This window comes from Pseudomonas mandelii, from assembly GCF_002251635.1.
GTDB classification, from domain to species: domain Bacteria; phylum Pseudomonadota; class Gammaproteobacteria; order Pseudomonadales; family Pseudomonadaceae; genus Aquipseudomonas; species Aquipseudomonas mandelii_B.
This window is the reverse complement of sequence record NZ_NMOJ01000067.1, coordinates 1-57,671: the sequence shown is the minus strand read 5'-3', so window position 1 is coordinate 57,671 and position 57,671 is coordinate 1. Positions and strand designations below refer to the sequence as shown.

Annotated in this window: 56 protein-coding genes (1 of these 56 running past the window's edge); 41 read left to right on the top strand and 15 right to left on the bottom strand. The window is 58.7% G+C overall.

What is annotated here, in order from left to right; translation table 11 throughout:
- A protein-coding gene (locus tag B7L09_RS09825) for a hypothetical protein (RefSeq protein ID WP_010462235.1) crosses the window boundary here: on the bottom strand, positions 1-1,439 show its 5' portion. It extends 319 nt beyond the left edge of the window; only the first 1,439 of its 1,758 coding nucleotides appear in the window; the start codon lies at positions 1,437-1,439; its stop codon lies off the left edge, out of view.
- Between the two features lie 270 nt (positions 1,440-1,709).
- On the opposite strand from B7L09_RS09825, the gene B7L09_RS09820 reads away from it, so the two are divergent.
- The 4 genes from B7L09_RS09820 (at position 1,710) to B7L09_RS31385 (ending at position 4,611) form a co-directional block, all read left to right on the top strand.
- On the top strand, positions 1,710-2,135 hold the full coding sequence (locus B7L09_RS09820; protein WP_010462233.1) for a LexA family protein: 426 nt from the start codon (positions 1,710-1,712) through the stop codon (positions 2,133-2,135).
- The gene (gene umuC / locus B7L09_RS09815; protein ID WP_010462230.1) at positions 2,128-3,405 is read left to right on the top strand and encodes a translesion error-prone DNA polymerase V subunit UmuC; all 1,278 of its coding nucleotides are present in this window, start codon (positions 2,128-2,130) and stop codon (positions 3,403-3,405) included. Before B7L09_RS09820 ends, umuC begins: the two co-directional genes overlap by 8 nt.
- A gap of 201 nt (positions 3,406-3,606) precedes the next feature.
- Entirely contained in the window at positions 3,607-4,131 is a 525-nt protein-coding gene (locus B7L09_RS09810; RefSeq protein WP_010462228.1) for a Panacea domain-containing protein, read from the top strand.
- A 24-nt stretch (positions 4,132-4,155) separates the two neighbouring features.
- Positions 4,156-4,611 carry a hypothetical protein gene (locus tag B7L09_RS31385; protein WP_141213448.1) on the top strand — a complete coding sequence of 152 codons (456 nt, stop codon included), beginning with the start codon at positions 4,156-4,158 and terminating at the stop codon, positions 4,609-4,611.
- Positions 4,612-4,821: 210 nt separating this feature from the next.
- Here B7L09_RS31385 and B7L09_RS09805 read toward each other — a convergent pair whose 3' ends face one another.
- On the bottom strand, positions 4,822-5,988 hold the full coding sequence (locus B7L09_RS09805; protein ID WP_010462226.1) for a hypothetical protein: 1,167 nt from the start codon (positions 5,986-5,988) through the stop codon (positions 4,822-4,824).
- 486 nt (positions 5,989-6,474) lie between these two features.
- Between B7L09_RS09805 and B7L09_RS09800 the strand changes: the two genes are divergently transcribed.
- The 3 genes from B7L09_RS09800 (at position 6,475) to B7L09_RS09790 (ending at position 7,914) form a co-directional block, all read left to right on the top strand.
- Positions 6,475-6,696, top strand: coding sequence for a HEAT repeat domain-containing protein (locus B7L09_RS09800; protein ID WP_010462224.1), 222 nt, complete (start codon positions 6,475-6,477; stop codon positions 6,694-6,696).
- Positions 6,697-7,152: 456 nt separating this feature from the next.
- Positions 7,153-7,551: a hypothetical protein gene (locus B7L09_RS09795; protein WP_141213447.1), complete on the top strand. Its 399-nt coding sequence runs from the start codon at positions 7,153-7,155 to the stop codon at positions 7,549-7,551.
- Positions 7,552-7,572: 21 nt separating this feature from the next.
- Complete coding sequence (locus B7L09_RS09790) at positions 7,573-7,914, top strand: hypothetical protein (protein ID WP_010462219.1); 342 nt, start codon at positions 7,573-7,575, stop codon at positions 7,912-7,914.
- A 327-nt stretch (positions 7,915-8,241) separates the two neighbouring features.
- Here the strand turns inward: B7L09_RS09790 and B7L09_RS09785 are convergent, their stop codons facing one another.
- Positions 8,242-8,532 carry a DUF3077 domain-containing protein gene (locus B7L09_RS09785; RefSeq protein WP_010462217.1) on the bottom strand — a complete coding sequence of 97 codons (291 nt, stop codon included), beginning with the start codon at positions 8,530-8,532 and terminating at the stop codon, positions 8,242-8,244.
- Between the two features lie 656 nt (positions 8,533-9,188).
- Here B7L09_RS09785 and B7L09_RS09780 point away from each other — a divergent pair.
- The 3 genes from B7L09_RS09780 (at position 9,189) to B7L09_RS32135 (ending at position 10,460) form a co-directional block, all read left to right on the top strand.
- Positions 9,189-9,512, top strand: coding sequence for a preprotein translocase subunit Sec61beta (locus tag B7L09_RS09780; RefSeq protein ID WP_094468661.1), 324 nt, complete (start codon positions 9,189-9,191; stop codon positions 9,510-9,512).
- Between the two features lie 245 nt (positions 9,513-9,757).
- The gene (locus tag B7L09_RS09775; RefSeq protein WP_094468660.1) at positions 9,758-10,123 is read left to right on the top strand and encodes a hypothetical protein; all 366 of its coding nucleotides are present in this window, start codon (positions 9,758-9,760) and stop codon (positions 10,121-10,123) included.
- Positions 10,116-10,460 carry a hypothetical protein gene (locus B7L09_RS32135; RefSeq protein ID WP_217902005.1) on the top strand — a complete coding sequence of 115 codons (345 nt, stop codon included), beginning with the start codon at positions 10,116-10,118 and terminating at the stop codon, positions 10,458-10,460. Before B7L09_RS09775 ends, B7L09_RS32135 begins: the two co-directional genes overlap by 8 nt.
- Before the next feature lie 95 nt (positions 10,461-10,555).
- Here the strand turns inward: B7L09_RS32135 and B7L09_RS09765 are convergent, their stop codons facing one another.
- Together B7L09_RS09765 and B7L09_RS09760 are read right to left on the bottom strand one after the other, a co-directional pair.
- Positions 10,556-11,155 (bottom strand): cupin domain-containing protein, encoded by a 600-nt coding sequence (locus tag B7L09_RS09765; RefSeq protein WP_176457682.1) that lies wholly within the window; start codon positions 11,153-11,155, stop codon positions 10,556-10,558.
- Positions 11,156-11,222: 67 nt separating this feature from the next.
- A complete protein-coding gene (locus tag B7L09_RS09760) occupies positions 11,223-13,184 on the bottom strand; it encodes an oxidoreductase (protein ID WP_094468657.1) in 1,962 nt (653 codons plus the stop codon).
- A 213-nt stretch (positions 13,185-13,397) separates the two neighbouring features.
- Here B7L09_RS09760 and B7L09_RS09755 point away from each other — a divergent pair, with 213 nt between their 5' ends.
- The 14 genes from B7L09_RS09755 (at position 13,398) to B7L09_RS09690 (ending at position 30,941) form a co-directional block, all read left to right on the top strand.
- Positions 13,398-14,447, top strand: coding sequence for an ABC transporter substrate-binding protein (locus B7L09_RS09755; RefSeq protein WP_010462204.1), 1,050 nt, complete (start codon positions 13,398-13,400; stop codon positions 14,445-14,447).
- Between the two features lie 75 nt (positions 14,448-14,522).
- The gene (locus tag B7L09_RS09750) at positions 14,523-15,293 is read left to right on the top strand and encodes a class II aldolase/adducin family protein (protein ID WP_094468656.1); all 771 of its coding nucleotides are present in this window, start codon (positions 14,523-14,525) and stop codon (positions 15,291-15,293) included.
- Between the two features lie 99 nt (positions 15,294-15,392).
- The gene (locus B7L09_RS09745; protein ID WP_094468655.1) at positions 15,393-16,040 is read left to right on the top strand and encodes a TetR family transcriptional regulator C-terminal domain-containing protein; all 648 of its coding nucleotides are present in this window, start codon (positions 15,393-15,395) and stop codon (positions 16,038-16,040) included.
- A gap of 92 nt (positions 16,041-16,132) precedes the next feature.
- On the top strand, positions 16,133-16,849 hold the full coding sequence (locus B7L09_RS09740; RefSeq protein ID WP_094468654.1) for a response regulator: 717 nt from the start codon (positions 16,133-16,135) through the stop codon (positions 16,847-16,849).
- Positions 16,850-16,902: 53 nt separating this feature from the next.
- The gene (locus tag B7L09_RS09735; RefSeq protein ID WP_094468676.1) at positions 16,903-17,628 is read left to right on the top strand and encodes a substrate-binding periplasmic protein; all 726 of its coding nucleotides are present in this window, start codon (positions 16,903-16,905) and stop codon (positions 17,626-17,628) included.
- Entirely contained in the window at positions 17,625-19,886 is a 2,262-nt protein-coding gene (locus B7L09_RS09730) for an ATP-binding protein (protein ID WP_094468653.1), read from the top strand. Before B7L09_RS09735 ends, B7L09_RS09730 begins: the two co-directional genes overlap by 4 nt.
- A 190-nt stretch (positions 19,887-20,076) precedes the next feature.
- Positions 20,077-21,489: an amino acid permease gene (locus tag B7L09_RS09725; RefSeq protein WP_094468652.1), complete on the top strand. Its 1,413-nt coding sequence runs from the start codon at positions 20,077-20,079 to the stop codon at positions 21,487-21,489.
- Between the two features lie 304 nt (positions 21,490-21,793).
- Entirely contained in the window at positions 21,794-22,585 is a 792-nt protein-coding gene (locus B7L09_RS09720; RefSeq protein WP_094468651.1) for an enoyl-CoA hydratase/isomerase family protein, read from the top strand.
- 53 nt (positions 22,586-22,638) lie between these two features.
- Entirely contained in the window at positions 22,639-23,799 is a 1,161-nt protein-coding gene (locus tag B7L09_RS09715; protein ID WP_094468650.1) for an acyl-CoA dehydrogenase family protein, read from the top strand.
- An 18-nt stretch (positions 23,800-23,817) separates the two neighbouring features.
- Positions 23,818-25,917 carry an acetate--CoA ligase family protein gene (locus B7L09_RS09710; RefSeq protein WP_094468649.1) on the top strand — a complete coding sequence of 700 codons (2,100 nt, stop codon included), beginning with the start codon at positions 23,818-23,820 and terminating at the stop codon, positions 25,915-25,917.
- 10 nt (positions 25,918-25,927) lie between these two features.
- Complete coding sequence (locus tag B7L09_RS09705) at positions 25,928-27,535, top strand: 5-guanidino-2-oxopentanoate decarboxylase (protein WP_094468648.1); 1,608 nt, start codon at positions 25,928-25,930, stop codon at positions 27,533-27,535.
- 27 nt (positions 27,536-27,562) lie between these two features.
- Entirely contained in the window at positions 27,563-28,753 is a 1,191-nt protein-coding gene (locus B7L09_RS09700; RefSeq protein ID WP_094468647.1) for a pyridoxal phosphate-dependent aminotransferase, read from the top strand.
- Positions 28,746-30,161 carry an aldehyde dehydrogenase family protein gene (locus tag B7L09_RS09695; protein WP_094468646.1) on the top strand — a complete coding sequence of 472 codons (1,416 nt, stop codon included), beginning with the start codon at positions 28,746-28,748 and terminating at the stop codon, positions 30,159-30,161. The genes B7L09_RS09700 and B7L09_RS09695 overlap by 8 nt, the downstream gene beginning before the upstream one ends.
- A 75-nt stretch (positions 30,162-30,236) precedes the next feature.
- A complete protein-coding gene (locus B7L09_RS09690; protein ID WP_094468645.1) occupies positions 30,237-30,941 on the top strand; it encodes an NAD(P)H-dependent oxidoreductase in 705 nt (234 codons plus the stop codon).
- A gap of 212 nt (positions 30,942-31,153) precedes the next feature.
- On the opposite strand, the gene B7L09_RS09685 is transcribed toward B7L09_RS09690, so the two are convergent.
- Positions 31,154-31,345, bottom strand: a complete 192-nt coding sequence (locus tag B7L09_RS09685; RefSeq protein ID WP_010462174.1) for a YegP family protein — start codon at positions 31,343-31,345, stop codon at positions 31,154-31,156.
- 277 nt (positions 31,346-31,622) lie between these two features.
- On the opposite strand from B7L09_RS09685, the gene B7L09_RS09680 reads away from it, so the two are divergent.
- The 6 genes from B7L09_RS09680 to B7L09_RS09655 all read left to right on the top strand — a co-directional run bounded on the left by B7L09_RS09680 (position 31,623) and on the right by B7L09_RS09655 (position 37,219).
- Complete coding sequence (locus B7L09_RS09680) at positions 31,623-32,591, top strand: glycosyltransferase family 2 protein (protein ID WP_094468644.1); 969 nt, start codon at positions 31,623-31,625, stop codon at positions 32,589-32,591.
- A gap of 3 nt (positions 32,592-32,594) precedes the next feature.
- The gene (locus B7L09_RS09675) at positions 32,595-33,305 is read left to right on the top strand and encodes a class I SAM-dependent methyltransferase (protein WP_094468643.1); all 711 of its coding nucleotides are present in this window, start codon (positions 32,595-32,597) and stop codon (positions 33,303-33,305) included.
- Positions 33,302-33,688, top strand: coding sequence for a GtrA family protein (locus B7L09_RS09670; RefSeq protein ID WP_094468642.1), 387 nt, complete (start codon positions 33,302-33,304; stop codon positions 33,686-33,688). The genes B7L09_RS09675 and B7L09_RS09670 overlap by 4 nt, the downstream gene beginning before the upstream one ends.
- The gene (locus tag B7L09_RS09665; protein ID WP_368073895.1) at positions 33,685-35,736 is read left to right on the top strand and encodes a DUF6311 domain-containing protein; all 2,052 of its coding nucleotides are present in this window, start codon (positions 33,685-33,687) and stop codon (positions 35,734-35,736) included. The genes B7L09_RS09670 and B7L09_RS09665 overlap by 4 nt, the downstream gene beginning before the upstream one ends.
- A 133-nt stretch (positions 35,737-35,869) precedes the next feature.
- Positions 35,870-36,796 (top strand): LysR substrate-binding domain-containing protein, encoded by a 927-nt coding sequence (locus B7L09_RS09660; protein WP_094468641.1) that lies wholly within the window; start codon positions 35,870-35,872, stop codon positions 36,794-36,796.
- A gap of 57 nt (positions 36,797-36,853) precedes the next feature.
- Positions 36,854-37,219, top strand: coding sequence for a 5-carboxymethyl-2-hydroxymuconate Delta-isomerase (locus B7L09_RS09655; RefSeq protein ID WP_094468640.1), 366 nt, complete (start codon positions 36,854-36,856; stop codon positions 37,217-37,219).
- Between the two features lie 3 nt (positions 37,220-37,222).
- Here B7L09_RS09655 and B7L09_RS09650 read toward each other — a convergent pair whose 3' ends face one another.
- The gene (locus B7L09_RS09650) at positions 37,223-38,158 is read right to left on the bottom strand and encodes a LysR family transcriptional regulator (RefSeq protein ID WP_094468639.1); all 936 of its coding nucleotides are present in this window, start codon (positions 38,156-38,158) and stop codon (positions 37,223-37,225) included.
- Between the two features lie 227 nt (positions 38,159-38,385).
- A complete protein-coding gene (locus B7L09_RS09645) occupies positions 38,386-39,585 on the bottom strand; it encodes a cyanate transporter (protein WP_094468638.1) in 1,200 nt (399 codons plus the stop codon).
- Between the two features lie 516 nt (positions 39,586-40,101).
- Between B7L09_RS09645 and B7L09_RS09640 the strand changes: the two genes are divergently transcribed.
- The 6 genes from B7L09_RS09640 (at position 40,102) to B7L09_RS09615 (ending at position 46,649) form a co-directional block, all read left to right on the top strand.
- Positions 40,102-41,484 carry a glutamine synthetase family protein gene (locus B7L09_RS09640; RefSeq protein ID WP_094468637.1) on the top strand — a complete coding sequence of 461 codons (1,383 nt, stop codon included), beginning with the start codon at positions 40,102-40,104 and terminating at the stop codon, positions 41,482-41,484.
- A 179-nt stretch (positions 41,485-41,663) separates the two neighbouring features.
- Positions 41,664-43,313, top strand: coding sequence for a phosphoethanolamine transferase (locus B7L09_RS09635; protein WP_094468636.1), 1,650 nt, complete (start codon positions 41,664-41,666; stop codon positions 43,311-43,313).
- A gap of 73 nt (positions 43,314-43,386) precedes the next feature.
- A complete protein-coding gene (locus tag B7L09_RS09630; RefSeq protein WP_094468635.1) occupies positions 43,387-44,049 on the top strand; it encodes a class I SAM-dependent methyltransferase in 663 nt (220 codons plus the stop codon).
- Between the two features lie 123 nt (positions 44,050-44,172).
- The gene (gene rnd / locus B7L09_RS09625) at positions 44,173-45,306 is read left to right on the top strand and encodes a ribonuclease D (RefSeq protein ID WP_094468634.1); all 1,134 of its coding nucleotides are present in this window, start codon (positions 44,173-44,175) and stop codon (positions 45,304-45,306) included.
- Positions 45,303-45,596 (top strand): YcgL domain-containing protein, encoded by a 294-nt coding sequence (locus B7L09_RS09620; protein ID WP_094468633.1) that lies wholly within the window; start codon positions 45,303-45,305, stop codon positions 45,594-45,596. Before rnd ends, B7L09_RS09620 begins: the two co-directional genes overlap by 4 nt.
- Before the next feature lie 120 nt (positions 45,597-45,716).
- The gene (locus tag B7L09_RS09615; protein ID WP_094468632.1) at positions 45,717-46,649 is read left to right on the top strand and encodes a D-2-hydroxyacid dehydrogenase; all 933 of its coding nucleotides are present in this window, start codon (positions 45,717-45,719) and stop codon (positions 46,647-46,649) included.
- Positions 46,650-48,002: 1,353 nt separating this feature from the next.
- On the opposite strand, the gene B7L09_RS09610 is transcribed toward B7L09_RS09615, so the two are convergent.
- Positions 48,003-48,596 (bottom strand): nitroreductase family protein, encoded by a 594-nt coding sequence (locus B7L09_RS09610; protein ID WP_094468631.1) that lies wholly within the window; start codon positions 48,594-48,596, stop codon positions 48,003-48,005.
- Positions 48,597-48,836: 240 nt separating this feature from the next.
- Between B7L09_RS09610 and B7L09_RS09605 the strand changes: the two genes are divergently transcribed.
- The gene (locus B7L09_RS09605; protein WP_064451354.1) at positions 48,837-49,286 is read left to right on the top strand and encodes a YcgN family cysteine cluster protein; all 450 of its coding nucleotides are present in this window, start codon (positions 48,837-48,839) and stop codon (positions 49,284-49,286) included.
- Positions 49,287-49,392: 106 nt separating this feature from the next.
- Positions 49,393-50,622 carry a hypothetical protein gene (locus B7L09_RS09600; RefSeq protein ID WP_094468630.1) on the top strand — a complete coding sequence of 410 codons (1,230 nt, stop codon included), beginning with the start codon at positions 49,393-49,395 and terminating at the stop codon, positions 50,620-50,622.
- A gap of 111 nt (positions 50,623-50,733) precedes the next feature.
- Here the strand turns inward: B7L09_RS09600 and B7L09_RS09595 are convergent, their stop codons facing one another.
- The 4 genes from B7L09_RS09595 to B7L09_RS09580 all read right to left on the bottom strand — a co-directional run bounded on the left by B7L09_RS09595 (position 50,734) and on the right by B7L09_RS09580 (position 52,988).
- Positions 50,734-51,111, bottom strand: coding sequence for a YgaP family membrane protein (locus tag B7L09_RS09595; RefSeq protein WP_094468629.1), 378 nt, complete (start codon positions 51,109-51,111; stop codon positions 50,734-50,736).
- Positions 51,112-51,202: 91 nt separating this feature from the next.
- The gene (locus tag B7L09_RS09590; RefSeq protein ID WP_008153126.1) at positions 51,203-51,673 is read right to left on the bottom strand and encodes an RNA methyltransferase; all 471 of its coding nucleotides are present in this window, start codon (positions 51,671-51,673) and stop codon (positions 51,203-51,205) included.
- A gap of 208 nt (positions 51,674-51,881) precedes the next feature.
- Positions 51,882-52,253: a YajD family HNH nuclease gene (locus B7L09_RS09585; RefSeq protein ID WP_094468628.1), complete on the bottom strand. Its 372-nt coding sequence runs from the start codon at positions 52,251-52,253 to the stop codon at positions 51,882-51,884.
- Positions 52,254-52,301: 48 nt separating this feature from the next.
- Positions 52,302-52,988, bottom strand: coding sequence for a spermidine synthase (locus tag B7L09_RS09580; RefSeq protein ID WP_094468675.1), 687 nt, complete (start codon positions 52,986-52,988; stop codon positions 52,302-52,304).
- An 80-nt stretch (positions 52,989-53,068) separates the two neighbouring features.
- Here B7L09_RS09580 and B7L09_RS09575 point away from each other — a divergent pair, with 80 nt between their 5' ends.
- The gene (locus B7L09_RS09575) at positions 53,069-53,359 is read left to right on the top strand and encodes a hypothetical protein (RefSeq protein WP_094468627.1); all 291 of its coding nucleotides are present in this window, start codon (positions 53,069-53,071) and stop codon (positions 53,357-53,359) included.
- Here the strand turns inward: B7L09_RS09575 and B7L09_RS09570 are convergent.
- Complete coding sequence (locus B7L09_RS09570; RefSeq protein WP_094468626.1) at positions 53,356-53,829, bottom strand: cyclic nucleotide-binding domain-containing protein; 474 nt, start codon at positions 53,827-53,829, stop codon at positions 53,356-53,358. The genes B7L09_RS09575 and B7L09_RS09570 overlap by 4 nt on opposite strands.
- A 210-nt stretch (positions 53,830-54,039) precedes the next feature.
- Entirely contained in the window at positions 54,040-56,094 is a 2,055-nt protein-coding gene (locus B7L09_RS09565) for a S9 family peptidase (protein ID WP_094468674.1), read from the bottom strand.
- Between the two features lie 259 nt (positions 56,095-56,353).
- Between B7L09_RS09565 and B7L09_RS09560 the strand changes: the two genes are divergently transcribed.
- The gene (locus B7L09_RS09560; protein WP_094468625.1) at positions 56,354-56,851 is read left to right on the top strand and encodes an MFS transporter; all 498 of its coding nucleotides are present in this window, start codon (positions 56,354-56,356) and stop codon (positions 56,849-56,851) included.
- Between the two features lie 32 nt (positions 56,852-56,883).
- On the top strand, positions 56,884-57,660 hold the full coding sequence (locus B7L09_RS09555; protein ID WP_094468624.1) for a class II glutamine amidotransferase: 777 nt from the start codon (positions 56,884-56,886) through the stop codon (positions 57,658-57,660).
- The last annotated feature ends 11 nt before the right edge of the window (positions 57,661-57,671 follow it).

The window sequence follows — 57,671 nt, the reverse complement described above, 5'->3', positions numbered from 1 at the left end:
AACTTCAGGCTAGCTAGATTGGAGGTGGACTCTCTCGGGACGCCGGCTGCCTGTAAAATCTGTTTGAGAAAACCATTGGGCAGTTTTTGCCAAATTTCATGAATGGATTTGCATCGCGCGAGAAAGTCCTGCTGGGTCATGTCCACTGGCGCGACCTGGGCAAGCTTCGAAAGCTGTGGGTAATTTAGCCAACCATCGGCCTCCACCTCTTTTCGCGAGAATCCGAGCAAATCGACGGCGGATTTTTGAATTCCCAAAACAGCCCCCAAGCGGGATAAATTCTCCCCAAGGGACAGTAATTGCGCGAGTAGACGATCAACCTTGGAAACAATATGTTCTTCAGTTAGATCACGCTGTTTTACGATTGCTGCATCTAAAGCGCAGGAATGTGCATGCAATATTTCACGGTCTGGTACGCCTTTGTACAGATCCCGCAACTCTACTTCGATTAGATTTCGCCCGACTCGCCGGCAACCAGTGAACGACCATTGGCCAAGGTAGGACGGGCTGCAAAGCCAGCCACCGGAAAAATCTACGGGAGTGCTTCCGTAAAGTTTGTTCTTCTCATAGCGTTCCAGAAAGCGATCGTCGAGATAAACCGTTTGCTCATCCCTCATGATGTCGTTTGCGATGGCGCGCGTAACCTTTTTTGCGATTCCGGGCCAAGTCAGCTCATCTGCAGTTTGCTGTGGGCAGGGGGCGCCGGATATTGCCTCAACCGTTGCCCATACCTGGAGTAGCAAACCTCCGTTAGCTTCTCGAATGTCGCCGTCAAACCAGCCTCCCGGTTCGCCAAGCGAAACAAAGCTTTCCCCTTTCATCAATTCGCGCAGTTGCGGTACATCCTGGAGCGTTGCCTGATAGTAGAACTGGCGAACGCCACGCGCGCCCCTCATCCATAGATATTTTCGCAGGTATTCATTGGACATGAACCACCGAATGTTTCGGGAAGCCTTGAAGTGATATTGGCAAGAGACCTCCCCCGTGGCGACACCGAATTCCGGCAAGCTCAGGTCGTCGTAAACCATACTTTGCTGCTCGTTGCCAATGCAGCGTGGTGTGAGGCCCAGCGTCATCCAGACCTTTTCCGCAAGGTTGTAGGTGTAGAACAAACTGCTACCCCAAGACGCAACGATGTAATCGTACCCACATACACTCGGTACGAAGTCTCGCAGGCTGCCCTTATCCCCAAAAATCGGAAGTGAGTACGCAACAAGTCCTTGGTCGCTATGGATTATTGGTGGCGCGCTACCGTCATCGGGAACGACTGCCGTCAACATATGTAGCGTCTCGCGGTTCAGCCCTGGAATCTCGGTTTCCGTGAAGCTATTCACTTCGACTTTCAGTAGCGGGTCAGTTCCGACGGGCTCCAGCAGCGAGCGCAAGCGCTGCGGCAGAAACTCGACCGGGATTGGAAAGCTTCCTACGTAATCAAACATCAACACTTCTCCTTGGCTACTGAAAACGATCCATGAGCTTGTTCCGGACTACTATCAGTGAAGGACAACTGATAGCGCATCTTTATGTGAGGCCGTTGCGAAATCGAGGAATATGCCATTGCCATTGCCATTGCCATTGCAAGTCGATGCACGCCCTAAGTGGAAACAATCCATCACCAACCATCGATCAGATTTTTCCCATAAAAAATTGACCGCAAGCAATTCTCAACGTTTACTGTATATTCGTACAGTATTTGGAAGTCGTGCGTCATGAGCTTTTCCCTTCTGGGTCCAATTGCCGAGGGCGGCCGAAAGTTGCCGCTGTGTCTCTTCCGCGTGCCTGCCGGATTTCCCTCGCCGGCGGCGGACTATATTGAGGCGCACATCTCGCTAGATGAGGTCCTGAATGTCCGCGCACCGCATGTCTACCTGGTGTCGCTCACGGGGGAGAGTATGCAGGGCGCGGGTATTTTTGAAGGGGATCTTGCGGTGGTGGATCGCTCCATCGAGCCCGTTCACGGGCACGTGGTTATCGCGCTTCTGAACAACGACCCGGTCTGCAAGCGCCTGTGCATTCGTGGCAAGGACGTGATCCTGCTGTCGGAAAATCCTAAGTACCCGCCACGCTACGTGCTGGAGGGCGACGAACTCACGATCTGGGGCGTCGTAACCAGCAGCGTGCGCAGCCATGTCTAAGGTGCCACCGGTCTTCGGTCTGATCGATTGCAACAGCTTCTATGCCAGCTGCGAACGGGTGTTTCGCCCTGACCTGGCCAAAGTGCCAATTGTGGTCCTGTCGAATAATGACGGCTGCGTTATCGCCCGTAGTTACGATGCCAAGCCTTTCGTGAAAATGGGCGAGCCGTATTTCCAGATCAAGCACAAGCTCAGGCAGCACGGCATTGTCGCGTTCTCGTCGAACTACGCACTCTATGGCGACCTGAGTGAGCGGGTCATGACGTTGATTGAGTCGCTAGTACCGGCTGTTGAGGTGTACAGCATCGACGAAGCTTTTGCCGATCTCACGGGAGTAGACGACCTAGATGGGCTCGGCCGGCGGATCCGCAGCCTGGTGCTGCGCTGCACAGGTATCCCGGTTGGCGTCGGTATCGCCCACACCAAAACCCTGGCCAAACTCGCCAACCACACGGCAAAACGTCTTCAAGCCCAGACCGGCGGCGTCGTAAACATCTGCAATCAGTTCAAGCGCGATTGGGTGCTACGCAACACAGACGTTGCCGAGGTATGGGGTGTTGGTAGACGGATGAAAATGCACCTGGATTCAATGGGCATCAAGACCGCAATGGATTTGGCCAAGGCTGATCCGTGGATCCTGCGCAAAAACTTCAGCGTAGTTATCGAGAAGACGGCCCGAGAGCTATCCGGCACCCCCTGCTTGGAGCTCGACGAGCTCGATCTGCCGAAGCAGGAGATCTGCTGCAGCCGGATGTTCGGCAAACGTCTAAAGGATCTGCCACCGATAAAGGAAGCGGTGGCCATGTACATGATGCGGGCGTCGGAAAAGCTTCGAGCGCAGAACTCATTGTGCAAGAAGGTTCGCGTCAGTATCCGCACCGGCATGTTTAACCCAGAGGAAGCCAAGTATGCGAACGGCGTTGTGGTCGATTTACCGTATCCCACTGATGATGTGCGTCTGCTGACGAAAGCTGCTGTCGGCGCTCTCGATCGTGTGTATCGGCCGGGGTTCAGCTATAGCAAGGCAGAAGTGATGCTTCTGAATCGTTGTAAGCAAGGCGAGTACACCGACGACCTGTTCGCGACTTCTCAGCCTGCAGAGGCAGTCAAAGTAATGGCTGTGCTGGACAAAATTAACGGGCGCTGGGGAAGGGGCACATTGAGGGTGGCCAGCGTCCCGCGCAGCTCTGATTGGGGGATGCGTAGAGAAATGCTTAGCCAGAGCTATACAACTCGATTGGATCAATTATGGACAGTCGGATGCGATTAAATCTTGTTTGAACAGATAGGCATCTGCATAGGTCAGAAAAATATGAGGGATGGATTCACGCGAGCACGATTATGGGGCTACATTATTGGACAAAGCCTCGAAATGCGGAAAAAGCTGGAAAACAATTTTTTAGATTTTTTCAAGCGGTTTCTATAGAATACGCGCGCCCTCATTGGGGGCGGAACGCAGAGGTGAAGAAAAATGGCTATGGCTATGGATAGAAAAGCTATTGAGCAAAAGAAACGAACACTCGAAGCGTTCGCGTACATTGCTGAGAAAAACCGGGATAAAGATAATATTTATAATGTCCTGAAGGTATTTTATTTGGCAGATAAAATACATATGGAACGGTTCGGTCGTTTTATATTTGATGAGCGTTATGTGGCCATGGATAAAGGGCCGGTTCCTTCTCACGCTTATAACTTGCTTAAAGAGTTGCGTGAAAAAGGCAGCCTTGCATGTGAGCTAGAGTCCCCTGTTAGTATTCGGGGTTGGAAGGTTGTCGTTGATCGGCCTTTTGACGATGATCTGTTCAGTGAATCTGATTTAGAGTGCATTGACGAGGTTATTGAGCTTTCTCGCAAAAAAGATCTAGGTGATTTGAGTCATGATTGTGCATGGGAACGGTCGCGGAAAGATCACATGCACTTTATGCCCGATGATTATATATTAGAATCGCTTGAAGACTCTGAGTTGCTAAAAGCATTGGTCAATAATCGATACTGATTTTTTGAAAAGGATTTCATAGCATTGAATTGGTTCGCAAACTCGCTGCTGCGGAATCTTAGAGTTGGATCGGTTGTGTATACTTGGTGTGATTTCTGTACGCCACCGAAAAATAAATATTTGTTGGTAGTGTCGCTCTCACCACGGCTTCTAGTGCTGGTGATTAACTCTGAAATTAACCAATTTTATGTGGTTAAAGGGCAGCAGCAGTTTCATGTCCTTGTCCCACAAGCAGAGCACCCTTTCCTGCAGCATAACTCCCATGCTTGCTGCATCGAAGCGATTGAAGCATTCGATCTTACATTTATGCATGCATCGCTGTTGGCAAATTATTCAGCTTTTCATCGAGGGCATATAACTAGTCGTTGTTTAAAAGATGTGTATGATGCTGTGCAAACTCAAAAAATTATGCGAAAAGTGTATAAGGCAGAAATTGTTTCTGCTCTCGAATATGAGTTGATGGCTTGTATTGAAAGCTAGTATTGGGTCGAAGCGCCGCAGATACAAAGTGTACTGTCTTTCAAATGGATATATTGCTTAATTCTAAATGCCGATGATTATAAGTAGGTAAGTCGATGTTTATTATTATGGTAGCTAAATGCATAGTTTTTGCCCCTCCCCCCGTCCGACAGGATTGGCACTGACTTGGCTCGGAGAAGGTGATAGCTGAGGGGCTGTTGTCGGCTATATTCATTCATTTAATAAATATCCCCAGATGTGTTCATGAATAGAAAACTCTGCTTTTTGTGGGTAAAGGTGGACATACAAATATTGTTCGGCAGTATTGAAGCCAGATACTATTCTATCAACCGAGTAATAATAGTCTTCTTTCACATATCCAGTAATTGTTGCGCCTTGAAATGGCATACTAAGTATAGGTTTTCCCACGTAAATCGGTGGTGCGGGGACGGATTTGACTCGTTTTGGCCATTTATGGCTAGCGTCAAACTCTTGTTTTTTCAAGAGAAAGTCTAAAACTATTTCCAAGCAGTAATTAAAGTTTTCAATGTTCAATTCGTTGGCTGCAAAATTCGTATAATAGTCCAGGTGCCAAGTTTCTTTCTCTGTCTCAACTACTTCGGGCGTTAATCTTCTAAAATTTTCAGTATCAACTGTGCTGATGCCCCATTCCATGCAGTCTGTCTTTAATTTTTCATGGTTGATTTGGATATAATCTGTTGGCTTTTTTACATTTGCTTCTATCCACTGTTTGTTTCTAGTCCAGTGGTGAGCTTTCCTGCCGCCGGATACGCCCAGGCCTAACCAGTCAGAGAGGCCATTATCGTTTGCTTCGCGCAGTCTAAAGGCGTAAATACAATACTCGAATTCATAAGATATATAGAACGCCTTGCGTAGCCCAACTAACGAGTCGAGAAATTTCCCTTGTTCCGCGAGGGTGATAGCGTCTTTTATTAAAGTCTTTGCTGGGCCATCTTTAAGGATGTCGGTAAGGAAGATTTCTTGTAGTTTTGCACCAACTACATGCTCTAGTAGTGCATCAACGAAGTTTTCTGCTGTGTTGAAATAAGTTATTACAGAGGCTGGTTCCGACAGTTGTCCGTAATGCTTTGAGATAACCCTCTGTTTATTAAGCGCTTTTATAGTTCCTGATTTAATAACTGGAACGTTCAGTTTTTTTAGTTCGCCAAGTAATTCGTCGAAAGACTTTGATTCTAAGTTTCTTTGTTCGTTTTTGTCTAGTTCATCTAGTGCGGCAAGAACAACCAGCTCAACAAAATCTTGGAGTAGTATAATTCCAGCTGTGCAGGAGTGTTTGTCGCCGGAATTAACCAGGGATTTGGTTTTTTTAAATATGGCTTTTGCAACAAGAAGCGTATTTAAAGTTGAGGTTTTCATTTTCGTCCTTTTTTCTATGATCGATAAATCTTCTTTTTGTTGGACATCGCTTGCTTGAATGGCTCTGGCTTCCTCGCGGATTAAATCCTAACCGTGCTGCATGCTTCTAATTCGTACCAAGCCCTATTCGTTGTGGTCGGAGTTGTCACCTTTAGCCTAGCATGCCCCCACAGACGCTACCGCCAACCTCAATCGTGTGTCGCTGTTCGTAGATTTTCCTAACTTTAGCAGCCTGAAGCTGGATGCATGCTTACAGTACGGATCAAATCCTTAGGTGGCGACGTGCCTTTCGGGCAAATCAAAATAGCTCTGCTGTCCCTTACGGGATGGCACAGCTATTTTTTTTGTGCTCAGTCGGTTCTTAGGTGGCCGACAGGAATAGATAGAGAGGCGCTGCCGATAAAGTTGGCGACAAGTGATCCAGCGAGAATCTTACAAAGAGATAACGGTATGATTGAGTTATCAAAACCACAAGGAGAGTTGTAGATGAAAACTGTTGATGTCCGTGATGCGCTGCTCGAGATATTGAATAGAACGGCTGCAAGTACTCAAGTGAGGGTAGGGGCGGCTAAAGGGCTTAGCTACATTGGCGACGTGAAATCGCTCTTCGCTTTACGCGACATTTTGAACGCGCCCCAGGAGGATGATGAGTTGAGGGCTGCGGTAGCAGAGGCTTTAGGTAAAAGCTGCGAGAAGACGGCTCTGTAGCGCGTTTTAAATAAAAAGTAAGCCTTCCATTCATCAACTTTGTGGGGGGCTTGTTTTAGCGGTTAGGGCTTATGGTCTGGCCAGTCATGAATAAAATGGAGCAAAAATGGGGCATTCCGTACGCCAAACTATGCCATTCAATGCTAATCATGCATTTATGAATGCACCCTGCATGATCGATATGGCGTAGCAAACATGGGCCTTCAGCCTCTGTTGCTTCTAATACCCAAGCACAATCTGCGTTTGGTATAAGGTCGCGTCCCTTTTCAATGCAGTGGCGGTCGTGGCGCCGAAACATTGAACAAAAGCCTGGTAAATCGGCGTAGGTGATATCGATTTGCACTCCCGACATCGAATGCCGAAGGCTCGGGCTTTATGGGGCGTTTTATCGATTTCGCACTGCATGCTTGGCGGTCTTGCGCTAACCTCAAGCCCTTCAAATTAAGGATGATCTTGATGAAATTCCTCACTGCGGCCTTTTCTCTGCTGCTAGTTTCGTCTCCGGTGTTTTCTTGTGACTGGAAAATCAGCAAAACCAGGGATCAGATGACCGACGTGGTCACGTGTGCTGTGACATCCGCCAAAGCAAAAGTTTCATTTTATCGGCATGGAAAGGATCGCCCCAACGTCTACGACGGAAGTGCTTACAGCGAATCCGGCCTGAGAATTAGAATCGACGACAACAAGGTCATCTCCATGGGCGATAACGCGTATACGCGACAAAAGGCCTTGGATGAGTTGCTGCCGCAGCTGAAATCCGGGACACGTATTCGCACCGCTTTTGATGACTACCCGGAATACAAAGAAGGGGATGCGCCGTTGTGTAATCTCCAGAAGCTATTGGATGCTTGCTGAAAGAACCTAGGGAGGCCCTGCATGTTTTGGAAGAAAAAAGTGGTGGCGCTCACTGATGAACAGCTTTTTGTTCAGACGATTGCTGCCGCCCACGAGAGCGGTGATCAGCGAATAGAGCTGACCTATCGTCTGCTGCTTCTCGCACAGGATGCAGAAAAAATCCGTGTCAGTATGCAAAGCATTGTCGACAACTACAGCGATGGACTTAGCGATCTGACACAAGGAGCCTGTCATCTTTTTTCTACGCCGTTGGCCGCTGAAGTTGAAGGGCTGGAGCGTTCGGTCATTGACATTTTCGAGATGGTCGAGGGGCTGGCGGATACGGCTCAGGATCTAGTGATCAAATTAAGTCGGCAGACATAACAATGAACTGTATTTCTAATCTGCATCTGATAGGGCTACCCGTTCAGTCCTGATAGTGGAAATAATTTAGGGCAAAATTAGGGCAGATTCAGGGCCGCCATGAACCGCTCTGCGCCATTGGCAAAGGACAAAAGCACCGTCTATGCTTGCCTGAAGCGGTCTGCAGCGACGTAGGAAGGGGTTCGAATCCCTATCTCTCACCCCAAGCCGTGGTACTCAGTCAGCGAGTGGGTGGCAGCATAGGCGCCATGGGAAAGTGACTAACATCACCCCCCATGGCGGTCTGTTACCCCGAATGTCCAGGGAACCTATCAGAAAGGCCAGCCGCTATTTTGCGGCTTTCTTGTCCTTCCGATCAGGTCTGGGTGTTACCGCCTTCACCACATCATCAAGCAGCGCTTTACCCATCGCCGTTAAATAGTGCGCGGCCCAGGCATGACGGTCGGTGTCTCTTACGTAGGCGGCGTCTTCCGTGAACGCCTTGGCCAGGAACAGAAAATCAGAGGCCTGTGCCAATGCATCACTCACAGGCACTCCAGCACTGACGTGGAACATCGCTTTGCCTGAACAGTAGATGGGGGTGAAGCCGATGGTTTTTGCTTCTGCTGATTCGGTCATTTGCCACCTCCAGTGACGGAGATGCAGCGGGATCGACAGTGAGAATTGAGGTGAGGGAAGCGCAGAAATTTGTACGGATTTACAGTGTGCATTGTCTACTCCTTGACGTTAGGAGCTGCCGTTTTCGTTACCAAGCGAATGGGTGGCAGCTGCGCGCAGGTTGGTAAACCGGGAGTCAAGGAGACCGGCACGCCCGAAGGCGTCCCACGCACAGCCGCCATAGCACAAGATTACTGGTGAAAAAACCAGCATTGTGATGGGGACGCTGTTGCGTAACTCGTCGGGTTACCAAGCCCGGTCGCTGAATGTGCAGCGACGTCTGGAGAGTATCCCGCCGAAGATATGGCCAACAAGGCGGCAACCTGCCCAAAAGCACAGCAAGCGTACCCCCTTACGCAACTCTCGGATTTTGCCTACAACTTCAGCGAGAGTCACCCGGATATTCTGGCGCCGACCCCACTCTGACAAAGAAGCGAAGCCCGACCAAGCGAGAAAAAAAGGCGCCTCCCGCTCATTAGCTATCATGCAATAAAGAGCGANGCGCCGACCCCACTCTGACAAAGAAGCGAAGCCCGACCAAGCGAGAAAAAAAGGCGCCTCCCGCTCATTAGCTATCATGCAATAAAGAGCGAAATCACCGGATAGCGGGGAAGAGCATGAATAGATGGCGGCGGCTTTGGTTGATTATCAAGCTGATTGCAGCCTTGGCGGCCTGTGTGGCCGTCGCTGTTCAGGCTTTTCTCTACATGCTGGACAGCTCCGACGCCGTGCAAATTCACCCCTTGAGCATTTTGGTTGTCGGGCTGATTTTTGGCTTTATTGTTTTTGGACTTCTCTCATTGATTGAAAGGGGTGTGTTGCGACTGGTGGCCCCGATCATTTCCAGACCTCAAGCAGAACCTGAAGGCGATGCCAGTGCAATGCCGGAACGGCCACTGACCTTCTCAACCGAAGACCCCACTCATCAGAGAAACCTGTGACCTTGCGCTGGCAGCTTTCGCAAGAGCCCCGTGGACGGATCTCACAGGCGTAATTCCGGGCTGACACAAACGAGAGAATCGTCCTACTTCGCACGCGGATACGTCCGAGATTGATCGAAGGTATATTCGTTTTTCAGCGAAGGCATCCGTAATGACTTCGCGGTCGAGCAGGTGGCTGGACGTTACGCACCATCTTCTGGTTGATCGGTTAATCGATGATTTATTCCCTCAAGGAGGAGGTAGCGATGTACAGCAGCAGTGAAGAAGGTTTTCAGAGTGATGATCAGACCGGGGTGACACGAGGCAAGCCAATATCCAGTGTTCTTCATCTGGATACCGGGCGGTTGGCCAACATTTTCAAAGCGCGGATAAAGAATACCGGGTGCCCGTTCTGTGAGCATGATGAGTGGGAGTTGCCACTTCAGGCCGGGGCGACGGGCGTAGGGTTGCCCTGGTCGTATGGCAAAGAGTACTTACGCTCCGGCACACCGGCGGTGATGCTTAATTGCAAGTACTGCGGATTTATTCGCCTGCATTCGCTCAATGTGCTGGCAGATATCATCGTCGAAGACAGCAGCAAAACCGTAGCGCTGGAGGTCTGCGATGAGTGAACCTTTTGTGCTGGTAAACCTTGATGAGCATTACCCCGACCGCTTCCCGAGCAACAAACGAAGTGGCACTGACGAGAATGGACGAAGACCACCAGGTCCTCCAGGAGAAAACCCATTGGAACCGCGAGTATCCAAACTTGAGACGCATATCGAATACGTCCGACGTGACATCGGTGACCTTCGCGTGGAGTTTCGTGACCACCGTCAAGAGTCTCGAACGGATTTTCGGGAGCATCGCAAAGAAGCTCGAACGGATTTTCGTTTACTGTTCGGCGCGTTGATCACCACGGCGCTGGGCTTGGCAGCCATGATGGGAAAAGGGTTCGGTTGGTTGTAAATGAGTGAGTAAAAAGAAAAACCGGCTAAACGCCGGTTTTTTCGTGCAATTTGCCGACACCCTGATTTTGTCTCCGCTCTGAGGTCGCCAGCCCCTCAGAACGAAGGCGGCGTAATCACCCAGATCACCACCGCGTCCACCTCCCCAGGATTGCCATACCGATGCGGCTCCTGGCTCGAAAAGCTGAAACTGTCCCCTTCATTCAGCTGGAAATAACGCTCCCCCACCCACAACTCAAAACTCCCCGACAGCAAATACCCGGCTTCTTCGCCTTCATGGCTGTAACTCTGCTGACTGTAGGTCCCGGGCGGAAACCGTGAGTGCAGCATCTCCAATTGTCGATTCGGCTGCGGCGTCAGCAGCTGATCCACAATCCCATCCTCATAATGCACGCTCATCCGAGTGTTCTTGCGTACCACAACGCCGGCATCTTCAGGCGCGGTATTGCCCTCGCTGGCAAAGAACCATTGAATGGTCACACCCAAACTACGCGCGATGTTGAACAGCGCAGGAATGGACGGGTAAGCCAGATTCCGTTCCAGTTGGCTGATATACCCCGCCGTCAGCTCGCTCATCTGCGCCAGTTCCGCCAGGGTCATGCCCCGACGTTTACGCAACCCACGAATCCGTGTGCCGAGAAAATGCGGCTCTGCCGTGGCGCTGTCCTGTGTGAGCGCGCTGCTGGCAGGCGGCATCTTGCTGCTGTTGCTCATGGCGTGCTCCAAACCGGGGTGTGTAAAAGCCCCGGAGTATAAAACAGCCTCAAAGCGCCCAGGCGATTTTCAAACCTTCGTAGATGGCTTCTTCGGCGGTGCGCGGGGCGAGGCAATCGCCGATGCGACGAAATTCCACCAGGCCTTGCAGTTCAGCGCCGAGGGTATCGACGGGTTGATGGCCCTGGCAGAGCACCAGTGTGTCGATGTTTTCGAAGAGCATCGGTTCGCCGCTGGCGGTGTGTTGCAGGTAGACGGTATTGTCGTCGCAGCCGTAGAGGCGGGCGTAGGGGGTGATCGGGATGCCGAGTTTGTGCAGTTCGCCGGCCAGTTGATCGCGCACGTACAGCGGCAGGTTTTCCCCGCAATGGGTGCCGTTGACGGCGAGTTGCACCTGGTGTCCGGCGCGTACCAGACGTTCGGCGATGCCGGGACCGATCCAGTCGGCACGCCAATCGACGACCACCACGGAACGACCGATTTGCACTTCCTCGCGCAGCACTTGCCAGGCGTCTACGACCTGCAATTCGCCGCCGCGCTCGAACGCCGGCCAATACGGTTCGGCGCCGGTAGCGACGATCACCATGTCCGGGCGTTCGCGTTCGACCAGCGCCCGGTCGACACGGGTGTTACGCACGACGCGCACCCCGGCCAGATCCATTTCGCGTTGCAGGTTGGTGCTGGTACCGCCGAATTCGGCGCGTCGAGGCAGCAGTTGCGCCAGCAAGACCTGGCCGCCGAGCTGCGAGCTGGCTTCGTAAAGGGTCACCTCATGTCCGCGCTGGGCGGCCACGGCGGCGGCTTTCATCCCGGCCGGTCCGCCGCCGGCGATCATGATGCGTTTGCGTTGAACGGCTGGCTGCCGTTGGCCGAAGATCAGTTCGCGGCCGGTTTCCGGGTGCTGAATGCAGGAAATCGGCAGGCCTTTGTGGAAGTGGCCGATGCACGCCTGGTTGCAGGCGATGCAGGCGCGCACGTCTTCGACGTGGCCGGTGTCGGTTTTGTTGGGCATTTGTGGGTCGCAGATCAGCGCGCGGGTCATGCCGCAGACATCGGCCTGGCCGCGGGCCAGAATCAGTTCGGCTTCTTGCGGCTGGTTGATGCGTCCGGTGACGAACAGCGGAATCGACAACCCGGCCTTGAACGTTCCAGCTTCCTTGGCCAGATAAGCGGCTTCGATCGCCATCGGCGGCACGATGTGCACGGCGCCGCCCAACGAAGCCGAGGTGCCGGCGACGATGTGCACGTAATCCAGAATCGGTTGCAGCGATTGTACGGCGGCCAGGGATTCGTCCTCGGTCAGCCCTTCAGGGTCGCGCTCATCGGCGGAAATGCGCAGGCCGATGATGAAATGCTCATCAGTGTTGGCGCGCACCGCAGCGATCACTTCACGCAGGAAACGCAGGCGCTGTTCCAGCTCGCCGTTGTAGTCATCGGTGCGACGGTTGACCCGGGGGTTGATGAATTGCGCCGGCAGGTAGCCATGGCTGGCGACCACTTCCACACCGTCGATTCCGGCCTGATACAGGCGTCGGGCCGCTGCGCCGTAACCGCCGACGATCTCGTCGATCATCGTTTGATCCAACGCACGCGGCATCACCCGAAACCGTTCGTTAGGCACCGCCGAAGGCGAGTAGGCGACGGCCAGCAAGCCATCGCTGGACTCCATGATTTCCCGACCCGGATGGAAGAGCTGCGACAGCACCACGGTGCCGTGCGCATGACAACGCTCAGCGATCGTTCGATAGCCCTCGATGCAAGCGTCGTCGGTGGCCATCAGCACGTGCGAGGTGTACCGCGCGCTGTCATGCACGCCGGCCACTTGCAACACGATTAGCCCGACGCCACCTTCGGCCCGCGCGGTGTGGTAGGCGATCAGTTGCTCGTTGACCAGGTTGTCGGTGGGCATCGAGGTGTCGTGACCGCTGGACATGATGCGGTTTTTCAGGCGTTTGCCACGCAGTTGCAACGGTTCGAACAGGTGCGCGAAGGCAGGGGTAGCGGTCGACATGGTGCGATTACTCCAGGCAGGCTGAAGCCGAAAGGCCGGTTTTCGGCATTATTATTTTTCTATAAGAATTTACCGCTAGTAAAAAATCAACTGATTTTTTTACTGATGTTCTCAGGCGATTCTTCTCTGCATGACTGCCGGGGGACGAGGCGGGGAATGCACGGCAGGGCCTTTGTTTTTTATGTGTCGGCGCACCGGCAAGAGGAACCACTGATGAAATCGAATACGCTCAAGCACGGTTTTTATCCCTTGATGCTGTCCTTGGCCGTCAGCCTTGGCAGCGCTCAGGCAGCACCGGACATGGTGGTGGTGGGTTACGGCGGCGCCGGCCAGAAAGCCCAGGATGTGGCGTTCTTCCAGCCGTTCAGCATTGCGGATCGCAGCAAGCTGATTCAAAGCGAATACAACGGTGAGATGGCCCGGATCAAAGTGATGGTCGACACCGGCAACGCCGATTGGGACGTGGTGCAGATAGAAGGCCCCGACCTGATGCGCGGTTGCGATGAAGGAATGTATGAAAAACTCGACTGGAAAACCCTCGGTCGCGTCGAACAATTGATTCCCGACGCCGCGCAGCCGTGCGGCTCGGCAGCGCTGGTGTGGAGCGTGGCGATTGCCTACGACACGCAGAAGCTGGCGCAGGCTCCGACGTCGTGGGCCGACTTCTGGGATGTGCACAAAACCCCCGGAAAACGCGGGCTGCGCAAGCGTGCTGTGTATAACCTGGAGTTCGCGTTGCTGGCCGACGGCGTGAAAGTCGAAGACGTTTATTCAGTGTTGAACACGCCGCAAGGTGTCGACCGGGCCTTCGCCAAGCTCACCGAGCTCAAACCCTACATCCAGTGGTGGGAAGCCGGCGCGCAACCGGCGCAATGGCTTACGGCCGGGGATGTGGTGATGACCTCGACGTACAGCGGACGTGTGGCCGCTGCCGCGCAAAACGGCAGTCACCTGGGGCTGGTGTGGCCGGGCAGTCTGTATGGCATGGATTACTGGGCGATCATCAAAGGCTCGAAACATGTCGATCAGGCCAAGCGCTTTATCGCGTTCGCCAATCAGTCGGACGCGCAGGTCAAGTATGTCGAGCAGATCCCTTACGGCCCGACCAATACGCAAGCGGCAGCCAGACTCGACGGCAAACTCGCGCAATGGGTACCCACGGCGCCGCAAAACCTGAAAGGCGCGCTGTCGATGGACGTGGCGTTCTGGGTCGATCACGGCGAAGAACTCGAAGAGCGTTTTAATGCCTGGGCCAGCAAGTAGCCGCTGGCGGCTGGACGTTTCACCGCGTCCGGCCTTACTGTTTTGCGCAGTCGATTACCCTGGAGAACCGCAACAATGAACGAGATCACCCACCCGCTGCGCAGCACGACGGAACAGCATCTGCGCGAGGAGCTGGCCGCCTGTTATCGATTGATCGCGCACTTTCGCATGACCGATCTGATTTTTACCCACATCTCAGTGCGACTGCCGGGGCCTGAGCATCACTTCCTGATCAATCCATACGGGCTGATGTTCGATGAGATCACCGCGTCGAATCTGGTCAAGATCGGCCTTGATGGCCGGGCCGTGGAGCCGTCGCCGTATCCGGTGAATCCGGCAGGTTTTGTGATTCACAGCGCCATCCATGGTGCCCGTGACGATGCGCAGTGCGTGCTGCACACCCACACCCGATCCGGCTGCGCGGTCGCAGCGTTGAAGTGCGGGTTGTTGCCGGTGAATCAGATCTCCATGGAGTTCTACGGGCGGGTGGCCTATCACGACTATGAAGGCGTGGCGCTGGACATGAGCGAACAGCAGCGCCTGGTGCAGGACCTTGGCGACAAGCCGGTGCTGATGCTGCGTAATCACGGTTTGCTGACCGTTGGCCAGACTGTGAGCCAGGCCTTCTTGCGCATGTACTACCTGGAAAAAGCCTGTGAAATCCAGCTCGCTGCGCAAGCTGCCGGTGAGTTGGTCTTGCCGCCGAGCGAGGTGTGCGAACACACCGAACGTCAGTTCAATGATCCTGGCCGGCCGCTGGACGAAGGGGAGTTGAGCGACCCGGATGCCATGCAGTTGGCCTGGGCCGCGCTGTTGCGATTGCTTGAGCGGGTGGCGCCGGGTTAGCTTCAACATCTGGAGTAGCCGAGGGTTGTTGCTGTACAGTCGTTCAGCTCGCGAATGGCTCATACAGAGCTCAACCCTCGCCTCCAGGAACGCCGCCCCATGACTCAGGAAGTCCGATTCTCCAGAATGACGCCGGAGCTGCGCAAAACCAATCTCATCGAGGCCACGCTCGTGTGCCTCAAGCGCGACGGCTTCCAAGGCGCATCAATACGCAAAATTTCCGCCGAGGCCGGTGTCTCGGTCGGTCTGATCAGTCATCACTATTCCGGCAAGGACGAACTGGTCGCCGAGGCCTACCTGGCAGTGACCGGACGGGTCATGGGATTGCTGCGCGCCGCCATGGAACAGGCGGCCCCCAATGCCCGCGAGCGTCTGTCGGCGTTCTTTCGCGGCTCGTTTTCCGCTGAATTGCTGGACCCGCAACTGCTGGACGCCTGGCTGGTATTCTGGGGCGCGGTCAAGACGGCCCCGGCGATCAACCAGGCCCACGAACATTCCTATGGCGAGTACCGCACCATCATGCGCTCGGCCCTGACGGACATGGCCAGGGAGGAGGGGTGGAAACAGTTCGACGCCGACCTGGCCGCCATCGGCTTGAGCGCCTTGCTCGATGGGTTGTGGTTGGAGTCTGGGCTCAACCCTGGCACCTTTACGCCGGCGCAGGGCATCCAGATTTGCGAAGCCTGGGTCGACGGCTTGCAGAGTGGNGGGCGTCAGCGTTTCTGTTTGCAGACGACGGGCTGTTGATCGATCGTTCAGCAATGGATACTCTCAGGCGTCGATGCAGGAAAAAACTCTAATAAGAAACACGCCTACGGGCACACGCAGGACACCATGCGATGACTCCTCGAGTATTGATCGTCGATGACGATCCGTTGATTCGCGAACTGCTGCAGGCTTACTTGAGCCAGGAAGGTTACGAGGTGCATTGCGCCGCCACCGCAGAGCTGGCCGAAACCTTCCTGGCGACCCAGACGGTCGATCTGGTGATGCTCGATATCCGCTTGCCCGGCAAGGACGGCCTGACCCTGACCCGGGAGCTGCGGGTCCGTTCGGAAGTCGGGATCATTCTGATCACCGGGCGCAACGATGAAATCGATCGTATCGTCGGCCTCGAGTGCGGCGCCGATGATTACGTGATCAAACCGCTCAATCCACGCGAACTGGTGTCCCGGGCGAAGAACCTGATACGCCGGGTGCGTCATGCCCATACGCCTAAATCGGTTGCAGCCATTTCTCGACCGGTCAAACAGTTTGCCGCCTGGGGCCTGGACACGGATCGCCGACGGTTGATCGACAACAGCGGCAGCGAAACCCTGCTGACCCACGGCGAGTATCAATTGCTCAGCGTGTTCTTGCGCAACAGCGGTCACACCCTGAGCCGCGATCAACTGATGGACCAGATTCGCAACCGCGAATGGGTGCCCAACGACCGCTCCATCGACGTGCTTGTCGGACGTCTGCGACGCAAGTTGCACGATGACCCGGCCGAGCCGCAATTGATCATCACCATCCACGGCGCCGGTTATCTGTTCACCGCCAGCGTGGCAGCCTGAACGCGGTGCTGCGACGTTTTAGCTTGCTGTTGGCGTTGCTCGCCGACAGCGCGATGGCGGCGGACAAAGTCCGCTATTGCGATTATCCGGTCTACCCCCCGATCTCCTGGAGTGACGGCAAACAGGTGCGCGGCGTAGCGCCCGGCGTGGTGAAAGCGCTTTTTGGACAGCTGGGCTATGAAGTGGAAATCGTCGAGCTGGACAACTGGAATCGCTGCGTGCGCGATGCCGCCGAAGGCCGGGTCGACGTGGTGCTGATGTATAGCACCGCGGAGCGTGAGCAGAGCATGGTCTTTTCCACAGTCCCGGTATTGCGCGAAGAAGTCGCCGTGTTCATCAATCGTCAGCATCCGGTGACAATCGAGCGGCTGGAGGACCTGGCCAATTACCGCGGCGGATTGTTGTTCGGTGAAAGTTACGGCGTGGTGTTCGACCGCTTCGTCGCCGAGCATCAGAACATCGAAATGGTCTCTGACAGCAGTCAAAACTTCGGAAAACTGATTCGCGGACGCATCGACTTCATCGTCTCGGAGCGGCGTACCGGGCAGATGCGGGTCGAGACCCTGCCAGGGGCGCAAGACATCGTCGCTTTGCCCAATTCCTTTGGCGTGGATTACTTGCGGGTGGCCGTGTCGCGCCGTTCTGCGCTGGCCGGTCGCATGCCTGAAATCGATGCGCAGTTGAAGCGCATGGTCGACTCGGGGGAGGTCGACCGTTTACTTCACGAAAGTCAGGTCACCTACCGCGACATGATCAAACTGCCGGCCGATAAGCAATGATTCGAGCCCGGCCCGGTGGACTGCTGCGGCGTCTGCTGCTGTTCATTCTGCTATTCAGCCTGTGCTTCACCGTGGTGGCTAGCAGCGTGCAGTTGTACTTCGAATACCGCCGCGAGATGCGCGAGATCGATTCGCGCATGGCGTTGATTCGGGCCGGTTATCTGGCCAGTCTGGAGCGCAGCCTCTGGGATTTGAACCAGGAACAACTGAATGTGCAATTGCGCGGACTGGTGGATTTTTCCGACGTGACGCGGGTTCGCCTGACCAGCCCGGATTTCGACTTGCTGCAAGGCAATCCAGCGCCGATCGGGCCGCTGCGCATCGAGCGTTTTCAACTGGACTATCAACCGCCGTCCGGGCCGAAGCGGCATCTCGGGCAACTGGAAGTCAGCACCGATCTGGGCGCCGTGCATCAGCGTTTGTATGCCACCGGCTTGACCAGTTTGCTGTGGATGAGCGTGTTTCTGTGTGGGCTGGCGGTCGCGCTATCGTGGTTGTTTTACCGCCTGGTGACCCGGCACCTGAAAGTCATGGCCGAGTTCGCACGACGCATCGCCGCCGGTGACTGGTACGAACCGATGCATCTGGACAAGCGGCGCAGCGTCCACCCGGATGAGATCGACACCGTGGCCTATGCGCTGGACGACATGCGCCGGGCGATCGTCAGTGACATTGACCGCCGGGAAACCGATCGGCTGGCGCTGCAAGACAACCGCGATGAACTGTTCCGAATGGTCGAGCGCCGCACTGCCAGTCTGATGCGTGCCAAGGACGAAGCCGAGGCGGCCAACCTCGCCAAGTCACGTTTTCTGGCGACCATGAGCCACGAACTGCGCACCCCGCTCAACGGCATCCTCGGCATGGCGGAGCTGCTGCGCGGCGCACGTCTGGATGAGCGCGATGGCAAGCGCCTGGATGCGTTGTACAAGGCGGGCGAAGGGTTGCTGTCGATTCTCAATGAAGTGCTGTATTTCGCTCGGTTGGAGGAAGGTGTCAGTCACCCGGAAGCGGTGGATTTTTCACTCCGACAGTTGCTGGATGAGGTGCTCACGCTGCTGGAACCGCGCGCGTTGAGCAACGACACGACGCTGCACTGCCGGATGGATCCGCAAGTGGCTGATCGGCACCACGGCGCCGAACAATTCTTGCGTCAGGTATTGAGCAACTTGCTGGCCAACGCGATCAAGTTCACCGAGGGTGGAGAGGTCAGAGTCGAGGTTGTGCTGTTGGCTCCCAACCCGCAACAGACCGGGCAACGGCTGCGCGTGAGCGTGACGGACAACGGCATCGGCATTGCGCCGGCGGTGCAGGAAAAGATTTTCGAGCGCTTCACTCAGGCCAGCGAGGAGGTGGCGCAGCGCTTCGGCGGAACCGGTCTCGGATTGGCCATATGCAAACATCTGGTGGAGCAGTTGGGTGGGCAGATCGGTGTTGAAAGTCAGGTCGGGCAGGGCAGCTGTTTCTGGTTTGAATTGACGTTGCAACCGTCGTCCGGCACCACCGATGTGGTGTCAAGCAGCGAACCCGGCAGACCGCTGAAGATTCTGGTGGTCGAGGACGTGGCGCTGAACCGTGAAGTGGTCAGCGGCTTGCTGCAACGGGACGGGCATCAGGTCTGGCTCGCCGAAGACGGTGAGCAGGCGCTGACGCAATGCGCCGCGCAGACGTTCGATTTGATCCTGCTCGATGTGCACCTGCCGGGCATCAGCGGCGTCGAGTTGTGCTCGCTGATTCGCCGCACCGAAGGCCCGAACCGCCAATGCCGAATCTTCGCCTTGACCGCCAGCGTGCAACCGGCGCTGGTGCGCGGTTATCTGGACGCCGGGATGGACGGCATCCTCGCCAAACCGCTGAAGCTCGACAATCTGCGTCAGGCCCTGGCCGGGCATTCACCAATACTCGCGCCGCAACCTGTTGACGAGGCGATGGATTGGCCGTTGCTGGACACTCACCGCACCTTGCTCGGTGAACAGAAACTGCAGGGGTTGCTGGCGGTGTTGCGCGATTCCATCAGTCAGCATCGCGAAGCGCTCACGGAAGCGATCGAAGCCGACGATTGCACCGAAGTCGCTCACCTGGCGCATCGCCTGGCCGGCAGCAGCGACTCATTGGGCTTCCGTGCGTTGGCCACTTTTTTACGCGCGCTGGAGGAGGCCGCTCTGGTCAACGACGAATCAAGGTTGCGCGCATTGGCGCCGCAGGTTCATGCGCAATTGCAGCAGTCGCAACAGACGCTGATCGGCCTGCTGCACAGCTGACGTACAAGTTTGTTACGACTTTTTACAACTTCGAGCTTTAAGGTCAACGTGAGCTTACATGGTCTTCCAATAATCGAGACAACCGCCACAGCGCGGTCTTCGAAGCTTATTGGAGATAATAATAATGAACCGCCGTAAAGCTCATCCATCCTTGCGCCACGCGCACCTTGCTGATTATTGAGGTGCCGATATGAGCGAAGCTACCGAACGCAAAGGCATCCATCTGACCCGCGCCCTGAAGAGCCGGCACATTTTCATGTTGTCCCTGGGCGGCGTGATTGGCACCGGGCTGTTTATGGGCTCTGGCTTGACGATCAATCAGGGCGGGCCGGTGGGGGCGATTCTGGCCTACCTGGTCGCCGGTTTCCTGATGTACCTGGTGATGGTGTGCCTGGGCGAACTGTCCGTGCACATGCCGGTTTCCGGCTCTTTTCAAACCCATGCCACTAAATACATCGGGCCGGCCACCGGGTTCATGATCGGCTGGGTGTACTGGATGAGTTGGGCGACCACTGTGGGCCTGGAGTTCACGGCGGCAGGCATGCTGATGGAACGCTGGTTTCCAACCATTCCGATCTGGTACTGGTCGGCGCTGTTCGTGGTGGTGCTGTTCGGCCTGAATGCGTTGGCGACACGTGCTTTTGGTGAAGCGGAATACTGGTTCTCCGGGATCAAAGTCGCGGCGATTCTCGGTTTTATCGTGGTCGGTGTGCTGGTGATTTTCGGCGCCATCCCGCTGACCAGCGGCGCACCGGCGCCGATGGCGTCCAACTTGATCGGCGATTCATTGTTCCCGAATGGTCTGTCTGCGGTGTTCGCGGTGATGATGACCGTGGTCTACGCTTTCCAGGGCTGCGAGATCATGGGCGTGGCCGCCGGCGAAACCGACCAGCCGGAAAAAAGCATCCCGCGTGCCGTGCGCAACGTGGTGTTTCGCGTGTTGATTTTCTATGTGCTGGCGATCGTGGTGCTGTCGGCAATCGTGCCGTGGCAGCAGGCCGGGTTGATGGAAAGTCCGTTCGTGCAGGTGTTCGACATGGTCGGCATTCCTTATGCGGCTGACTTGATGAACTTCGTGATTCTTACGGCGATTCTGTCGGTGGGCAACTCCGGCCTGTATGCCTCGACGCGCATTCTGTGGGCGATGTCGAAGACCGGCATGGCGCCGAAAAGCCTGTCGCCGTTGAGCAAGCGTGGCGTGCCGTTGCGGGCGCTGAGCATCACCTTGTGCTTCGCGCTGGTGTCGTTGATGACCAGTTTCGTCGCGGCGGACACGCTGTTCATGGTGCTGATGGCGGTGAGCGGCATGTCGGGCACCGTGACCTGGATCGTGATCGCACTGGCGCAGTACAAATTCCGCAAGGCTTACCTGCGCGATGGCGGCAAGCTCAGCGACTTGAAATACCGCGCGCCGTGGTTCCCGTTGTTGCCGCTGACGTGCATTGCGTTGTGCTGTTCGCTGTTCGTTTTCCTGGCATTGGATGAAACGCAGCGCCCTTCGTTGTATTGGGGCTTCGGGTTTATCGCGGTGTGCTATGCCGCGTATTTCCTGACTCAACGCAAGCGCCAGGCGGTGCTGGCAGCGAGCTTGCCGACGGCGTAACCGCACACCCCAAGACAAAACCATGTGGGAGCGAGCCTGCTCGCGATGACGGTGGATCGGTCAACAGAGATGTTGAACCGAATTCCGTCANNNCGGCGATGCGGCACGCAGTTGTGCAAAGTTGTAACAGTGCAGTCGCTGCAAAGGCGGATGCGGAGAATTAATTCAATAAAATCAATTGGTTATTAAGTAAATGGCGTTGTTACAGCCTATTTCCCTGCCAATTGCCGTCTTACTGAACACTCGTTTAGTATGGCCTCAAGTCGCATCACCTCACGCCAAACACAATAATTCGAGGATTCGCATGACTACTCACATTTCTCTGCTCTGCCAGGTAAAAGCCGGCGTGGCCTGGATCACCCTCGATCGCCCCGCTCAGCGTAATGCGCTGGACATTCCGACCCTGAAAAACCTGCACGCCTTGCTCGATGAGTACAACGCCGATCCCGCCGTTCGGGTTGTCGTGCTGACCGGCAGCGGCCGCAGTTTCTGCTCCGGCGCGGATCTCGCCGAATGGGCCGAAGCCGAAGCCCGTGGCGCCCTGGAAACCTACGGCTGGACCGAAACCGCCCACGCCCTGATGACCCGCCTGCACACCCTCGACAAACCCACTCTTGCTGCGATCAACGGCACTGCCGTCGGCGCCGGCATGGACCTCACCTTGTGTTGCGACCTGCGCATCGCCGCGCAGTCGGCACGCTTCAAGGCCGGCTACACCAGCCTGGCTTACTCGCCGGATGCCGGTGCCAGTTGGCACTTACCGCGCCTGATCGGCAGCGAACAAGCCAAGCGCCTGCTGTTCCTCGACGAGTTGTGGGGGGCTGATCGTGCCTTGGCGGCCGGTCTCGTCGGCGAAGTCTGCGCCGATGATCAACTGCACGACGTGACCACTGAATTGGCCACGCGCATGGCCAACGGTCCGACGTTCGCTTTCGCCCAGACCAAAAAACTCATGCGCGAAGGCGCCCAGCGCAGCCTCCCGGAGCAACTGCAAGCCGAGCTCGCCGCCGGCCTGCTTTGCGGTCGCAGCAAAGACGGCGCCGAAGCCTTGCGCGCCGCCATCGAAAAACGCCCGGCACACTTCAGCGGCCAATAGGCCCGTCGGTTGGCCCCGTACACCTACTCAGCACATGAACAACAGGTAGCCCCATGAATTTCCAACTGACCCAAGAACAAGACATGTTGGTGGACGCGGTACGCAGTTTTGTGATCAAGGAATTGCTGCCCCATGAGGCGGCGGTGGACCGCGCCGATGAGGTCTCGCCGGCGCTTGCTGCGCAGATNCGTGACAAGGCCATCGCTGCTGGTTTCTATGCCTTCAACATGCCCGAAGAGGTCGGTGGTGGCGGCCTCGATTACCTGTCCCAGGCGCTGATCGAACGGGAGTTGTCCAAGGTGTCGTGGGCACTGCATGTGTTTGTCGCGCGCCCCTCGAAAATCCTCATGGCCTGCACTGGCGCACAGATTGAGGACTACTTGTTGCCCTGCGTGCAGGGCAAGAAAATCGACTGCTTCGCGCTGACCGAGCCGGGTGCCGGCTCGGATGCCAACGCCATCAAGACCCGTGCCGTGCGCAGCGGCGATGACTTCGTGATCAACGGCAGCAAGCACTTTATCAGCCATGCGGGGCACGCCGATTTCGCCATCGTGTTTGCCGTGACCGACACCTATGAACACAACGGCAAACAGCGCAACGCCGTGACCTCGTTCCTGGTCGACCGCGACACGCCGGGCATGACCATTCGCCGTGGTCCCAAGTGCGTCAGCAACCGCGGCTATCACACCTATGAGATGTTCTTCGACGACTGCCGCGTCCCGGCGTCCAAGGTGCTCGGCGAAGTCGGCAAGGGCTGGGACGTGGCCAACGCCTGGCTCACCGCCGGGCGGGTAATGGTCGCCGCCAACTGCGTCGGCCAGGCGCAACGGGCGCTGGACGTATCGCTGCAATGGGCGGCGGATCGCAAGCAGTTCGGCCAGCCCATCGGTACCTATCAAGGCGTGAGTTTCAAGCTGGCGGACATGGCCACGCAGATTCGCGCTGCCGAGTTGTTGACCCTGCACACTGCCTGGAAGATGGACCAGGGCCGCATGACCGACGGCGAGGCCGGCATGGCCAAATTGTTTGCCAGCGAAACCCTGGGCAAGGTCGCCGATGAGGCGGTGCAGATCTTTGGCGGCATGGGCCTGATGGACGAATGCCCGGTGGAACGCATCTGGCGCAACGCGCGGATCGAGCGCGTCTGGGAAGGCACCTCGGAGATCCAGCGCCACATCATTTCCCGCGAATTGCTGCGGCCATTGTTGCGCTAACCGGCCCGGAGAATGGCTATGTCGCAGACGATTCGTGACAACCTCAAACGCTTGCTCGCACCGCGCCACCTGGCGTTTATCGGTGGCCGCAGCATGGCCCGCGCGCTCAAGCGCTGCGCCGACGGCGGCTACCTTGGCGAGATGTGGCTGGTCAATCCGCAGCACGACAGCCTTGAAGGCGTGCCGTGTGTGCGCAGCATCGCCGAACTGCCGTGCGGCCCGGACGCGGTGTTCATCGCGACCAACCGCGAGCTGACCCTGACCTGCGTTGCCGAACTGGCTGCCAAAGGCGCAGGCGGGGCAATCTGCTATGCCTCCGGGTTCGCCGAAACCGGTGCCGAGGGNGCAGCCTTGCAACAGCAGTTGCTAGAAGTGGCAGGCGACATGGCCTTGCTCGGCCCCAACTGCTACGGCCTGTTGGACTACCTGCACAACTCGGCATTGTGGCCGGTGGCCCATGGCGGCAAGACGGTCGAGAAGGGCGTCGCGGTACTGACCCAGAGCGGCAACTTTGCCTACAACCTGTCGATGAGCGACCGCTCATTGCCGGTCGCCTACATGGCTTCAGTGGGTAACCAGGCACAACTGGGCGTGGCCGAATTGATGGACGTGTTGCTCGACGAACCGCGCGTTACCGCCATCGGCCTGCACCTGGAAGGCCTGAAAAATGTGCCGGGTTTTGCCCGNGCCGCGCACAAGGCATTGGAGAAGGGCATTCCGATCATTGCCCTGAAAACCGGCGTGTCGCAGATCGGTGCCGAACTGGCGCTGAGTCACACCAGCTCGCTGTCCGGCTCCGATGCGCTGTACGACAGCTTGTTTGCACGTCTGGGCGTGATCCGGGTGAGCGGGCCGGTGAGTTTTGTCGAAACCTTGAAGGCGGCGGCGTGCGGCAACCTGCCGGCAGGAAATCGCCTGATCGCGCTGGCCTGTTCCGGTGGTGATGCTGGGCTGATTGCCGATTACGCCGAGCGCAACNATCTGGCCCTGCCGAAACTTGACGCAGGCCAGCGTGCTGAACTGGCGCAGGTGCTGCCCAGCTACGCCAATCTGGTCAACCCATTGGATTTCACCACGGCNATCTGGGGCGACCGTGAAGCACTCCATANCATGCTCGACAGCGCCCTGCGCACCGAAGCCGATGCGGCCATGCTGGTGCTGGATTACCCGGCCGAATTTACCGGCGAGCGCAAGGAATGCGACCTGCTGCTGGAGCTGTTCTGTGCTGCCCTTATCCGCCACGGCAAGACGGGTTTTGTCACCTCGGCCTTCCCGGAGTTGCTGCCGGCCCACGCTCGCGAACGTCTGCATGCCCAAGGTGTGGCGGCGTTGCAAGGGGTCGAAGACGGGCTGGCGGCGTGGGGCCGAATCGCGGGTTATCAGCGTAACCGTCAGGCGTTGCTGGCGCTCGGTGAATCGGCGCTGGTGCCGCACTGCCCTCAGGCGTTGGAAGGCGAAGGTCGCTTGCTCAATGAATGGGATTCGAAAAAAGCGTTGCGCGCCTTCGGCCTGCAGACGCCCAACGGCGTATTGAGCACCCCGGACGAGGCATTGAGCGACGCCAACGCGCTGGGTTATCCGTTGGTATTGAAAGCGGTCAGCTCCCAACTGCCGCACAAAACCGAAGCCGGCGCCGTGGCGTTGAACCTCAAGGACGGCGCCGCCCTGAGCGCCGCCCTGGAAAAAATGCGCGCCAGCATCGCCGATTACGCGCCGCACGTGCCGTTCGATCACGTGCTGCTGGAGCCCATGGCCAAGCCGCCGTTGGCCGAGCTGATCGTCGGTATCAAACGCGAAAACGACTTCGGCCTGGCCCTGGTGATTGGCGCCGGTGGCATCCTGGTGGAACTGCTCAAGGACAGCCGCAGCCTGTTGCTGCCCACCACTGACGAGGCGATTGGCAACGCGTTGCTCAGCCTGCGCAGCGCCGCTTTGCTGCAAGGTTTTCGCGGGCGTGAGGTGGCGGATATGGACGCGTTGGTCTCGGCGATTCGCGCGGTGGCCGACTACGCCTGTGCCAATGCCGAACGGTTGCTGGAACTCGATGTGAACCCATTGTTGGTCGGTGCCGATGGCACGACTGCGGTCGATGCGTTGATTCGCCTCGGCCACGAGTGAGGAAGTGAACATGCAAAGCACAATATTGACCGGCGGCCAGGCCCTGGTACGCCTGCTGGCCAACTACGGCGTCGACACCGTGTTCGGAATCCCCGGCGTACACACGCTGGAACTGTATCGCGGCCTGCCCGGCAGCGGCATTCGCCACGTGCTCACGCGCCACGAACAGGGCGCCGGTTTTATGGCCGACGGCTATGCACGAGTCAGTGGTAAACCCGGCGTGTGCTTTGTCATCACCGGCCCTGGCGTCACCAATGCCGCAACCGCCATCGGCCAGGCCTATGCCGATTCCATTGCGATGCTGGTGATCTCCAGCGTCAACTNCACCGCCAGTCTCGGCAAAGGTTGGGGGTGTCTGCACGAAACCCAGGATCAGCGTGCAATCACCGCGCCGATCACCGCGTTCTCGGCGGTGGCNTTGAGTGCCGAGGATCTGCCCGAGCTGATCGCCCGTGCCTACGCGGTGTTCGACAGCGAGCGGCCACGGCCGGTGCATATTTCGGTGCCGCTGGACGTGCTGTCGGCAAAAGTCAGCCGCGACTGGAGTAATGAAGTGGTGCGTCGCCCAAGCCGTGGCGTGCCGGCAGCCACGGCGCTGGATCAGGCTGTCGCCAAACTGCAAAGCGCCAAACGACCGATGATCATCGCCGGTGGTGGCGCATTGAATGCGCAGCGGCAAGTGCATGAACTCAGCACCCGACTCGCCGCGCCGCTGTTCACCAGTGTCGCCGGCAAAGGCCTGTTGCCGCCGGATGCACCGCTCAATGCCGGCTCGACCCTGTGCGTAGAGCCGGGCTGGCAACTCATCGCCGAGGCCGACGTGGTGCTGGCGGTCGGCACCGAAATGGCCGACACCGATTTCTGGCGCGAGCGTCTGCCGCTGAATGCCGAACTGCTGCGCGTGGACATCGACCCGCGCAAATTCAACGATTTCTACCCGTGCGCGGTGGCGCTGCAAGGCGATGCGCAACACACCCTAGCCGCGTTGCTGGAGCGTCTGTCGCCCGCCAACCGCGATGCCAGTTCAGCGATCGCGTCTGTCGCAGCACTGCGTGAAGCGGTGAGAAACAGCCACGGCCCGTTGCAGTCGATCCATCAAGCGATTCTCGAACGTATCGCCGCCGAGCTGCCGGACGATGCCTTCATCAGCACCGACATGACCCAACTGGCCTACACCGGCAACTACGCTTACCCAAGCCGCGCCCCGCGCAGCTGGTTGCACCCCACCGGCTACGGCACCTTGGGCTATGGCTTTCCCGCCGGCATCGGCGCCAAGTTCGGTGCGCCGCTGCGCCCCGGCCTGGTGTTAGTGGGNGACGGCGGTTTCCTCTACACCGCGCANGAACTGGCCACCGCCGTCGAGGANCTGGACAGCCCGTTGGTGGTGCTGTTGTGGAATAACGACGCCCTTGGCCAGATCCGCGACGACATGCTGAGCCTGGATATCGAACCCATCGGTGTGCTGCCGCGCAACCCGGACTTTGCCGCCCTTGGCCGCGCGTTCGGTTGCACGGTGACCGAGCCGCAAAGCCTGGCCGAGCTGCAAACCGATCTGCGCCACGGCTTCAAGCGCAACGGCGTGACCCTGATCGAGCTCAAGCATGCGTGCGCGCTCTGACGCCATTTTTACAATAGGGATACCGCCATGCGCTTCTCCGATCTGACGCAACGCATCGCTGGTGACGGCGCTGCCGCCTGGGACATTCATTACCGCGCACTGGCGCTGCAAGAGCAGGGTGAGGACATCCTGCTGTTGTCAGTCGGCGACCCGGATTTCGACACCCCGGTGCCGATTGTGCAGGCAGCCATCGACAGCCTGTTGTCCGGCAACACCCACTACGCCGATGTGCGCGGTAAACGCGCACTGCGTGAAAGCATCGCAAAACATTACGGGAAACGCAGTGGCCAGCACGTCTCGGCGGAGCAGGTCACCGTGCTCGCCGGGGCGCAATGCGCGTTGTTCTGCGTGGCTCAGTGCGTACTGAATCCGGGCGACGAGGTGATCGTCGCCGAACCGATGTACGTCACCTATGAAGCGGTGTTCGGTGCCTGTGGTGCGGTGGTGATTCCGGTGCCGGTGCGTTCTGAAAACGGCTTTCGGGTGTTGCCCGAAGACGTCGCTGCACGCATCACCCCGCGCACTCGGGCGCTCGCGCTCAACAGTCCGCATAACCCGTCGGGCGCCAGTTTGTCCCGTGGCACGTGGCAGGCGCTGGCGCAGCTGTGCATCACTCACGACCTGTGGCTGATTTCCGATGAGGTCTACAGCGAGTTGCTGTTCGACGGCGAACACATCAGCCCGGCGAGTTTGCCGGGCATGGCCGAGCGCACCGCGACGCTCAACAGCCTGTCGAAATCCCACGCCATGACCGGCTGGCGCATCGGCTGGTCAATCGCACCGCCCGCCTTGGCCGAACACCTGGAAAACCTCGCGCTGTGCATGCTCTACGGTTTGCCGGATTTCGTGCAGGACGCCGCCGTCGTCGCACTCGAAAGCCACTTGCCGGAACTGGAAGCCATGCGCGAAGCCTATCGCCAACGTCGCGATCTGGTCTGCGACTGCCTGGCCGATTGTCCCGGCGTGCGGGCCTTGAAACCCGATGGCGGGATGTTCGTGATGGTCGATATCCGCGACACCGGGCTCAGCGCCCAGGCGTTCGCCGACCGCCTGCTTGATCGCCACGGCGTCTCGGTGTTGGCCGGCGAAGCGTTCGGCCCGAGCGCTGCCGGGCACATTCGCCTGGGACTGGTGCTGGGGGCGGCGCCGTTGCGTGACGCCTGCCAGCGAATTACTCGTTGCGCCACTGAACTGATGGAAGCCCAAGTCTATGCATAACCACAAGACGCTGTTTATCGATGGCCGCTGGCAAACCCCGTCGGGGCAGGGCATCGCCGAGGTCATCAACCCGGCCACTGAAGAGGTCGCAGGTTCGGTGCCGCTGGGCGATGAGCGCGATGTCGACAATGCGGTGGCTGCGGCGCGCCGGGCCTTCGGTTCATGGTCGCGAACGCCGTCGAGTGTTCGCGCCGGTTACCTGCGTGCGCTCGCCGAGCAGTTACGTGCGCGGGCCGACGAGATGGCAGCGGTCATCACCACTGAGTTGGGGATGCCGGTGCAATGGTGCCGTTCGGTGCAGGTTGACGGACCCATCATCGGCCTGGAGCAATACGTCGAACTCGCCGGCTTGATGGATGAAGTGCGCGAGGTCGGCAATTCGCTGGTCATCCGCGAGGCGGTCGGTGTCTGCGCTTTCATCAACCCGTGGAACTACCCGCTGCATCAACTGATTGGCAAGCTCGCGCCGGCGTTGGCAGCCGGTTGCACCGTGGTGGTCAAACCGAGTCAGGAAACTCCGCTCCACGCGTTTTTGCTGGCGCAGATAATCGAAGCGATCGGCTTGCCGGCGGGGGTGTTCAACCTGGTCAGCGGTCCGGGTTCGAAGGTCGGCGAAGCGCTGGCCAAACACCCGGACGTGGACATGGTGTCGTTCACCGGCTCCACTGGTGCCGGGGTTCGCGTGGCACAAGCGGCGGCGCCTTCGGTGAAGCGTGTGTGCCTGGAACTGGGCGGAAAGTCAGCGCTGTTGATTGCCGAAGACGCGGACCTGGCCGCCGCCGTGCGCTACGGCGTGCAGGACGTGATGATCAACTCCGGGCAGACCTGCACCGCGTTGACCCGCATGTTGCTGCCCGCCAGTCGTTACGCCGAGGCCGTGGAACTGGCGATTGCCGAAACCCAAAGCCTGCGCATGGGCGATCCGCTGGACCCGCAGAGTTTCCTCGGGCCGATGTGTTCGGCGGCGCAACGGCGCACCGTGCTTGACTACATTCAGGTCGGCCAGCAGGAAGGCGCGCGGCTGCTGTGTGGTGGTGACACCGCGCTCGAATTCGAGCGCGGCTATTACGTCAGCCCTACGCTGTTCGCCGATGTCGACAACCGCATGCGCATCGCCCAGGAAGAAATCTTCGGCCCGGTGCTGTGCCTGATTCCCTACGCCGATGAAGCGCAAGCGATTCAGATCGCCAACGATTCGCCGTTCGGCTTGTCTAGCGGTGTCTGGGCCGGCAGCACCAAACGCGCTTTGCAGCTTGGGCGGCAGTTGCGCGCCGGGCAGTGCTTTCTCAACGGCGCGGCGTTCAATTATCAGGCGCCGTTCGGGGGCTACAAACAATCGGGCAATGGCCGGGAATGGGGAGAAGAAGGGCTCAACGAATTCGTGGAAGTGAAGGCGATCCAGGTGTGACCTTTGGCGATTCAAACGATCTGCGCACCGTTATCGTCCGCCCATACAAAACCTGTAAACGTTTAGGGAATTGCCATGAAAGTTTTGATTGTCCACGCTCACCCGGAGCCGAAATCCTTTACCGCTGCCCTGCGTGACCAGGCGGTGGCGACCCTTGAGGCCCAGGGGCATGAGGTCCGGGTCAGCGACCTGTACGCCATGAACTGGAACCCGGTGGCCAGCGCCGATGACTTTTCCTCGCGGGAGAATCCCGAGTACCTGGTGTATGCACTGGAGCAACGCCTGGGGGTGAAGAGCCAATCGCTGGCGCCGGACATCCAGCAAGAACTCGACAAGCTGTTGTGGGCCGACTTGCTGATCCTGAACTTCCCGATTTTCTGGTTCTCGGCCCCGGCCATGCTCAAGGGCTGGATTGATCGGGTGCTGGTGTCGGGTATCTGCTACGGCGGCAAGCGTTTTTACGATCAGGGCGGGTTGAGCGGCAAGAAGGCGCTGGTTACCGTCACCTTGGGCGGCCGTGAGCATATGTTCGGTGATGGCGCGATTCATGGTCCGCTGGAGGATATGTTGCGGCCGATCCTGCGCGGTACGTTGGCGTATGTCGGGTATGANGTGCTGGAGCCATTCGTGGCCTGGCATGTGCCTTACATCAGTGATGAAGCGCGCAAGGGATTCCTGCAAAGTTATCAGCAGCGTCTGGAGCATCTGAGTGATGACCGGCCGATGCAGTTTCCGCGGTTGTCGCAGTTTGATGAGGCGTTGTATCCATTGCCTGGTTAAAAAAGGCTTTTGGCCAGGGCTTGGAGGTGAACTCACTGGCCCTATCGCGGGCAAGCCCGCTCCCACAGGGTTTTGTGTCCATCGCGATAATGTGACCGACACAAAACCTGTGGGAGCGGGCTTGCCCGCGATGGGTCCCGAAAGCCCAACCCAAAAAACGAAAACTGCCGAAGCTGTTCATAGCCTGAACAGTTTCGGCAGTGTCCTCAGGTTTAGATCTCCTTCACCGGCGTTTCACCCTCAACCCCTTTGATCAACCCGATGGCATGCAGGCAATCCGCCTTGTTCACATACGATTCGCCACTGGCGATCGTCTCGTGGTTCCCCGCCCTCAAGCGCCAGCGCCATTGTCCTTTACCGGTGCTCGGCGTGCCTTTGGATTGCCTGTAAATCTCGAAATACATTCTGCTCGCTCCATGCGATGGGTCATTGCGACAACCTGTGTGCCGCATCGGGGGCAAGCCTAGCGGAGCTGGGTTTTTTGGCCATCAGGCATTTGTTTCCAGGCATTTGAAAATATTTCAGCCGGCGCAACCGGGCCGGTGCGACTGGCCAAAACCCCCGCAGTTTCGCCCTTGCATCACCTCCCTTGGTCCTGCTTAATACGACACGGCTCATGGCGTCGAGCAGCTGTCGGCGATCTCGGATTGTAGAAAAATCACTATAAAAAAGAGCAATCAATTGACTCATCAGCACGGAACGCAACTGACCGGGCATGTGCAGCTTTCGCTGGTGATCCCGGTGTTAAATGAAGCGGCGACCATTGATTTGTTCATCGCGCGGATCACTGACGTCTTCAAGGATGAAACGCTGATCGGTCTGGAAATGGTGTTCGTCAACGACGGCAGCACCGACACCACGCTCGACCTGCTGCTGGAACGTCAACAGACCGATACGCGCCTGCGCATCGTCGATCTGAGCCGCAATTTCGGCAAGGAAGCGGCCCTGACCGCCGGCTTGCAGACCGCCACCGGCCAGGTGGTGGTGCCGATCGATGTCGATTTGCAGGACCCGCCAGAAGTCATCCTCGAGATGATCGCCCTTTGGCGTGAAGGCTATGAAGTGGTGCTGGGGCATCGTGTGAGTCGCAAGACCGACTCCTGGGCCAAGCAAACCTCGGCCAACTGGTTCTACCGCCTGCACAACAAAATCGCTGAGCAACACCTGCCGGAAAACGTCGGTGATTTTCGGCTGATGGACCGTTGTGTGGTGGATGCCCTGCAAACCCTGCCCGAGTCCCGGCGCTTCATGAAAGGCCTGTTTGCCTGGGTCGGGTTTCGCACCACTCACGTGAACTACGAGCGCCTTGAACGGGTGGCGGGGGCGAGCAAGTTCAACGGCTGGCGGTTGTGGAACTTTGCGCTGGAAGGCATCACCAGTTTCAGCACCGAACCGCTGCGCATCTGGACCTATCTGGGGCTGTTTGTCTCGCTGATCTCGTTCTCGTTCGCCATTTTCATCATCTTGCGAACCTTGATCTCCGGTGTCGATTTGCCGGGTTATGCCTCGCTGATGGTCGCCGTCACGTTTCTGGGCGGCCTGCAATTGATCGGTATCGGCGTGCTGGGTGAATACCTGGGCCGGACGTATATCGAGTCAAAACGCCGCCCGGTGTACTTGGTGCGGCGTGTCTACGACCCCAAGGACTGAACCATGGATCTCAAGGAAACCGACATCCTCGGTTCAAGCATCGATCAGCACTGGTATTACGCCTCGAAAGCAGCGGCCACCACGCGAATGCTGGGTAACACGCCGTTCACAAGGATTCTCGACGTGGGCGCAGGCTCGGGGTTCTTTTCCCACCATTTGCTGACGCATTCGGCGGCCCGAGAAGCCTGGTGCGTCGACATCAGTTACGACGATGATTCGGACGTCACCACCGCCGGTAAACCGGTGCATTACCGTCGCGGCATCGACTCGGCGGACGCCGATCTGGTGCTGCTGATGGACGTGCTGGAGCATGTCGACGACGACGTCGGGTTGCTCAAGGCTTACGTCGATAAAGTCCCCTCCGGCAGCCGTTTCCTGATGACGGTGCCGGCGTTCCAGTTTCTCTGGAGCGGGCACGACGAGTTCCTGGAACACAGGCGCCGCTATACCTTGCCGCAGCTGGAAACGGTGGCTCGGGACGCCGGCCTGAGCGTGAAGCAGGGCGCGTACTACTTCGGTCTGGTGTTCCCGATTGCCGCCACCCTGCGTTTGTTGCCCAAGGGTGCACAACCGTCGCCACCACGCTCGCAACTCAAGCAGCACCATCCACTGGTGAATACGGTTTTGAAGACGCTGTGCAGCGTCGAACTGCCCTTCATGGGCGCGAATCGTCTGGCCGGGTTGACGGTGTTTGTCCTGGCGCAGAAGCCGTGACGTCAGCTGAAAAATCCGCCTTGATCCAGCGTGGCCTGCGTTTTGCCGTGACCGGGCTGTTCGTCACGGCCCTGCATGCGCTGGTGGCCGTGTTGTTTATCCATTACGTGCTGCCTCTGCCGCCCTTGGCCAATGGCGCGGCATTCGCCGTGGCGACCGTGGTGTCTTACCTGATCAATACCACCTGGAGCTTTTCCGCCCGGTTGCATGGCCGGACGCTGCTGCGCTTCATGATGGTTTCCGCTGCCGGTTTCCTGCTGGCGATGCTGGTGGCCTGGGCTGCGCAAATGGCCGGGCTGCATTATTTGCTGGGGATTGGCGCGGTGGCGCTGACCCTTCCGGCCTTCACCTTTGTATTGCATAACTTCTGGACGTATCGATGAAGGCTTCAGGCAAACAGTGGGTGGTCGCATGGCTGCCACTGTTAATGGGCGTTGTGTCGTTTCTCATGGTGATCGGGCCACGCGCGCTGGACCCGCAAAACATTGCCTGGCTGGAAAGCGGTGACCCGGCGACTCATTATTTGGGCTGGGCGTTTTTCCGACACGCTCCATGGACATTTCCGCTCGGGCTGAACCCTGCCTACGGGTTGGAACTGGGCAACGCGATCATCTTCTCTGACTCCAATCCGCTATTGGCTTTGCTGTTCAAACCCTTCAGTGCATGGCTCCCCGAGACGTTTCAATACTTCGGCCTCTGGTTACTGACCTGCTTCGTCCTGCAGGCGTGGTTTGCCTGGAAGGTAGTGGGGCTGATGTCGTCGCATGTGGGTGTGCGTGCCGTAAGTACGGCGTTGTTGCTCTTTGTTCCGCCAATGCTCATGCGCATGCCCTTTCATTTGTCCCTGGGCGGGCATTTTCTGCTGCTGGCTTCGTTTTACCTGGCCCTGCATCCGCAACTGCGTCGTCGACGCCTGGCCTGGGGCGCATTGCTGGCGACGGTCGCGTTGGTCCACGCGTACTTTCTGGCGATGGTTGCACTGATCTGGATCGCCGATCTGGCGGCCGGGTATTTCAAGAAGAAACTGACGCTGCGCTCTGCCTTGATCGAGTTACTTGCACTGTTTTCACTGGTCAGCTTTTGCTGCTGGCAAGCCGGGTATTTTTCGGTCGGCACCGAAGGCGCGATCTCAGGCGGTTTTGGCATCTACGGCATGAACCTGCTGTCACTGATCGACTCGGGGAACTGGTCCTATGTGCTGAAGGATCTGCCCGGTGTCCAAGGGTTCGGTGACGGCGAAGGGTTTGTCTTTCTGGGACTTGGCCTGATCACGCTGGGCCTCTATGCCGTGGTCGGTTTACTGCAAGGCAATACCGGCTTCGGGCAACAGGTGCGGCGGCGACCCTTTTTGCTGTTGGCGCTGATTGGGCTGACGGTGTTCGCCATTTCAAATCATGTGGCGTTGGGCTTGCTCGAGTTCACCTATCCGCTGCCGCCCGTGGTGATTTCCATCGCCAACATCTTCCGCGCCTCGGGGCGAATGTTCTGGCCGGTGTACTACGCGATCATCTTCGCCATCATTTTCCTGGTCATTCGCGCCAACACGCCGCGCACGGCCTTTTGCCTGCTGTCGCTGGCGTTGCTGATACAGATGGTGGACACCCACGCCGGCTGGGCAGGGGTGCGCAAGCAATTGATGATGGAACCGGCGTCGAAGTGGGCGTCGCCCATGGTCGATCCGTTCTGGGAAAGCGCGGCAGCCCATTACAAGAACATTCGCTGGATCGTTCCGCAGAATCTGTCCCCGAAGTGGATGTCGGTGGCTGATTTTGCCGGCGCCCACGGTCTGGCGACCAATGCCGTTTACCTGGGGCGGATGGACACGGCCAACTGGATCGAATCCGAGCAGCAGACGGCCCGGGAAATGGCGTCGGGTAAATATGACGCCGACTCGTTGTACCTGCTCGATGAGCGTGCGTTGATCCAGTCGGTGAGAAACATTAATACCCAAACGGATCTCTTCGCCCGGATTGACGGCTTCACGGTGCTGGCTCCAGGCTGGAAGCAGTGCGGCACCTGCTTGCAGGCGACCTCGCAAATCAATCCGCTGGACCTGGTACCCGCCCTCGAACCCGGACAAAAGACGCTGTTCACTTACGGCAACAAGGGCGGCGCGTTGCTGGCCAAGGGCTGGTCCGAGACTGAACCCTGGGGTGTCTGGTCCAAAGGCCCGGACGCTGAAGTCATGTTCCGGCCCCTGGCGCCCGTGCATTCCTTGCGCCTGGAGACCACGGCGTTTCTACCTCCCGGCCATGGGCGTCAACGTGTCGGCATCAGCATCAACGGCCTGCCGGCAACGAATACCCAACTTGAACAGGCCGATGGCAATGTGATCGATATTCCCCTTACGGCCGAGATGCAACAACGGGTGTCGAGTCAGGGTGTCGTCAGGTTGCAACTGCAGTTTGAAACAACTGGGGCTGGGGGATGATCAGCGCGTCATGGGCCTGGGGTTGAAGTCGCTGACCGTGCAGTGATTCACCCGTACACGGCGCCCATGCGGATAGACGCCGGCCCCAAGGTCTTTCTACACTGCCTGCAGTGTTGAGGAACGGGGGCAAGGAATGAATCGCAACGAACTGCGCAAGGCTGACATCAACCTGATGGTGGTGTTCGAAACNCTGATGCTCGAGCGCAATGTGACGCGTGTGGCGGAGAAGCTGTTTCTCGGCCAGCCCACCATCAGCTCGGCCCTCAACCGTTTGCGCACNNTGTTCAACGATCCGCTGTTCATTCGGGTCGGCCATCGCATGGAGCCGACGGCGCGGGCCGAGGAAATTATCCTGCACCTGTCGCCGGCGCTCGATTCCCTGTCGTCGGCCTTGAGCCTGACCCACGATTTTGACCCGGCCAGCAGCACCATGACCTTTCGCATCGGGCTGTCGGATGACGTCGAGTTCGGCCTGCTGCCACCACTGCTGCGCGCCTTGCGCCAGGAAGCGCCGAAGGTGGTGTTCGTGGTTCAGCATGTCGATTACTGGCGCATTCCCGACTTGCTGGCCTCCGGCGATATCACGGTCGGCATCAGCCAGACCCGCGGCCTGCCAGCCAACGCCAAGCGCAAGTTGTTGCGGCACATCCAGCCGAGCATTTTGCGCGCCGATGCTTCGGACAAACCGCTGACCCTCGACGAATATTGCGCCCGCCCGCATGTACTGGTGTCCCACACCGCCAACGTGTCCGGGTTTGCCGATGAATGGCTGGCGGAGATTGGTCGCAAGCGCCATGTGGTGTTGTCCGTGCCGCAGTACAGCGCGCTGCCGGCGTTGCTNGCCGGCACCGACCTGATCGCCAGCCTGCCGGATTACGCGGCCGAGGCGATGGCCGCGTCCGGCCATCTATTCAAGGAACCCTTTCCGTTCAAGACCCCGACGCTGGACTTGTCCATGGTCTGGCTCAGCCACGTCGATACCGACCCGGCCGAACGCTGGTTGCGTGCGCGGCTGGAGGCGTTCATGAGTGAGCGCCCGGAGTTGCCGCTGCCCAAATGAGTCAGACGACGCTGTGTTATATGTAAGACCTTTCTGCACACTACCAGGAGCCAGACCATGCCCCACCTGCACATGGAATACACCGCCAACCTGCCCGGCCTGAACGCCGACGTGGCGTTGATCCGGCTCAATAATGCCTTGGTGGCTTCCGGTCAGTTTGCTGCGGAGTTCGATATCAAGAGCCGTGCGGTGAAGGTCGCGACGTTCAAGGTCGGCACGGCGATGGGGGAAAGGGCGTTTGTGCATGTGAAGCTGGCGCTGCTGAGCGGTCGCCCGCCGCAGATCAAAAAGCAGTTGTCCGATAGCCTGCTGGCCGTGGTGCAGGAACTGTGTGAATGGCCGACAGGGGTTGAAGTCCAGTTGTGCGTGGAGATCCTCGACATCGACCGTGAGTCCTACACCAAGACCGCCATTGGCCACTGAGTTTCAGGCCATTTCCTGCTCGGCGCAGGCTTTGATCACTTGCTCGCGCAGCCAGGTGTTGGCGCTGTCCTGATCGACGCTTTGACTCCACTGCATGTCCAGGGTGAAACCCGGCAAGCCGTTGGGCGCTTCGCAGTGATTGAAGATCGCCTCGTTGGCCAGCAATTGCTGGATACGGCGGGGCAACGTCAGGATGAAGTCGGTGCCGGTGATCATTTTCAGCGCCGCGCTGTAGCTGTTGGAGCGCGCGATAATTTGCCGTTTGTGCGCCTGTTGCGCCAGCCAGCCATCGACCATGTTGGTGGTGGATGTCCACGGCGTCGGAAACACATGCCGGCGTTCGACAAAAGCCTTCAGGCTTAAACGGGGTTCCAGTGGCGTGGCGCGCTTGTCAAAGACGCAGACCAGATCATCTTCCAGCAACAACCGGGATTTGAGGTCGCTGTGGCTGCGATGAAGATGGGGGCCGAAACAAATCACCAGGTCGAGGCTGCCATCGCGCAGGTCTTCGGCGGGGATGTCGGTTTCGAACTTGTGCATGTTGACCATCACCGGCAGGTCGGCNTGGTCGAAGTTCTTCAACAGGCGCGGCAGGATCAACTGCTCGAAGTATTCCGGGGCGCAGATATTGAACGTGACCGGTTGCAAGGTCGGGTCGAACGACTGGGCGCCGGCGTGGCAGAGGTTGATGCTTTCGAGGATCTTCAGCACATGGGTGTACATGGTGCTGGCTTTGTAGGTGGGGCGCATACCCGTGCGGGTATTGATGAATAACTCGTCTTCAAAACTGGTGCGCAGTTTCTTCAGGCTGTAGCTCACGGTGGACTGGCTGACGAACAACGTTTCAGACACCTCGGTAACGCTGCTCTGGTCGTAGACGGCGATAAACACCATCAAGTCCTGCATATCGAGCTTTCTAAGCAAGTTACTGTTCAGCATCCATTCGGTCTCGCTGTGCTCCTTGCGCTGACTGTGCGCAAACGTGTGCGAACGATCCTAACGGAACGATGGTGCCAGGAGAATGCCCCGTAGGACGTTTCACAGTCAGTTGTGGGACAGAAAATGTTACGAACACGACTTATGAATTTAATCCCACAAAACATGGCCGAAGGCCTTTACCCATGACCGGTGGCAGGCACTGCGCGGTAAGGTGCTGAACAGCGTGCTCAGGCAGCGGCAGGAAATTGCCTGGCGTAATGCCGCGGATTGAAACGCAGGGCCATCAGGATCATCAGCGCCATGACACCGGTCAGGCACCACCAGGCCGATTCGAAGCTGCCCGACTGATCGCGGACCATCCCGGCCATCAGCGGCGAGAGGCCGGCGATCAGGTAGCCGATGCCTTGTACGAAGGCCGTCAGCCCGCCGGCGCGTTGCGGGTTGTCGAGGTGATCCAGCGACACAATCAGGCTCATCGGGAACAGGCCGCCGATGCCCAGCCCCAACAGGCACGGCCATAGCAGGCTGAAGTGTTGCGGGCTGAGGATAAGCCCACAGAAACCGGCCATGATCAGCGCCAGCAACACCACCAGCACCAGGCGTCGGTCACGGCTGCGGTTGGCGATGGCGGGGGTCACCAGCCCGGACACCACTTCCATCGCGGTCAAGAACCCCAGCAGCAAACCGGCGCTCTGTTCGCTCCANCCCTTTTCCACGTAGTACGGCGCCAGCCAAGCCAGCACACAGGTGTAGGACGCAGTGCCCAAACCGAAGAAGAGGGCGAGTAACCAGGCGCGGGAATGAGTGAAGAACGATGTGTTGCGTGGTGCCGGTGCCGGTGCCGGTGCCGTTGATGTCCCCGGCCGCCCGAGGGGCCAGAACAGCAATGCCACCAGGGCCAGCGCGGCCCAGATTGCCAGCCCCACGCGCCAACTGCCGGTGCGGGCCATCACCAGGGGCGCAAACGAGGCCGCTATCGCCGCTCCGCCCATGATCGACGTCACATAGAGGCCCATGAACAGCGAAACGTTATCGCTGAACCGCGATTTGATCAGCGCCGGCATCACGGCCTGGATCATCGCAATGCCCACGCCGGCCAGCATGGCGCTGAGGATCAGTTCGGCGGCCGAGTCCACGAACAGCCGCAAGACCGTGGCCAGGCCAATGATCATCAGCGAAATCACCACTGTGCGCTGTTCGCCAAGGCGTTGGCTGACGCTCAGGCCGAAGAACATCGCCAGCCCCATGGCCATGACCGGCAACATGGTCAGCAGCGAGGCCAGGCTGAAACTCAACGGGATGTCCCCGCGAATGGCCGACAGCAAAGGCCCGACGGCCGCCATCGACGGACGCAGGTTCAGGGCGACGAGGACAATACTGACCATCAGCCAGAGGGCAGGGCGGGAGGTTGTGCGAACGTTTTCCATCAATCGGGCCTTCAATAACAAGGAGCCGATTAGGCGCGTGAGACCTGGAGGCCGCAAATCAGATAGTCCGCAGCGGTATTTAAAAATTAAATACCTCCGTCACACCACAATTCCCCCTGTGGGAGCGGGCTTGCTCGCGAANGCGGTGTGTCAGTCGATACATGTGTTGACTGACACACCGCTTTCGCGAGCAAGCCCGCTCCCACAGGGGATATTNGGTGTCTGGGCAATTGATTGTTTAGTCTGCCCACACCCAAAGTTCTTCAAATCCTGATTTAACGACCTGACCGCCCGTGTGACGCTGCTGCTCATCTGTTTTCTGTGGTTTTTTCTATGGACGGTTGCCCCGTCGCACTTCCCTCCGAATTAGCCTTCTGGGCGCTCTGGCACTGCCGGCACGCGCGCCCGCCGGATTTCTGCCTTTCCCGTTGATTCTTCTGACAGGTCCCGCGCTGTGCGACGGGATCAAACCGGCAGCGCCTGCGCGTTGCCTGACGCGGAAACAAGAGAATTCCCATGAGTTGTGCCACGACCTCCTTCGCCACGAAGCAAGAAGCTTTGACCTTTCTCGAACAGAACCCGGATATCGAGATGTTCGAGCTGTTTATCCTCGACAACAACGGCGTACCGCGCGGCAAGTTGCTGCACCGCGATGAGCTGCTGGCGGTGTACGAAAGTGGTCGGCCGTTACCCAGCACTATCCTCGGCCTGACGATTAATGGCGATGACGTGGAAAACTCCGGGCTGGTGTGGGAAGTCGGCGATATCGANTGCCGGGCGTACCCGATCAGCGGCAGCTTGACCCGCATGCCGTGGCGGTTGATTCCGACGGCGGCGGTGCAGGTCAGCATGCACCCGAAGGAAGGCATGCCGGCGACGATTGCCGATCCACGGCATNTGTTGGCCAGGGTGATCGACGGCCTGAAAGCCGACGGTTATTACCCGGTGATGGCGGCGGAGCTGGAGTTTTACCTGCTCGACCAGAAGCCCGACAGCAACGGCCGCCCGCAACCGGCGCGGGATGTAGACGGCAATCGCCCGCGCTCGACCCAGGTGTATGGCTTGCGCGAGCTGGAGCAGATCGAGCCGTTCCTTGCCGACCTTTATAGCGCCTGCAAACTGCAAGGTATCCCGGCGCGTACGGCGATTTCCGAATACGCCCCGGGCCAGGTGGAAATAACCCTGGAGCATCGTGCCGACGCGCTGCAGGCGATGGACGAAGCGGTGCGCTACAAACGGCTGGTCAAAGGTGTCGCGCATAAGCACGGGATGACGGCCTGTTTCATGGCCAAACCGTTCGATGACCTGGCCGGCACCGGCATGCACATGCACGTCAGCCTGGCCGATGCCCACGGCCATAACCTGTTCGCCAGTGAGGCCGCCGATGGCACACCGTTGCTGCGTCAGGCGGTGGGCGGCATGCTCAGTACCTTGCTCGATTCGCTACTGATGTTCTGCCCGAACGCCAACTCTTACCGTCGATTCCAGACCAACAGCTACGCGCCACTGGCCGCCACGTGGGGCGTGGACAACCGCACGGTCAGCCTGCGCGTACCCGGTGGCCCGGCGAATTCGCGGCATATCGAACACCGTATCTGCGGCGCCGACGCCAACCCTTACCTGGCGGCTGCCGCGATCCTCGCCGGNATCCATCGCGGCATTCGCGAACAGCTTGACCCGGGCGCACCCGTGGAAGGCAATGGTTACGCCCAGGCCACGGAACTGTTGCCAACCGATTGGCTGACCACCTTGCGGGCGCTGGAAGGTTCGACCTGGGCGCGTGAAGCGTTCGGCGCAGAATTCCTTGGCGTATACCTGGCGGTGAAGCGCGCCGAGTATCGGCAGTTCATGGGCGAAGTCGGGGAGCAGGACTGGCGTTGGTATTTACATCAGGCCTGAACAGAAGCTGAACCATTCTCAAATAAGTTAAAAGTGTCGATCTCATAACAGGAGCCCACTAATCGTTGGCTTCTTTTTCACAAAAAATTGATGGTTGACTGGCTAAAGTTAGTGCTGTCACGGTAAATGAAATTTTCACATTTGCCGAGGGCCCTTCTTTTCAGGAACAGCCAACCATCATGTTGAAGTTCAAACCCGTGCGCCCCGAATGGGTGACACTGATTGCCAGCGCCTTTCTTTTAACAGGCTTTAATTTAGTGCTCTGGCAGCACCTGTTTGATATCACCGCGTCCGACGGCAAGGGCATCGTCATGCGCGTCGCGTTCGGCGTGATGATTCTCGCGGCGTTCAATATTGTGCTGACCTTCCTGGCATTCCGACGCGTGATGAAGCCGGTCTTGATTCTGATCTTCATGATCAGCGCCGGGGTCGCTTACTTCATGAGCCAATACGGTGTGCTGATCGACACCGGCATGTTGCGCAACTTTGCGCAAACCAACGCGACGGAAGTGCGTGACTTACTCTCGTTGAAGTTGCTGGTCTATATTCTTCTGCTTGGTGTTTTGCCTTCATGGTTAGTGTGGAAAGTTCCGGTTAATTACCGCCGCTGGCACCGTGAGTTGTTAAGTAAGGCACTGGTGAGTGTCGCTTCAGTCGCGGTCATCGGCGGCGTCGCGCTGGTGAATTATCAGGGCTTGTCTTCGTTGTTTCGCAATCACCATGAATTGCGTCTGATGGTGGTACCGAGTAACTACATCGGTGCTTCGTTCGGTTTTATGCGCGAGCAAGTCGTCTCCGCCCGGCAACCCTTCGTCAAGGTCGGTGAAGATGCCCAGCGAAATCCCGCCTGGCAAACCCACGGCCGTAAATCCCTGACGGTGCTGGTCGTTGGCGAAAGTGCCCGGGCCGAGAACTTCGGCATTCTGGGTTACAACCGCGACACCACCCCAAAACTGGATAAGGAAGCCGGCCTGATCGCGTTCACCGACGTGCATTCCTGCGGCACGGAAACGGCCGTCTCAGTGCCGTGCATGTTCTCGAACATGGGCCGCAAGAATTACAACGCCAGCACGGCGAAGAATGAAGAGGGCCTGCTGGACGTGCTCAAGCGCGCCGGTCTCGACGTCATCTGGCGTGACAATCAATCGGGCTGTAAAGGCACGTGCGACCGGGTCACCCTCGATGACGTGAGCAACCTAAAGGACCCGGTGCTGTGCGCCAACAGTGAATGCCGCGACGAAATTCTCCTGCAAGGTCTGCAGCACTTCATCGATACGCTGGATAAGGACACCGTGCTGGTCCTGCACCAGATGGGCAGCCATGGCCCGGAATACTTCAAGCGCTACCCGAAAGAGTACGAACGCTTTACTCCAGTCTGTGAAAGTAATGCGCTGAACAATTGCAGTCGCGAAAGTATCGTCAACGGTTATGACAATACGCTGGTGTACACCGACCACGTGCTGTCGACCCTGATCGATCTGTTGCGCAGTAATCAGGACAAAGTGGATACCGCCATGTTGTATCTGTCAGATCACGGCGAATCCCTGGGCGAATACAACCTGTTCCTCCATGGCACGCCTTACATGCTGGCACCGGAACAACAGAAACACGTGGCCATGTTGGCGTGGTTCTCCGACAGCTACCAAAAGTCGTTCTCGGTGGACACCCATTGCCTGCAACTGAGCCGCGACAAACCCCTGAGCCAGGACAACCTGTTCCATTCGATGCTGGGTCTGCTGGAGGTCAACAGCAAAGTCTACAACCAAGGGCTGGATATGTTCGCGGGTTGCCGTGGTGCCGTGATCGACGGAGTGTTGGCCAAAGAGTAACTGTGTCGACCTTTTTTTCACGGACCGGTCGTTAACCTGCGGCCGGCATATTTTCCTACAAGAGTCATTACCCATGTCCGCGCAACCTCCATCCGCCATCGAGCTTGAGTTCGCCCGGCGCTACGATCAGGAACACGCCCGCGTCTGTCTTCAGCCGCGACCGCGAGGCCTGGCGGGGCGCTTGACGTTCTGGCGCGACGAGCAACTGGTGCGCAACGCGTTGAAGGTCGCCGGTGAGCCGGGCTTGATTCTTGATGTGGCCTGCGGTGCCGGGCGTTTCTGGCCGGTGTTGGCCGAGCATACGAACCGCGTGATCCTCGCGTCCGACCCTTCGCAGGACATGCTCAACCACGCCCAGACTCACCATTCGCCAAGCATGCTCAAGCGGATCAAGACGTTCCAGAGTTCGGCCTTCACCCTTGGCTTGTCGGCGAACGCGGTCGACAGCATTTTTTGCATGCAACTGTTTCAGCATATCGACAGCCCGGAGCATCGGTTGGCCCTGCTGGCAGAGTTCCACCGTGTGAGTCGCGATACAGTGATTGTGGCAGTACGGATCGATGCACATTTCAAGCTCCGCCGCTCGGGCGCAACGGGCGCTCACCCCCGGCCGCTGGCCGGCAAGGCGGAGTTCGAAGCCGAATTCAGGCTCGCGGGTTTCAGCTTGCTCAGTCACCAGGACTTCCTGCCCGGTTGTGCACGAATGCGGGTCTACGTGCTGCGCAAGGCCAGTTAACCTCCGCTTGTCAGACATTTCTTGCCGTCAGGCAGGTCTTTTCGCTAAAGCTCTTGTTCAGTGGATGCGCGGAAATCGCCGGGGGCGATATATACTGCGCGCCATTCTTCAAGGGAGAGCCGTGTGGCCATCGATATTCACTGGATCTGCGACAACGATAGCCTCGGCCAGCATTGCGCCGAATGGCAGCAGTTGCCATTCGTCGCCCTCGACACCGAATTCATGCGGGTCGACACCTTTTATCCCATTGCCGGGCTGATCCAGATCGGCGATGGCATCCGTGCTTACCTGATCGACCCCCTGACCATCGACAACTGGCAACCCTTGGCCGCCTTGCTGGAGAACCCGGCGGTGATCAAAGTGGTACACGCGTGCAGCGAAGACCTGGAAGTGTTGTTGCGCCTGACCGGCAGCCTGCCGGTGCCGTTGTTCGACACGCAGTTGGCCGCCGCTTACCTGAACCTCGGTTTCTCGATGGGTTATTCACGGTTGGTGCAGGAAGTGCTCGGCATCGACCTGCCCAAGGGCGAAACCCGTTCCGACTGGCTTCAACGTCCGCTTTCCGATACCCAGATCAGCTACGCCGCCGAAGATGCCTTGCACCTGGCGGAAGTTTTCGTGCAGCTGCGTCCGAAGCTGTCCGACGACAAGTACGCCTGGGTCCTGGAAGACGGCGCCGAGCTGGTGGCCAACCTGCGCCGCGAGATCGATCCCTACGAGGTCTATCGCGAAGCCAAGCTGGCCTGGAAGCTCTCCCGCGCCCAGCTCGCCGTGTTGCGTGAACTCTGCGCCTGGCGTGAGCGCGAAGCCCGCGCCCGCGACCTGCCGCGCAATCGCATTGTCCGTGAGCACTCGCTGTGGCCATTGGCNNNAACCCAGCCGGATAACCTCGCCGCACTGGGCAAAATCGAAGACATGCACCCGCGCACCGTGCGTCAGGATGGCCAGTTCCTGCTGGACCTGATCAAGCGTGCNGGCAGTGTGTCGCCAGATCAATGGCCGCCCGCCGTGCCAGAGCCGCTGCCGGTGGACGCCGCCACGCTGATCAAGCAACTGCGCGCCCTGGGCCAGGCCGAAGCCGAACGCCTGGACATGGCGCCGGAACTGATGCTGCGCAAGAAAACCCTCGAAGCCCTGGTCAAAAGTGGCTACCCCGATGGGCCTTATAAATTGCCAGACTCGCTGCGTGGCTGGCGCCGCGAGTTGATGGGCCAGGCGCTGCTCGACAGCCTGGCCACTGCCGGAGAACAGCCTTGAAACGTATTTGCTCCATCTATCGCAGCTTGAANAAANACGAGATGTACCTCTATGTGCTAAAAAGCGATGCACTGGAGCGCGTCCCGGAAAGTTTGATGGCCGCCTTCGGCAAACCTCATCACGCTTTCGATCTGGTGCTGACCCCCGAGCGCAAACTGTCCCGCGAGGACATCACCGTGGTCCTGGAAAACCTCGACAAGCAGGGCTACCACCTGCAAATGCCACCGGCCGAGGACGAGTACATCGAACACTTGCCGGAAGAATTGCTGCGACGCAACGACCCGATGTGATCGGCAGACAGGCTCTGTTCAGAGTCTGTGTGAAACACTGGAATGATTTTGGCGATGGCCAGGGCGACGGAGCGAAACTCCGTCGGCGGCCGTTTGCACTGTTTTCGAAAGGTTTGAACCATGCGCGTTCTGATTGCTGAACACGACCACCCCGTGTACGCCCAACTGTTACGTCAGGCTGCGCCTGATCTGGAAGTGCTGACCAGCGGCGACTCCGCCGAACTGGCCAGCCAGGCCGCCGATTGCCCGGTATGGCTCGGCCAGCCGGATTTGCTTGCTACCCTGTTGCGCCAGGGTCATCAGCCGCAGTGGCTGCAATCGACCTGGGCCGGTGTCACGCCGCTGCTGGCCGAAGGTTTGCCGCGCGACTACCGTCTGACGCGAGCGGTGGGGATTTTTGGTCAGGTCATGGCCGAATACGTCCTGACCTACATGCTCGGCCACGAGCGGGAAGTGCTCGCGCGGTTGGTCAGCCAGGTCGAGCGCAAGTGGGACAACCGCCTGGGCCAGAGCCTGGCGGGACGCAAGGCGCTGATCGTCGGCACCGGCGANATCGGTCAGACCGTGGCAAAGTTCCTAGTACCGTTTGGCGTCGAGTTGTACGGCATCGCCAGCGAAGCCCGCGAGCAGGCGCCATTTGTTGAAGTCGGCGCGCTGGCGGACTTGCCACGGCTGGTCGGTGAAGTGGATTTCGTCATCAATCTGCTGCCCAACACCCCCAATACCCACGACTTGTACGACGCGGCGCTGTTCAAGCAATTCAAACCGACCGGGGTGTTTATCAATGTCGGGCGTGGCGTGGCCGTGGTCGATGCCGATCTGGTCGAAGCCTTGAAAGAAGGGCACTTGGCTGGCGCGGTGATCGACGTCTGCCGCCAGGAACCCCTGCCGCAACGCCATCCGTTCTGGACCGCCTGGGGCCTGCTGTTGACTGGCCACAGCTCGGCGCCGACCTCGCCGCTGATGATGGTCAACCTGTTTGTCGAAAACTTGCGGGCGTATCAGGCGGGCGAGGCGTTGCGCGGGGAAGTCGACTTCAACCGCGGCTACTGAACCCACCGCTCACTCGAATAGTGTGCAAAACCTGTGGGAGCGAGCCTGCTCGCGAAAGCGGTCTGTCAGTCAACATTGATGTTGAATGTGACAGCCCTTTCGCGAGCAAGTCGAATCGTCGCACCGCCGCTCCCACATTGTTTTTGCGGGGTGGCTTAGAGGGTGAAGGGGGCGAGCCTGCGCGCGATGGCGGTGTATCAGTCAACGTTGATGTTGAATGTGACGGCCTCATCACGGGCAGGCTTGCTCCCACATGGGTTCTGCTGTGAATCCACTATTTTGTGAACACCAGGAATCAACTGTGGGGGCGAGCCTGCGCGCGATGGCGGTGTATCAGTCAACGTTGATGTTGAATGTGACGGCCTCATCACGGGCAGGCTTGCTCCCACATGGGTTCTGCTGTGAATCCACTATTTTGTGAACACCAGGAATCAACTGTGGGGGCGAGCCTGCGCGCGATGGCGGTGTATCAGTCAACGTTGATGTTGAATGTGACGGCCTCATCACGGGCAGGCTTGCTCCCACATGGGTTCTGCTGTGAATCCACTATTTTGTGAACACCAGGAATCAACTGTGGGGGCGAGCCTGCGCGCGATGGCGGTGTATCAGTCAACGTTGATGTTGAATGTGACGGCCTCATCACGGGCAGGCTTGCTCCCACATGGGTTCTGCTGTGAATCCACTATTTTGTGAACACCAGGAATCAACTGTGGGGGCGAGCCTGCGCGCGATGGCGGTGTATCAGTCAACGTTGATGTTGAATGTGACGGCCTCATCACGGGCAGGCTTGCTCCCACATGGGTTCTGCTGTGAATCCACTATTTTGTGAACACCAGGAATCAACTGTGGGGGCGAGCCTGCGCGCGATGGCGGTGTATCAGTCAACGTTGATGTTGAATGTGACGGCCTCATCACGGGCAGGCTTGCTCCCACATGGGTTCTGCTGTGAATCCACTATTTTGTGAACACCAGGAATCAACTGTGGGGGCGAGCCTGCGCGCGATGGCGGTGTATCAGTCAACGTTGATGTTGAATGTGACGGCCTCATCACGGGCAGGCTTGCTCCCACATGGGTTCTGCTGTGAATCCACTATTTTGTGAACGCCAGAAATCTAATGTGGGAGCGAGCTTGCTCGCGATGGCGGGGTGTCAGACAGCATCAATGTTGAATGTGCCGACCTCATCGCGAGCAGGCTCGCTCCCACAGGTGGATTGCATTGCAAATTGCAGANANNCTGAAGACCACTGTGGGAGCGAGCTTGCTCGCGATAGCGTGATGTTGAATGTGACAGCCCTTTCGCGAGCAAGTCGAATCGTCGCACCGCCACTCCCACATTGTTTTTGCGGGGTGGCTTAGAGGGTGAAACTGCCTTCGGCCGCCAGTTCGCTCAACGGGCGGCGCGGGCTTGGTTCTTCGCGCGCTTGCAGGTATTCAGCCANNCTCGATTTGTCGCCCAGCTTGCCGACGGCCACCGCCGCGTGCAGCGCATACCCTTCTGGAATCTTCAGCTCTTTGCGGGTCAACGCCTGATCGAAGCCGGCCATCCCATGGGTATGCCAGCCGCTGAGGCTGGCTTGCAGCGCCAGGTGGCCCCAGGCCGAGCCGGTGTCGAAGGTGTGCCACAGCGCCGGGGTTTCTTCGGTGGCGCCGGGGGCGGTGAAGTCGGTTTTGGAGGCNACGATTACCAATGCCGAGGCGTGTTGCGCCCAGCCGCGGTTGAATTCATTCAGCAGGCCCAGAAAACGCTCCCAGTTCGGCGTATCGCGACGCGCGTAGAGAAAACGCCATGGCTGCGAGTTGTAGGCCGACGGCGCCCAACGTGCGGCTTCGAAGAAACTCAGCAGGGTCTCCTGCGGGATGCTCTCGCCGGTAAAGGCGCGGGGCGACCAGCGCTCGGTGAACTGAGGGTGGATCGCATACTCGGCAACGCGTGGATTTGCACTCATCAGAGATTCCTTGCTTCGTTTGAAAGTGAGGGGCGGCGAAAACCTGCGGGCGCAGTTGGGCTGNNTGCAACGCGGTTGAGCGTTAATGGCATTTGGGCATGGCTCCTTGCGACTGGCAAAGCTACGTGGCGGCGCAAAAACTGACAAGCCCCGTTCTACCGGCAGTCGCCAATGCTTGGCCCGCAAGGGCCTTGGCACTAGACTGGCGGCCTTTTCACCGACCGATACTGATGTAGAGCCATGGCCGCCAAAGTCGAACCTTTCTGGATACGCAAAACCCTTGAACACCTCGACCAGGAGGAGTGGGAGTCGTTGTGCGACGGCTGTGGCCTGTGCTGCCTGCAAAAGCTTGAGGATGAGGACGACAACAGCGTCTATTACACGCGCATCGCCTGCAAGCTGCTGGACCTGAACACCTGCCAGTGCACCGACTACCCCAACCGCCGCGCCTCGGTGCCTGATTGCATCCAGCTCACGCCGGGCCAGGCCGATCAGTTCAAATGGCTGCCGCCGACCTGCGGCTACCGCTTGGTCAGCGAACGCAAAGACCTGCCGCTGTGGCACCACCTGGTTTGCGGCGACCGTGATGCCGTGCACCACGAACGCATTTCCCAGTCCGGCCGAATGCTCGCCGAAGGCAGCGTGCCCGAAGACGACTGGGAGGATCACCTGATCTTTCGCGCAGGCTGAAAAAGGAGTGTGTATGAGNGNNNACCAAACAGGCGATAACTACTAGAATTCGGGGCCGCTACGCAGCCCGACGCGAGCAAGTTCGCTCGCCACAACAGGAGTGTGTATGGCTGTCGGATTGCGGCTGGTGTTGGTCGTCGGGCTATGGGCCCTGAGTTCGTCCGTGTGGGCGGCGAAGAAGGTCGATCTGGATTACCACGTGCGCCTGTTGCCGCAAAGCGATCAGGCCGAAGTGCGCNTGAGCCTGTCCCAGGGCTCGGCGGTGCGCAGTCTTGACTTCGACCTGGGCGACGGCAGTCACTACAGCGATTTCAAGGCTGACGGCCAATGGCAACTCACGCCGGGCAAGCAGACACGCGGCGTTTGGCGTCCGGCCACTGACAAGGCCAGCCTGACCTACCGCGTGCGCATCAGCCATGGGCGCAAGAGCGGCAGCTTCGATACGCGCATGACACCCACCTGGGCGCTGATGCGCGGTGACGACCTGGTGCCGCCGGCCAGACTCGATCAGCAGGATGGCATCGAGCTGGTGTCACGCCTTGAATTCGAATTGCCCACAGGCTGGAAAAGTGTGGAGACTGCCTGGCCGCGCATCGGCAAGAACAAATTTCGCATCGATAACGTCTCTCGGTTGTTCGACCGGCCTACGGGCTGGATGCTCGCCGGCACGCTGGGCAGCCGCCGCGTGCGCCTGGGGGAGACCGAAGTCACCGTCGCCTCGCCCAAGGGCCAGGCCATGCGGCGCATGGATGTGTTGACGTTGCTGACCTTTGTCTGGCCGCAGGTTCAAGCCGTGTTCCCCCGTCATCCCGTCAAATTGCTGATCGTCGGCGCCAACGACCCGATGTGGCGCGGCAGCCTGGCTGCGCGTGAATCGATCTATCTCAACACGCGTCTGCCGCTGGTCAGTGAAAGCGGCACCAGCGCGGTGGTGCGTGAATTGGCGCAGGTGTTCGGGCGGATCAACGACAAACAGCGCAGTGACTGGATCAGTGAAGGGTTTGCCGAGTATTACGCCATCGAACTGGTGCGCCGCGCGGGTGGCATGAGTGATGAGCGGTATGAGAGTTTGCACGGTAAGTTGGTCAAGGACAGCCAGAAAGTCACGACTTTGCGTGGCGAGCAGATCAACCCGGCACAGGTGTCGAAAGCGGTGTTGTTATTGCAGGAGCTGGATCGCGAGATTCGTTTGAAAACGCGCAACAAGCGCTCGCTCGATGATGTGTTGCGCGGGGCGATGCATCTGGGGAGTGTGGATACCAAAGAGTTTGTTCAGCTCGCGCAAAGCGTGATTGGCGAGTATTCCAAGGTCCTTGATACCGAGTTGCTTCAGTAATACCGCCTTCGCGAGCAAGCCCGCTCCCACACTTGATCTGGTCGTACACAAGATCAATGTGGGAGCGGGCTTGCCCGCGAAGAGGCCGTCAGCCTCAGCGAAAATCCCGGATCAAACCCCGGTCTTGGGCGACTTCAACGAATCATTGCCTGTCACCGTCGCGGTATGGGTCGCCGCCTCGGCATTCGCCTTCAACTTGCTCAATTCTTCCCCGGCCCGCTCGATCTTCGCCCGAACGTTGTTCATGTCCTGACGGCTTTTCTCCAGCAGGCTTTTCGCCGAGCTGTGCCCGGTAATCCCGCGAGCCAGCGCTACGCCGCCGATGGCCACCTGGATCAACCCGAAAATACCGCCGCGACGCAGGCCCTTGCTCATCATCACCACGCCACCGGCGAGGGAGCCGACACGCTCCCAGCCGTGTACGTTCTGTTCGGAATGAGTCTGGAACGGGGTGGATTCGATGCGTTCTACGCGTTTGAGTTCGCTCATGATCTGTCTCCAGGCAGGAAGGCTGCTTCAACAATAGATAGTTAAGCTGACTGCCGGGGCGGTCGGCTTGTTCCATCAAATGTGCGGCGATTCAGCGGAATTTTGCCCCGGAACGGGTATTGAGCCCCTTGGACATGCGGTCGTAGAGCACGACGTTGACGGTGGCGGCCAGGTTCATGCAACCGGTGGTCGGGATATAGACCACGTCTTCACACCAGTCGCGAATCTCTTTATCCAGCGAACCGTCTTCCGGGCCGAAGATGTACAGCGCGCGGTCCGGGTGGGTGTATTCGGGGAGTGAGCGGGCGCCTTCGACCAGTTCCACGGCGACGGGCACGCAGCCCAATGGCAGGATTTTCTTCAAATCGTCGATGCCGATCAGCGGGATGTCGTAGTGGACGCGCTTGGTGTCGGTGACGAAGTCGGCGGCGCGTTCATAACGCTTGCCGGTGTAGAACACGGACGCCACGCCATAGCAGCCGGCGGCGCGCATGACCGAGCCGACGTTTTCCGGTGATTTGGGGTTATACAAACCAATGCAGCTGTACCGTTTGTCTGCCACGAGCGGGGTGCCTTCGGGAAAAAACGGCGATTATACGGGGATTGGGGGAGGGGTGTCCGGTTTGGAGATTGGTGGTGTCTGGGTGATTGCTATCGCGGGCAAGCCCGCTCCCACAGTGATTGGCGGTGAGCACAAATGTTGTGTACGCCGCACAACCCTGTGGGGGCGGGCTTGCCCGCGAAGAGGCCAGTCCAGCCACTGAAAATCTTCAGTCGTCTTTTTTCATCAGGCCGGCCAACGCCGCAAACGGGTTATGCGTCGCCTTGGCGATTTTCGGCGTGCTCAGCGAGCCTTCGTGAAAATACTGCTGGTCGGTATACCGCGAGTGTTCGTTGTCGTGGCAATACAGGCACAACAATTCCCAGTTCGAACCATCCTGCGGGTTGTCNTCATGATTGTGGTTGCGGTGGTGCACGGTCAGCTCGCTCAAGCGCTTGCCGGCGAATTCACGGGCGCAGCGGCCGCACACGTGCGGGTACATTTTCAAGGCTTTGTCGCGGTAGCCCATTTCCTTGTCGCGCTGGTTGTCGGCGAGGATGCGATCCAGCTTCGAGGTATTGGTCGGCGTTGACGAACTCATGGGTTCACCTTTGTAAAAGACTAATGACGGTTATGACGTGAGTTTAGCTCAGCCCTTGAGCTTCTCGGCAATCCAGATGGTGTGGCGGGTGCCCTTGTTGCCGTGGGCGAAGACCTGGACTTCCTCGGCCTTGAAGCCGGCTTTCTTCAGTTTGTCGCTGAACAGCTTGTCGGCGCTGGCGGACCATACGGCGAGCACGCCTTTGGGGCGCAGGGCCTTTGCGCACGCAGCCAGGCCACCGGCGGAGTAGAGCCAGCTGTTGGCTTTTTGCGTGAGGCCTTCGGGGCCGTTGTCGACGTCGAGCATGATTGCGTCAAAACCCTGAGGCTCGGCCTGCAGCACGTTGGCCACGTCTTCCATGCGAATCACCGTGCGCGGGTCGAGCAGCGGGCGGCCGGATTTTTCGCCCAGCGGCCCACGGTTCCANTCCACCACGCCGGGCACCAGCTCGGCGACCACCACTTCAGCGGTCTTGCCCAGATGCTTGAGGGCCGAGGCGAGGGTGAAGCCCATGCCGAGGCCGCCGATCAGCACCCGCGAGTTCGGCCGGCCGGCCACCTTACGGCAGGGGATTTCCGCCAGCGCGTCTTCGGAACCGTGCATGCGCGTGTTCATCAACTGGCCGCCATCGCCGCCCTGGATCTTGATGACAAAATCCTCGCCGTATTCGAACAGGCACAAGGCACCGCCGTTGTCGGGGATCGGAGTGGTGTCCAGCAGAACGAAACGTTTCATGGAAATCTCAAATTGGGGGAAGGCAAACAGAGGCAGTTGGGAGTAGCCTGCCCATGACAACAAGGCCAACGGAGCCATTGATGAAGCGCACCATTCTAACGGTCATTGCCTTGGCCGCGCTCTCGATAACTGCAGTGCAGGCCCAGCAGTTGCAACCCGTTCCTATCAGCCCGGCGCCGCTGCCCGGTTCGCCCGGCACCGCGACCCCGACGCCTTATCCGCAAATTACCCCCTCCACTGCGCCCAGGACCGGGCCTGGCAGTGGCGGCCCACCGCTGGTGCCGATCGAGATGCCCAGTCCGCCGACCAAGGATCAACCGGTACCGGGTATTGAGCCGAACAGCACGAAGATCAAGTCGCCGGGCGGTTAAACCTGCTGCGAGAGCAGTTGCCCGTCGGCCATGCGCAGGCGTTTGGAGAGGGAGACGGCGAGGGCGCGGATGATCTTGGCAGCGATTTTCGGCGCATCGTTGATCATTTTTTCCAGNGAGTCCTTGCCCAGGTTCAGCAACTGGCAGTGGCTGGCGGCCACGCAACTGGCCGAACGGCGTTCGCCATCGAGCACGGCCATTTCGCCGAAGGAGCGACCGCTGCGCAGGGTGGCCATGGTCACCAACTGTCCGTCGCCGTTGGTCTTCTGCACCGACACTTGGCCGGTGTGGATGATGCACATGAAGCTGCCGGCATCACCCTCATGGAAAATCTCTTCGCCTTCGGCGATGGTGCTGATGCTGAAATAGCCGGAGGCAGCGGCGAAATCTGCCGGCAGCAGTTGATCGAACAGGCCGCAGTCCATCAGCCAATCGCGGATTTCGTTGTTCAGTAAGGTCGGTTCTGACATGTCGGCACGGTCTTTTTTTTGTGTCTGGTCTGTTCCAGGATCTGGCTTCACTACATATCCCTGTGGGAGCGAGGCCCGGTGTACAGGTCTTAAGACCGGATCACAGGGCCTGACTGTCTGGTCTGTTCCAGGATCTGGCTTCACTACATATCCCTGTGGGAGCGAGGCCCGGTGTACAGGTCTTAAGACCGGATCACAGGGCCAAGTTCCTCAGGCAATCCCCAAAACCTTGAAAACAAATGCGTATTCGAGTGCTACGTCACGCAATCCCTGATAACGACCGCTCATCCCGCCATGCCCGGCGCCCAGTTCAGTCTTGAGCAGCAGGGGATGGATGTCGGTTTTGGTCGCNCGCAACCTGGCCACCCACTTGGCCGCTTCCCAGTACTGCACGCGGCTGTCGTTGTACCCGGCGATCACGAGCAGGGCCGGATAGGCCTGNGCGGTGACGTTTTCGTACGGGGCGTAGGCCTTGATCCGATCATAGACTTCCGGCTCTTGCGGATTGCCCCACTCGTCGTATTCGGTGACGGTCAGCGGCAGTTCCGGGTCGAGCATGGTGTTGAGCACATCGACGAACGGCACTTCCGCAATGGCCGCGCCGAACAGCTCCGGTCGCTGATTGAGCACCGCGCCGATCAGCAAACCGCCGGCACTGCCGCCGCTGATAGCCAGTTGCTTGGAGGTGGTCAGCCCCTCGTCGATCAAGTGCTCGGCGCAGGCGATAAAGTCGCTGAAGGTGTTTTGTTTGTGTTCCTGCTTGCCGTTGCGATACCAGGCCTCGCCCAGTTCACCGCCGCCCCGCACGTGGGCGATAGCAAACGCCACGCCGCGATCCAGCAAACTCAGGCGGGCNTGCGAGAACCACGGGTCGAGGCTTTGCCCGTAGGCGCCGTAGCCGTACAGGTACAGCGGCGTCGGCTGGCCCAGTTGGTCGCGCTTGACCACCAGGCTGATCGGCACCTGGGTGCCATCGGCCGACGTGGCCCACAGACGCTGGCTGACGTAGGCGCCGGCGTCGAACGGGCCGAGCACCGGGGTTTCCTTGAGCACTTTCTGCTCGCCGCTGCCCAGCTCCAGCTGGCGGATTTGCGCCGGACGGTTCAAGGCTTCGTAACGCAGGCGGATCCGCTCGCTGACAAACTCCAGGCTGTTCTGCACATGCAGGCTGTAAGCCGCATCCGGCAGTTGCACGCGGTAGCTCGGCAGGTCCTGCGGATGGACTTCAATGACCGGCAAGCCGCCGACCCGCAGGCTCAGGGTCATCGCGCCGACGTTCAGGCTCATGCCCTCGATCATCGTGCTGTCGCTGTGGGGGATCAGGTTCTGCCAGTCGGCCTCGGTGGGCGCGACACCGGTATCGACGGCGGTGTACAGGGCAAAGTTGATGCCGTCGCGGTTGGTGCGGATAAACCAGGCCCACTCGCCGTTCAGCGTGCCGTGGTCGACGTCATATTCATGGTCTTCAACCCGTGGCGCCAGGCAGGTAAAGGCCTGGTGCGGCTGGTCGGCGTCGAGGGCCCAGATTTCGCTGGTGGTCTTGCTGCCCAGGGCCAGCAGCAATTGCTGTTCGGAGCTGGAGCGATAGCAATGCAGGAAGAATCGGCCGTCCGGCTCGTTGAACACTTCTTCGGCCGCCGTGCCGTCCAGGCGGTAGCGATACAGTTTGTGCGGGCGGTGGGTGTCGTCCAGCTCGCCGAAGAACAGGGTCAGGCTGTCATTAGCCCACGTCATGCTGCCGTCGCAGTCTTCAAACTCCAGTTCGCTGACTTTGCCGGTGGCCAGTTCCTTCACGTACAGGGTGTAAATCTCTTCACCGCTGGTGTCGAGGCTGTAGGCCAGGCGCTGGTGGTCGGGGCTGATGCTGAATGCACCCAGGGAAAAGAAGCCGCCGTTGGCCAGTTCGTTTGGGTCCAGCAGCAGCTGTTCCTGGCTTTCGTCGAGTTGCAGGCTGTCATCCGTCGGGCGCGGGCAGCGGTAGTGGCGGGCATATTCGTCACCCGCAGTGGTGCGCGTGTAATACAGGTACGGCCCCCACGGCGAGGGCAGNGACAGGTCGGTTTCGAGAATCCGGCCCTTGATCTCCTCGAACAGGGTTTCGCGCAGCCCGGCCTGATCGGCGGTTTGCGCCTCTTGATAGCTGTTTTCAGCCTTGAGGTAGTCGAGCACCGCGTCGGTGTCGCGCTCCTGCAGCCAGGCATACGGGTCAGGGCCGTCGGCCTTGTGGGCAATCGGGGCGCTGGTGACGTTGGCGGATAAGGGCATGAAGGACTCTCGGACAATGTACGAAAAATAGGGTTTTGCAGGCGCAATGCAACTCTTGATGCCTGTGCAGACCGGCTGCTCCCACAGGTTCTGTGTCTTGACCGACTGGCATTGGAGCAAGTTTTGCAGGCGCAATGCAACTCTTGATGCCTGTGCAGACCGGCTGCTCCCACAGGTTCTGTGTCTTGACCGACTGGCATTGGAGCAAGCCTGACGGGCGAAAAGTCGTTACTATAAGCGCCTCTTTGCCTGCCTTGCCATGGACACCATGACCGAGAACGACTATCTGACCGCTTGGGGCCTTTACGCCTTTGCCGCTTTAGGCTGCCTGTTGGTGTGGATGCGCATCACCCGCTGGATGTGGCGTTGGCTGCGTGAGCCATTGCGGCTGCTGGTTGCCGTGCTGCTGTTCAGTCCGACCATCATCGACCCTGTAAAGGAAAAAGTGGCCCCGGCCATCGCCATCACTGCGCTCGATCTGCTGTTCAAGGTGGGCAACAACGCCTGGCGGGCGGTATCCGACCTGTTCATGTACGGCATGATCGCCTTCGGCATTTACCTGGTGTTCGTGGCGATCCGGTTCCCTATTGAACGGGCTTCCAACGCTCGCAAGGAACAGGCCGCCGCTGCCAAGGCCGCGGCCCGGGCCGACGATCCTGACGACGATCATCCGTTCGGCGGTGCCGGCGACGATCGTTACGGTCGTCCGCCAGTGCCGAGCAACCCTCAGCGATTGCGGGTCGAACCGCGTTTGTAACCTTGCCCCTGCCTTCCATCGAGAGTCCNAGCATGTGTGAATTATTGGGCATGAGTGCCAACGTCCCCACCGATATCGTGTTCAGCTTTACCGGGCTGATGCAGCGGGGCGGGCGTACCGGCCCCCACCGCGACGGTTGGGGCATCGCCTTTTACGAAGGCCGTGGCCTGCGTCTGTTCCAGGACCCGGCCGCCAGCAGCGAGTCGGAAGTGGCGCTGCTGGTGCAGCGTTACCCGATCAAAAGTGAAGTGGTGATCGGGCACATCCGCCAGGCCAATGTCGGCAAGGTCTGCTTGTCCAACACGCACCCTTTCGTGCGTGAACTGTGGGGCCGCAACTGGTGTTTCGCCCACAATGGCCAGTTGGCGGATTTTCAGCCGATCAAAAGCTTTTACCGCCCGGTAGGCGACACCGACAGCGAAGCGGCCTTCTGTGACCTGCTCAACCGTGTGCGCGAAGCCTTCCCGGAACCGGTGGACATCGAACAAGTGCTGCCGGATTTGATCGCCGCCTGCGCCGAATACCGCAGCAAAGGCGTGTTCAACTGCCTGCTCAGCGACGGTGACTGGCTGTTTTGCTACTGCTCCACCAAATTGGCGCAGATTACCCGGCGCGCGCCATTCGGCCCGGCGCGGTTGAAGGATGTCGATGTGATCGTCGATTTCCAGGCCGAAACCACGCCCAACGATGTGGTCACGGTGATCGCTACCGAGCCGTTGACCGACAATGAAAACTGGACCCGCTACGAACCGGGCCAATGGAGCCTGTGGCGACGCGGTGAATGCGTCAGCCAGGGCATCACCGAGTAAGGATATCNNCC

Excerpts from the sequence above, each read along its gene's own strand:
- B7L09_RS09780 (WP_094468661.1), top strand. The coding sequence starts at position 9,189 with ATGAATAGATGGCGGCGGCTTTGGTTGATTATCAAGCTGATTGCAGCC.
- umuC (WP_010462230.1), top strand. The coding sequence starts at position 2,128 with ATGTCTAAGGTGCCACCGGTCTTCGGTCTGATCGATTGCAACAGCTTC.
- B7L09_RS09695 (WP_094468646.1), top strand. The coding sequence starts at position 28,746 with ATGCATAACCACAAGACGCTGTTTATCGATGGCCGCTGGCAAACCCCG.
- B7L09_RS09740 (WP_094468654.1), top strand. The coding sequence starts at position 16,133 with ATGACTCCTCGAGTATTGATCGTCGATGACGATCCGTTGATTCGCGAA.
- B7L09_RS09630 (WP_094468635.1), top strand. The coding sequence starts at position 43,387 with ATGTCCGCGCAACCTCCATCCGCCATCGAGCTTGAGTTCGCCCGGCGC.
- B7L09_RS09795 (WP_141213447.1), top strand. The coding sequence starts at position 7,153 with ATGAAATTCCTCACTGCGGCCTTTTCTCTGCTGCTAGTTTCGTCTCCG.
- B7L09_RS09560 (WP_094468625.1), top strand. The coding sequence starts at position 56,354 with ATGGACACCATGACCGAGAACGACTATCTGACCGCTTGGGGCCTTTAC.
- B7L09_RS09785 (WP_010462217.1), bottom strand. The coding sequence starts at position 8,532 with ATGACCGAATCAGCAGAAGCAAAAACCATCGGCTTCACCCCCATCTAC.
- B7L09_RS09730 (WP_094468653.1), top strand. The coding sequence starts at position 17,625 with ATGATTCGAGCCCGGCCCGGTGGACTGCTGCGGCGTCTGCTGCTGTTC.
- B7L09_RS09800 (WP_010462224.1), top strand. The coding sequence starts at position 6,475 with ATGAAAACTGTTGATGTCCGTGATGCGCTGCTCGAGATATTGAATAGA.
- B7L09_RS09575 (WP_094468627.1), top strand. The coding sequence starts at position 53,069 with ATGAAGCGCACCATTCTAACGGTCATTGCCTTGGCCGCGCTCTCGATA.
- B7L09_RS09820 (WP_010462233.1), top strand. The coding sequence starts at position 1,710 with ATGAGCTTTTCCCTTCTGGGTCCAATTGCCGAGGGCGGCCGAAAGTTG.
- B7L09_RS09725 (WP_094468652.1), top strand. The coding sequence starts at position 20,077 with ATGAGCGAAGCTACCGAACGCAAAGGCATCCATCTGACCCGCGCCCTG.
- B7L09_RS09675 (WP_094468643.1), top strand. The coding sequence starts at position 32,595 with ATGGATCTCAAGGAAACCGACATCCTCGGTTCAAGCATCGATCAGCAC.
- B7L09_RS32135 (WP_217902005.1), top strand. The coding sequence starts at position 10,116 with ATGAGTGAACCTTTTGTGCTGGTAAACCTTGATGAGCATTACCCCGAC.
- B7L09_RS09605 (WP_064451354.1), top strand. The coding sequence starts at position 48,837 with ATGGCCGCCAAAGTCGAACCTTTCTGGATACGCAAAACCCTTGAACAC.
- B7L09_RS09775 (WP_094468660.1), top strand. The coding sequence starts at position 9,758 with ATGTACAGCAGCAGTGAAGAAGGTTTTCAGAGTGATGATCAGACCGGG.
- B7L09_RS09810 (WP_010462228.1), top strand. The coding sequence starts at position 3,607 with ATGGCTATGGCTATGGATAGAAAAGCTATTGAGCAAAAGAAACGAACA.
- B7L09_RS09765 (WP_176457682.1), bottom strand. The coding sequence starts at position 11,155 with ATGCCGCCTGCCAGCAGCGCGCTCACACAGGACAGCGCCACGGCAGAG.
- B7L09_RS09755 (WP_010462204.1), top strand. The coding sequence starts at position 13,398 with ATGAAATCGAATACGCTCAAGCACGGTTTTTATCCCTTGATGCTGTCC.
- B7L09_RS09735 (WP_094468676.1), top strand. The coding sequence starts at position 16,903 with ATGGCGGCGGACAAAGTCCGCTATTGCGATTATCCGGTCTACCCCCCG.
- B7L09_RS09595 (WP_094468629.1), bottom strand. The coding sequence starts at position 51,111 with ATGAGCGAACTCAAACGCGTAGAACGCATCGAATCCACCCCGTTCCAG.
- B7L09_RS09685 (WP_010462174.1), bottom strand. The coding sequence starts at position 31,345 with ATGTATTTCGAGATTTACAGGCAATCCAAAGGCACGCCGAGCACCGGT.
- B7L09_RS09655 (WP_094468640.1), top strand. The coding sequence starts at position 36,854 with ATGCCCCACCTGCACATGGAATACACCGCCAACCTGCCCGGCCTGAAC.
- B7L09_RS09665 (WP_368073895.1), top strand. The coding sequence starts at position 33,685 with ATGAAGGCTTCAGGCAAACAGTGGGTGGTCGCATGGCTGCCACTGTTA.
- B7L09_RS09750 (WP_094468656.1), top strand. The coding sequence starts at position 14,523 with ATGAACGAGATCACCCACCCGCTGCGCAGCACGACGGAACAGCATCTG.
- B7L09_RS09555 (WP_094468624.1), top strand. The coding sequence starts at position 56,884 with ATGTGTGAATTATTGGGCATGAGTGCCAACGTCCCCACCGATATCGTG.
- B7L09_RS09760 (WP_094468657.1), bottom strand. The coding sequence starts at position 13,184 with ATGTCGACCGCTACCCCTGCCTTCGCGCACCTGTTCGAACCGTTGCAA.
- B7L09_RS09720 (WP_094468651.1), top strand. The coding sequence starts at position 21,794 with ATGACTACTCACATTTCTCTGCTCTGCCAGGTAAAAGCCGGCGTGGCC.
- B7L09_RS09805 (WP_010462226.1), bottom strand. The coding sequence starts at position 5,988 with ATGAAAACCTCAACTTTAAATACGCTTCTTGTTGCAAAAGCCATATTT.
- B7L09_RS09635 (WP_094468636.1), top strand. The coding sequence starts at position 41,664 with ATGTTGAAGTTCAAACCCGTGCGCCCCGAATGGGTGACACTGATTGCC.
- B7L09_RS09700 (WP_094468647.1), top strand. The coding sequence starts at position 27,563 with ATGCGCTTCTCCGATCTGACGCAACGCATCGCTGGTGACGGCGCTGCC.
- B7L09_RS09790 (WP_010462219.1), top strand. The coding sequence starts at position 7,573 with ATGTTTTGGAAGAAAAAAGTGGTGGCGCTCACTGATGAACAGCTTTTT.